Raw genomic sequence first — 57,671 nt, 5'->3', positions numbered from 1 at the left:
TCGACGCGTCGGCTTTCGCGTCGGAAACCCGGAAATCGTCGTGCATCTTCTTCGCCGCTTCGGCGGACGGGTGGATCGCGATGAACGTGTTGAGCATGACGTAGCCCTTGCCGCCGTCGAAGGTCCACTTGCAGGCGCCGCCGGTGAGACCCGGCTTCAGCTGCTCGGCCTGGCCCTTGGCCGAAGTGTCGCCGGTGAGTGCCGCCAGGTCCGCGGTGTCGGTCGCCGCGCAGGCGTCCCCGGTCATCTTGTAGGCGGGCGGGGTGTCCGAACCGCCGCAGGCGGTGAGCGTGGTGAGCAGGACGGCGGCGGCCAGCATGCGGGCGGCGGGGAACATCGCACGGATCCTGCCGGTCCCGATCAATGGCCGAGACGGCAATTCTGCCGCCGTCGTTAACAGTTAATACGCCATTTCCCTTGGTTGGATAATCACCTCCTGGGCCGTTCGGCGGCTGATCAACTGGCAATTCGCCGGTAATGTCTGATCCGCGTCCCCGCTGATCCCCGGAGGTAATTCATGCCACGGCCGAGGTCTGCCCGTTTATTGGCGCCCATGCTGGGCGTAATCCTGCTCACCGGCGCGCTGCCCACGGTCGCGGAGGCCGCGGCTCCCGGCGAAACCCGGCTGATTCATTTGGCCGGCCGGACCTTCGACCCGCTCGCGCAGCGGTCGGCGACGGCATCGGCGGGCTGGCGCGGCGCCTACCTGCTACAGGTCCGCGACAGCCTCACCGACGCGCAACGTCAGAAATTGCGTGGACTCGGCGTGCGAATCGGTTCCTATATTCCCGATTTCGCTTACGTCGTCCGCATGAGTGAAAAAGCGCGTAAATCGGTCTCGGAATTGGATTTCGTCCGCTGGCTCGGTGAATATCGGCCGTCGGACAAACTCGAACTCTCGGCCAGTGGGACGGGACGTTATCTCGTCACGCTGGTCGAGACGGACGCCGCCGACCAGCGCGTGATCGCCGAGCGGATCCTGCGGCTCGGCGGGCGCGTCGAGGCGATTTCGGAGAGCGGCCAGCACATCGTCGCCGTACTCGGCGCGGGCCAGGCTTCGGCGATCACCCAGTCGCCCGAGGTGCTCGCGGTCGGCGCGGTGTCGGACCCCGAGACCGATATGGCCAACGCGCGGGAATCGGGCGGCGCCAACTACCTGGAGACCGTCGCCGGGTACCGCGGCCAGGGTGTGCGCGGTGAGGTGATGGATGGCGGACTCCGTGCCACACACCAGGAATTCCAGGCCAAGCCAGTGGTACTGCACGGCTCGAACTCGAACGAAACGGGCCACGGCACCTCGACCTACGGTGAGATCTTCGCGTCCGGGGTGAGCGCGCCGCACCGCGGCCTGCTCCCGGAAGGCCAGGGCATTTTCGCCACAAACAACAAGTCCGACCGCTACGGCCACACCAAGCAGCTCGTCGACCCGGCGGGCCCGTACCGCGCGGTGTTCCAGAGCAACAGCTGGGGCGGCGGCCTGACGACGGCGTACACCTCGGTGTCGGCCGAGATGGACCGGATCGTGTTCGACCACGACCTGCTCATCTGCCAGTCCCAGAGCAACGCGGGCTCGACGCAGTCGCGTCCGCAGGCGTGGGCGAAGAACGTGCTCTCGGTCGGCGGGCAGTACCACTACAACACGCTGAGCCGCACCGACGACAAGTGGAACGGTGGCGCCAGCATCGGCCCGGCCGCCGACGGCCGCATCAAGCCGGAGCTGTCCAACTACTACGACCGCATCGACACGACGTCGTCGTCGAGCAACACCTCGTACACGGCCTCGTTCGGCGGCACGAGCGGCGCGACCCCGATCACCTGCGGCAACGCGGGCCTGCTGTTCCAGATGTGGGCGGACGGCGTCTTCGACGGCGGACCCGGCAAGGCCCGCGACGTCTTCGCGAGCCGCCCGCACGCGGCCACCGCGAAGGCCTTGCTCATCAACGGCGCCGATCAGTTCCCGTTCACCGGCACCACGAGTGACATGACCCGCACGCACCAGGGCTGGGGCACCGCGAACCTGCGCACCCTGCACGAGGCGGCGAAGGCGAACGGCTGGAAGCTGCCGGTGCTGGTCAACGAGACGGATCTGCTGAGCACCGGCCAGTCGAAGAAGTACACGGTGAACGTGAGCGCGGCCAAGCCGTTCAAGGCGACGCTGGCCTACACGGACCCGGCGGGGTCACCGAGTGCTTCGGTCGCGCGGGTCAACGACCTGACCTTGAAGGTCACCGCGCCGGACGGGACCGTGTACTACGGCAACAATGGCTTGCGTGCCGGTAACTTCTCGACCTCGGGTGGCGTGCCGAACACGGTCGACACGGTCGAGAACGTCCTGCTGCAGAGCGCGGCCGCGGGCACGTGGACCGTCGAGGTCCTCGCGACCCAGGTCAATGTGGACGCACACAAGGAAACCGCGGCCACGGACGCCGACTACGCGCTGGTCGTCTCCTAGGGCTCGTGAGTGGTATGGCCGGTTAGAACCGGCCATACCACTCACGACCTTTTAGCAGGAGACGTTGACCTTGGCGCCGGACTTGAACGACACGTGGACGTGGTCCATGTGGTTGGCGGTCGCGCCGCCGCGGTCCTCCATGGCGGACCAGCCGCTGCCGTCGTTGTAGCGCTGGCGCCAGATGACGTAGCTGACGCCGAAGTCCTTCTGGTTCGCCAGCACGTACTCGGCCACCTGGTTGCCGGTCGCGGTGTCGACCATGAAGTCGAGCGCGAGACCGGCCGGGTGATCGCTCGCGCCGGCGCGGCTCGCGACGCCGCCGACCTCGTCGATGCCGAACTTGGCCTTGACGTGGTTGCCGACCTGCGCGACGTACGGCTTGGTGCCGCTCAGGCTGGTCGAGCACTCCTTGGACGGGGGAGGAGCCTTCTTGACCGGAGCGCTCGTCTTCGGCGGCTCGGTGGTGCTCGGCGGGGGTGTCGAGGTCGGCGTCGGGGTCGGGGGAACCGACGACGAGGACGACGTGGTGGGAACCGTGGTGTGCAGCGGGGCTTGCAGCGCCAGGTTCGCGCCGCCGTTGGCGACGGCTTCGCCGCCTGGGCCGCTGGTGAGCCAGAACGTCAGAGCGAGCCCTGCCGTCACGGAAGTCGCTAGTCCGGTCGGCAACTTCCATGCCGCGGGCTTCTTGCTATGTCGGCCTGCCATTTTCTGCTCACTTATTCGATCGGGGATTCTCGGGGCGAGCCGAGTATTACGAAATGGCAACGCCAAAGTCACGTCCGGGTGACAAGGGGCACAGATCAGCACTTCAGGGCGTTAGGTGCAGGTTGCATGCCGTGAAAACGGCGACGGTGCGTGAGCGTGCGGACACAGGCGCGCTCACACCCACCCGTTCAGTTCCGGGTGGGTGTGAGGCGGGGACCTTTGCACGAGGGTCGTGAGTGTTTTGGCCGGTTAGAACCGGCCGTACCACTCACGACCCCAAAGCGTTGGGCGAGTCGTCAGACCGCCCAGTTGCGAGCCGACCTGACCTCCACCTTCAGCTCCCGCTCGAAGGCGGCGGCGATGTCAGAGACGTCCCAGGTTTCGTTGGACAGCACGGGTTCCTTGATGCCCGCCTGCCGGACGATGTGCAGTTTGTCGCCCGCGAAGCGCACCAGCTGGCCGTTGACGCGCGCCGAAAGGTCGCTCAGGAGGTAGGTCACCAGCGGGGCCATCCGGTCCGGGGTCTCGTCGCGGTTGCTGCGGATCGCGGCCTTCGGGTCGGCCTCCATCATCGGGGTCCAGGCGCGCGGGCAGATGCCGTTGACGCGGACGCCGTGTTCGGCCAGGTCCGCCGCCCACGAGAAGGTCATCGACGCGACAGCGCCCTTGGAGGCCGAGTAGGCCGCCGCACGGCCCTGGCCGAGCATCGAGCCGGAGGCCGCGTTGACGATCGCGCCGTGGCCTTGTGCGTGCATGACCTTGGCCGCCGCCGTGCCGCAGTAGAGCGTGCCCAGGATGTTGACCTCGACCACCTCGCGCATCCTGGCCGGGTCGTCGTCTTCCCATGGTGGGGTGTGATAGCTGACCGCGGCGTTGGTGACCAGGCCGTCGAGTGCGCCGAACTCACGGACGCAGTCGTCGATGAGCGCCACGGCCTGCCCGGGGTCGGCCACCGAGCGGGGGCCCGCGATCGCGCGGCCGCCTGCCTCGCGGATGCCCGAGGCGACTTCTTCGGCGCCGTGCACGTCGTTGACCACCACCGCGGCGCCCGCGGCCGCCGCGTGCTCGGCGTACGCCCTGCCGAGGCCGCGGCCCGCGCCGGTGACCACGATCGCCTTGCCGTCGAGGATTCCCATGCACTCCAGTGTGCGGGAAAACCGTTACCTCGGCCCGGCGGCCGCCATGATCGCTTTCGCCGCCGACGGCCAGTTGCCGCCGGTGACCACCGTGGTCGCCGTGATCGTCACCTTGGTGCCCTTGTTCTTCACCTCGGCGTTGTCGGTGTAGTTGTCGTGGATCGAGATGTCGTGGATGGTCGGCGTCCACATCCCGACCCAGCGGCCGGTGCTGTTGCTGATCACGTTGTCGTGCGTGTTCCAGTACGCGCTGCCCTCGTCGTGGTAGACCATGTTGTTGTTATTCGGCGCCAGGCTCAGGTAATTGCCCGCGAACTCGGAGCCGGACTGGCCGCCGAGCGTGTAGATCGCGCCGCCGTCGTGCAGCACGCGCATCACGTCGTTGACGCGGTTGCCGAGTATCTTGTTCTGTCCTGAGTAGATGGTCCCGCGACGGCAGGTCGTCAGCCCCTGTTTGGCCTGCAAGTCGCATGGTGACGCGTAACCCCAGCCCCAGCCGAGCGAGATCCCGGAGTACGGCGCGTGCCGGACCTCGTTGTGCGTCACCGTGGCCTGCCTGCTGTGCCCGACCCAGATGCCGACCGCGTCACGGTAATCCTGGCCGGGCGCGTCGATCGTGTTGTCGGAAATCGTGTCCGACAACGTCATCCGCGCGGTGTCGGTGAGGTAGTAGTCGTCGACCTCGCCGACGGCGATGCCCGATCCCGAGAGGTCGCTGAACGTGTTGTGGTCGATCGACGAGTTCTGCGTGCCGTCGGCGTACGCGAGCCCGGCGCCGCCGAGATGTGTGAAAGTGTTACCCGTGAACGAAATCTTCTGTCCTCTGTGGACCTCGACGGCGGCGGCCGTCTTGAGAGGATCGTGCGGGGCCTTGGCGGCCCACTGGATGCCCGCCTGATTGTCGACATAGCCATCCGCCGACGGCAGCAGCCACGTGGTGCCGGTGAAGGTGAGACCGCTGACCGTGACGTCGTGCACCGGCGCGACCACGTCCGGGGTCACCGCGAACGCGTCGACCAGGAAGTTCGCCGTGCTCGTGCTGGTCAGCGTGACCGTGTGCGCGCCCTTCGCGAGCCCCTTCACCGAGAACACGACCTGCTGCGCGAGCCGCGTGCCGCCCTTTTCGGTGCCGCTGGACGCTTTCCCGTCGACCGTGGCGCTGAACGTGCCCTGATCGGTGTTCGTCTCGGCGAGCACGTCGAGGCCGGTGCCGGTGAAGGTGAACGTCACCGAAGCGCCCTTCGACTTGGTGACGTGCACGCCGTCGCCGAAGTCGCCGAGTGCGCGGCCTGACGACACCGACCACGATCCTTTGTAGACAGCGCGCGCGTCGGAGTCGTCCACCGGCGCGAGATGACCGGGTGTCCCGGTCAGCGAGAGCAGGTTCTCCAGCGCCGGCAGTTCGACCTCGGCGGTCGTCATCTGCTCGCCGGCGCGCGGGATGTAGTACAGCGTGGCGGCGCCGCGGTCGAGGTACCACTGACCGGGTTTCGTGAGCAGCTGATACGCGTTCTCGGCCCAGGTCACGCCGTCGAGCTTGGGCAAGCCGTTGCCGTTGAACGGGAACTGCCGGTTGATGACACGCGTGTTGTTGTTGTCCCAGCACGAAGGCTGCACCTTCAAGGCCGAACCGCCGCCCGAGGCCGTGATCGACGCGAGCGGGCAGCGCATGTGCTTCCACTTGTTGTCCTGCGCGATCTCCACGTCGGACTGGTTCGTGAACTTCGCGAACGACGGATCCGTGGTGGTGAACCCGGTCGAGGTCGCCGTGAACTTCGTCGCGTCCAGCGCGGTCCGTGCCCGCTCGGCCCGCTTCCCGTTGACGAACAGCTGCCGCGTCTCGGTCCCCGCGGGCACCGAAGCCTTGTAGATGTTCTTGGCCGAATCGTGCAGCGCGAAGCCGGTGACCCGCTGCGCGCCGCTCAAAACCGGTGTCTCACCAGGGAAAGCCCGATACGCCACGGTGAACCCGTTGCGCCCGGAATCGCCGGGCCCGAGCTTCACCGGCTTGGTCAGCCGATACGTCCCACCACGCAGGTAGACGACGATGTCACCGCTCTGGCCTTCGGTCAGCGCGGAAGCCTGCGCCCGCGCGCCGTCGAGATCACACGGCGCGGCTTGGGTGCAGGCCGAGCCGGATCCCGACGGTGACGCGTAAAGCGTGGTTTGGACACGCGCCGACGCCGATGGCGCGAAGGTGACCATGCCGGTGACACAGGCACCGGCGAGCAGCAGACGGCCGAGCTTCGACACGGGTGCCTCCTCGTTGTGGCTCGCTGACCACGGTAGGAGGCCGGAGGTGGTGCAGACCACCCCTTCCCGCTCAACGGCACCTCACAGCCTGCCCAGTGGGACCAGGTACTGCAACGGCTGGGTCAGGTCGTCGAGACCGAGCAGCTCGTGCGCGAGATCGTCGTTGAACCCGTTGATCGGCGTGCCGCCGAGCCCGAGCGCCGCGGCGACCAGCAGCAGCGTCTGCGCGAGATGGCCGGCCTCCAGCAACCCGAGCCGCAACGCCCGCAAGCCATAACGCTGCCGCAGCACGCCGAGGTCGGCGTAGAGACCCAGCATCACCGGCGCGGCTTCGATGTTGATCGCGTACGGGTCGTCCGGCGGCCGCAGCAGGTATCCCGACAACGCCGACAAGTCCTCAGTGGACGGAAGACGGCCGACCCGTTTCAGTGCCCGGTTTTCGGGAACGACCTCGTAGCAACCGGGCTCGACGCCGTCGACCGCCATGGCGAACAGCCGCAGCCGCGCGGTGTACAGCGCACCCGCGCTCGGGTACGGCCGGTGCCCGTGCCCGCCCGTGCGATGCGTCTCCGCGTGCGCGTTCCACAGCAGCGTGCCGAGATCGTTCGCGGTGAGCCTGCCGGTCAACGCGCCGCGGGTGGACACGCGCCGCGTCAGCGTCTCGCCGATGAGCGCCGGCGGGAGCGGCGAATGCGGCAGCGGGACGCCGCCGGAGCGTTCCGGGACAGGGATGGTCTTCGCCGCCGACTCCGCGCGGGCGCCGATGTGGAACTTGCTGTGCTCCAGGTAATGCGTGTCGGGGCCGTCCTCGCCGAAGAACGTCTCGTCGTCGTCGAGCAGCGCTCGGGCGGTCAGCAGGCAGACGGCGCGTTCCTCGTCCGGCACCACGCCCATCCGGTTCAGCAGCATGTGCAGCTGCGACGCCCACACCCACGTCCGCGCTTCGCCCAGGTCCAGCGACGCGTCCGCCGAGCCGACCGCGTCCGACCAGTCGGGCGCGTACGCGTCTTCGATCCGGCGGATGAGCGCCTGCCGCTGGCCCGCGTAGACGGCGTTGACCTTGGCGTGGATCACCGGGGCGGGCAGCAGCGAGACGCCTCCCGCGTGCTGCCAGCTGCGGGCGTGCCTGCGCAGCCAGCGCGCGGTCTCCAGCCGGTCCATCCCGAGCGCGCGCCCGGTCGCCACGGCGAGTGTCGTCGCGACGGACAGCCGCTCCGAGCGGACGGGCGTTTCGGAGATCACCCGCAGCGCGACCTGGGTCGATTCGGTGAACACCGCTTCGGCGATCGGCAACGCCAGCGGGCCACCGTAGCGGGAAGTCTCTGGTACATAAGGGATTTCGCGCACCTCGCCGTGCTTGGACGGCCACGGGCCCGCCAGCTCCGGCAGCTTCGAGGCCAGCACGTGCAGCCGGTCCGCGAGGTCCGGATCGGCGTCACGCACCCGGATCCGCAGGTGCGGCCCGCCCTCGCCGTAGCGAATGAAGAACCATGACCGGTCAGTCAGCAGCGGCGCGACATCGGACAGCAGGAACTCGTCGGCCGCCTCCGGCGTGCAGTGCAGGAAACAATGCAGGCTGGTCCACTCCACGGCGCGGCTCCTCACGGGAACGGATGCGGGTCGGCGAACACGTCCGCACCGAGCCGTGGCAGGCCACGGGTGCGGTGGTTCACGTGTCCGAAGGTCATCGGGATCGAGCCGGGCACGACCACCTTCACGCATGACAGGCCGAGCCGGTCGCGGGCGCCGGGCTCGTCCAGCCGGATCACCACGACTTCGAGGTCCAGCCGGTCGACGGTCGCGCGCAGCAACCCGGTCAGATCGTGCACAGGCTCAGCCTCCGCGAGCGGGGCTTCGGGCAGGTCCGCGATGAGGGCTTCGATACGCGGCAACGCTTCCGGCAGCGTGTTGACGCCGACGTGGTCGTCGAGCGTCAGCACCAGCTCGGGCTCGGCGAAGAGCCGTCGCAGCCGGTCGAGGTCACGCCAGCCGGGTTCGGCGGCGGCACGCCTGGTCACGTAGCCGACATTCGACACCAGCTCGGAGATCGCCGACCGGACGGCTGTGGCGGGGTCGTGGTGCGCGCCCGCCGCGATGAAGGCCTGGGGCGCGTCCTGGTCGTCGCCCTCGTAACGGGCGATCGCGACCATGGCCGGGATGCCGAAGTCGTTGGTCGCGTTGACGACCGTGACCCGGTAGCCGAGGTCCCTCGCCCGCCCGACCAGTGTGGCCGTGACCAGGTCGCCGGGAATCCTGACCGGTGGCAACGGTTTGCGCTGGTACCAGGCCATCAGGAACGCGTCGCGTTCGGCGATCTCGAACAGCCCGTACAGCGCGGCTTCCTCGGGACTGTTGCCGAGCCCGCAGCCGTTGGAACACTCGTAGACCACCCGCGCCGCACCGGGCGGATCCCAGTAGGCGACATGTTCGGGCACGGCCACCGAGCGATCGCGGGTGAGCGACCAGCCGTGCACCCAGGCGAGTTCCAGGTCAGGGTGATACGGCACGGTCGGCGCGGACGGATGCCCGTGGTAGGCGGGATCGGGCAGGCCCAGCCGTTCCGGGTCGAGCGCCTTGTCCGGCCCCAGCTCCGCGAACGACGCACGCAGTGCCGTCCGGCGGCCGGTCGGCTGCGCGCCGGCGTAGCGTTCGAGCGCTTCGAGCAGCGCGACCCGTTCGCTGCTGTGGAAGTCGGCGCCGCGCCCGAATCCGCCTTCCGGCAACGGCAGGCCGCGGGCGATGAGCGCGCTGGTCAATCCGAACACCGAGTCCTCGGTGCGGTAGACGTGCTCGATCGGGCCGAACACCGGGTCGTGCAAGGCTTTGCGCAGGTCCTCAAGGGACGTTCGCGGGTTCGGCTGGCGCAGTACCGAGGGATCGGGCAGCGGACGGGGCTCGAGCGCGAACCGCTCCGGTTCGTCGTCGGGCAGGGGAGCGCAGACGTCGCAGCCGCCGATCGGCCGGATGTCGTGCCGCGACCAGGTGCCCCGGCCGCCGTGCAGAGTCCAGACGACGCCGGGCTCCGGGGTCAGCAGGATCGACTCGGCGAGTGCGGCGATCCCGTCGAGCAGCGCGGGGGACGGTAATCCGCCAAGCAGCAGGTCAGGGTCATGGCGCGGGGTGCGCGATGTCGTCATGCGCTGCTTCTCCGCGCAGTGCAGGCAGCCGACGGCGCCTCGGCGCAGCACCGGCCCGACGAGGACGAGCGCGCCGTCGAAGCGGATCGGCAGGTGCAGGACGTCTGTGCGCGACGCATGCCTGGCGAGCGCGGAGGCTTCGCGCGGAGTCCAGTCGGCCAGCACCACCACGGCTGAGCCGTCGGTGACGGCGAGCGCTTCGGTCAGTGTCAGCACCGGGAGGGTCTCGCTGAGTGCGTCGATCATGCGATTTCCCCGAGCGTGAGGAACGGCTGCGGCCCGACGAGCTGAGTGAGCCTGTGCCGCAGCTGGGCCTCTCGATCGGCGATTTCCTTGAGCCAAGGCATATCCACACCGGTCAAAGTGGACAGTGCACCACTGGAAGCCGCAAGGTGTACTGGTTCCAACCCGGCGATTCGAGCCTGTGCCCGGCCGGTCGCGGCCAGCGAAGCGAACTTCATCGCGTCCTCCCTGGTGGCCTCGATCGCCACGATGCCCTGGATCTCGGCACGGTGGACGCCCTCGGTCAGCTTCGCGGCGGCCTTGCGCAGTGCCCGGCCTTCGGCGTGCTCGCGGTTGACGCCGACCGTCTCGACGCCGAGCAGGAGTTCGGCGGCGCCGCAGGCGGCTTCGAGCCGGGCCAGATCGGTGCGCACCGCGCCCGACAAGACATCCCCGCACCGCGCGAGTGCGACGGGAAGCTGGGGGAGTGCTTCGGGCAGTGACTCGGGAAGGCAGCCGATCTTGTTGTCTCCCAATGCCTCCACGAGGCGCAGTGCCTCGGTCAGCGTGGTCGGCTGGAGACGCGGCTGCCACGGGTGATACTCCGCGCGGTTCGCGGTGGCGATGAGTACCGCCGCACAGCCTGGCAGCAGCCGGGGGTCGTCGCCGTAGGTCGCGGGGTCGGGCAGCCCGGTCGCGGCGGCCAGCAACCGCTGCACGGCCGCGCCGGCGACCAGTGAGATCAGCGGCTCGGAAGCGGCTTCCGCGCGCTTGAAACCCAGTCGGGCGGCCAGCGCGCGAGCATCGGTCCTGGCCCGGGCGGGAGAACCCGGTTCGGAGACGAACGCGGTGCCGCCGCCTTCACCCACCGCCACCGCATGGTCCACAGTGGACAGGATCACCGGGCCGCGCGGACCGGGAATCCTGGTCGTCGCCGTGCCGAAGCGGGACAGCGAACGGCACACCGCGGCCGCCAGCAGGTCGTACTCGGCCGCGCGCACGGTGACGGTCAGGCCGCGTGCCGTCCGAGCGGCGACGCCCGGACGTGGTGCTATCGCGCCGAACCAATCGTCGGTGTCCTCTTCGGACACCAGCATGTCGTGGTCAGCCAGCGTGTCGAGCAGCGTCGTCAGCACCCGCCGCGCGCCGGGCCCGGCTTCGGCGAGCAGCGCGTCCGGGTCGCCGAGGCGCAGCGCGTCCTCGAGTCGTTGCCACAGCCGGGGAACCGCACTCGCGCCCGCCACGGTGAAGCTGCCCGACCAGCCACGGACGTGCACCCCGTCCCGGACGGCGGTGGCCCGGACCCCTGGGCGCAGGCGGGTCATCGCCTGCTCCGGATCGCGGTGGCCATCTCGGCGCGCCAGTCGTGACCGGTGAGCACCGGGACCGCGCGGGTGACGAGATAGGCGGCGAGATAACGCTCCAGCGGCCGCAGGTCGCAGAGCATGAGGAGCTGATAGAGCATGTTCGTGCACCACCGGTAGGTCAGGATGTCCGGCCGCACGCGCATCGCGCCTTCGGGATCGGCCTGGTGCATGAGCCGGTGGTATTCGCTGAACGTCTCGCGTCGCCGTCCCGCGCCGCCGCTCAGGTCTGCGCCCGCGTCGAGGCGGGATTCGACGTGCCGCCAGGCCGCGCCGGACCAAGCGGTCCACGTCTCTTCGCCGCTCGTGACGCGTTCGACGAGCGACAGCACCTGCTCGCGGTGGCGCATCCACTGGGATTCGAACTGGGCGGCCAGCCTGCCGTCCGGGTCGTCGTTCGCGAGGAAGTCTTCGAGATGCGAGAGATACGAGTGGTACCCGGCGGTCAGCCCGGCCGGGTAGCGCGCGGCGTGCGCGGTCAGCGCGACCATCGCGACCTGCAGCCGCGACGCGGCGGAATCCCCGTGATCACCCAGGAACTCGCAGGCCGCGCGGACCGCGGGCACGCCGAGCCGGAGCAGTTCGGTGCGGACGCCGATGCCGTCGGGGCCGAGCGTGGGCAGCATCCTGGCGTCGCCGGGTGGTTCGACGCGGACCGTGTTGTCCGGCCAGATCGGCTCGTACGGCGGTTCCACCAGTTCGACCGGCCCGGCTTCGGCGGCCTCGGCCAGCAGCGTCGCCGTGTCGATTTCCGCCGGTGACGGCCGCGTGCTCAGGTACTTGCGCAACCGGACGGCGGCCTCGGCGGCGTGCGACTCGGCCTCGTCGCCGCGCAGTGCGAGCCGGATGTGCGGGCCGTGCAGCCAATGCCGTTCGAGGTGGACGCCGACTCCGGCCCCGGCCAGGTTTTCCGCGATCGGGAGGATGGCCTCGCGCAGCAGCGGTGCCTTGATCGGATGGTGGTAGTGACAGATCACGTCCATGGTGGACTTCCGTTCCGATAGGTCTCCACGACCAGTTCGACGGCCCGTCTCGGTTGGGCGCGCCCGCCCGCCGCGGGCAGCGCCTCTTCGAACACGACCCCGTTTTCGTGCCTGGCCAGCCACTTCCGGAGACTGCGCAGGTGCAGCGCGGACCCGAGGTCGGCCAGATGCGGTTTCGGCTGCCGCAGGTACTTCAGCAGGCCCGCGGCCGAGCGCTCGCCGTCGACGGGTGACACCGGGTGGATGAAGACCTGCTCGGGCAGCCCGAGCAGCGCACGCCACTTCGCGGCCGCGCGGAACGGCACGTCCTCGGCAGCCAGGTCGGCGCTCAGCTTGTCGACCGTGTCCGCTTCGAGCAGCCAGCGACGGCGGCGCAGCACGACGTTCCCGTGCCGGAGCCGGGGTGTCCTGGTGAGGACGCCGCCGGGGATTTCGCTGGTGTGCCGCGGAATGAGCGAGCGGAACGTCGCCAGCCCGGTCGGGAAGTCGTTGAGGAACGGAGCCAGCCGGTCCGGCAGCATGACCGGCGCGAGGAAGCCGGGGTAGAGCACGTCCAGCGGCTCGCCGGTGGACTTCAGCCGCAGGCGCAGCTCGGTCCCGTCGTCGAAGAGCTCGACGTCGGACTCGGTGAGCGACGACCAGCGCGGGTCGTTCCCGAGTTCGTCCGCGACCAGCTTCGGGTGCAGGTTGGCGTTGAACCCGCCGACCGGGCGGATCTGGACCGGCCTGGGAAGGTGGCCGCGGATCTGCCGGGAGACGGCCTCGGTGGCGGCCGGGTCGAGCGAGGGCAGGAAACGGCTGGTGAAGCGGCCCCAGCCGCCGTGCAGGTGATTGACGCAGAGCAGGCCGGTGCCGGGGTCGTTCTGGACGAAGAACGAGTACGACATCGGGCGATGCGGTGGCGTTTCGAGTGATTCGCGGACCAGCGCTTCGGGAAGCGTGACCTCGTCGAGCGGGTGTTCGCTGGTCGGGCCCGGCTCGGCGACAGCGAGGGTTTTCCACGTGTCACGGACTTCGGAGGCGAATTCCCACGGCCGAGGGCAGACGCCGCCGGCGCCGTAACGGGCGACGAACCGCTCGCGCAGCGCGGCGCGCAGGGTGTGGCCGAGGTCGAAGCGTTCGGCGACCGCGGCGATCTCGCCGAGCGCGGTGTGGTCGTCGGGGGAGAGGAAACCGCCCAGCGGCAACGGTTCGCGGATGACCACGTCCTCGGTGAGTACCGGCGCGGCCGGTACTGGGCGCCCGATCGCCTCGAACAACGCGGTCCAGCGGGCGCCGAGCGCGTTGAGTGCTCGCTGACGTTGTTCGGGCGCGGTGGTGCCGAAAGCCGCGGTCGCGTCGGCGATCCCGTCGAGCTGCTCGGCGAGCGGGCCCGGCCGGAGCCAGTCCGCGAGGTCGCGCACGGCGTCGGCGGACTGCGGGTCGATCGGCGCTGACGGGACGAGCAGACCGGCGCTGACGAGCTGGCTGACATACTTGCCGGCTGGTTTGCCGAGTCGCCTGGTGAGTTCGGCGACGAGATCGTCGAGCAGGATTCCGTTGCGTGCCAAGGTGGTCACGATCCCGAGTGGTGCGTTGTCGGCGACCGTCACCTCGTCTTCCGCCGAGGTCAGGAAGCGCCCGCCCGCGAGTTGCAGCCGGGTGCGCAGGAAGGTCGCGCGGCCGTCTTCGATCCGGGGTTCGCTGGTGAGACGGTGGGGCAGCGCACGGCTGCGCTCTTCGGTGAGCACGGCGTCGAGGAAGGTTTCGACGAGCGCGCGATTGGCGGTGGTGACGATCGCCAGGTGCGCGTCGGACGGCCAGCCGGTGCTCGCGCCGTGGTCGTCGAGCCTGCCCCAGCCGACGAAGGTGAACCATGACAGCGGGCTGGTCTTGGTGCTGGCGCGCAAGGCGTAGCGCAGCACGGTCGGCTCGGCCTTGCGGCCGCGCTTGTCCGGGTTCGCGCTCGCCCGCAGGATGGCTCGGAGCAGGTCTTCGCTGGTCAGCGCGATGGCTTTGCGCAACGCCGGGTCGGCGCACAGCTCGGTCAGGTTTTCGCGATCGGCCGTGAGCGCGTCGGCGGTGAGCTGGGCGAGCTGCTCACAAGCGGCCTCGTGCTCGGCACGCGCGCCGAGCCAGGCGGCCAGCTCGGGAACGCGGTGCGGCAGATCGCCGAGCCGGTCGAGCGCCGGTTCGCGGCCGTTGAACACCGCGCGCCGCAATGGCAGCACGACCTCGCGGTGAAATTCGGCCGAATGGGTTCCGGAACTGACATATAAAGCGTCACAGAGCACCGGAGCGAGTGCCGCCAGCTCGCTTTCGAGCACGGTCAACCTGGCCTGAATCCCTCGGAAGGAAGCGCTCGCCGCGCGCTCGCCGGGATAAGCGGCCGCGGCACCACGGACGAGTGCGTACGGGGCGAGAACCGCCCCGCACGCATTCGATGTCCGCGTCGCTGTCGGTTCGGGCATTTACTGGTCGACGGGCTGCTGGCTGCAGGAGGAGGAGCCCTGGCAGGAGCAGGAACCCCACGACGCGCCGGTCTCGGGCAGCGCGACCGTGTCACGCAGCGAGGTCACGGTCAGCTCGCCGAGGTCGAGCGAGTCGAGTTCGAAATCAGACATAGGTTCTCCTTGAGGGAAAGCGGAAAGGGGAGGCTCGAGTTCTTGGCCAGAATTCTCAAGGGGAACCGTAACGCCGGTTCTAACGAGTTGAACACTCCTGTTTTGCGGTAGGGGTGCGAAATGCATGTTAGGGGCGTGGGCTATTCAGAGTAACGACCGTGCGGTCATCCCAGGTTTTCTCGTGGGTAAAAATGCCGTCGCGGATGATTTGATCATGTTCCTGGGGTTCGGCGGCCTTGTGTGCCGGGCGAGGCTCGGACGGGCTGCGAGTGGTCACTCTGCTGCATCTAACGGAGCAGAGTTACCACTCGCGCTGGCGCAGGGTGGTTGAACGTTGCGAACGGGGCGTTCGCAACGCTGAGCGACACATACGCCCCGTTCATTCCGTCCACCCCGCCCCGCAAAGCAGGCTTGCGGCCGGGCCACCGAGGACGGCCCGGCCGACTCGGGTTTCACGTGCTCACGTGCCGATGGGCAACGCAGGTCAAGCCTTATTGCGCGGAAAGCCGAATGTGGCTGGCTGGTGAGGGATTCCTTTACCAAGTCCGGCGGGGTGCCCGTAGGCCTCGGGCGGGCTTGAAGTGAGGGGGCCGTTGGGTGCGTAGTACGCATTCGGGGGCCCCTCGCTTCACGAGGGGGTCCGCGAGTGGTAACTCTGCTGCATCTAACGGAGCAGAGTTACCACTCGCCCGCAACCGTCACCGCAAACCCTCCACAATCACTCTGTCGTGGCCAAGGCTGAGGCAGGCCAAGGTCGCCCAGCACGACATGACACCTTTGCCCTTCCGCCCAACAACTACCCAGCATTGGGTTAGAACCGGCCGTACCACTCACGACTCTTTGACCCTGCCCACCATGCGCGCGTACATGCGGCCCGGGTTCGTCGAGCCCGAGACGAAGCCGGGGAGTGGGGGCAGGTCGGCCGCGAAGGCTTGCAAGCCCTCGTACACGACCACCGCGTCGGCGGGACGGCGCGCGGGGTCCTTCTCCAGCAACCCGGCGATGAGAGCGTTCAGGCCCGCGGGCACCCCGCGGATCGGGGCCGGGCGCTCTTTCACATGCCGCTCGAACACCGCGTACGCCGTTGGCCCGCTGAACAGCGGTTGCCCCGTAAGCATTTCGTGCAGCAGGCAGCCCAGCGCGTACAAGTCGCTCCGGGGGCCCGCCGAACCACGCTGGATCTGCTCGGGGGCCATGTACGCGGGTGTCCCCAGTATCTGGCCGCCACGCGTGAACTGCGCGACGTCCGCTTCGCGCAGGACCGCGAGGCCGAAGTCGAGCACCTTGACGCCGCCGTCCGGGCAGAGCATCAGGTTGGTGGGCTTGAGATCGCGATGGCAGATCGACAACGTGTGCGCCGCCGAAAGCACCGCGCTCGCCTGGGCGGCGATCGAAGCCGCCCAGGGCACCGGCAGCGGGCCGTGCTCGCTCAGCAGGTCGGCGACCGTGATGCCGTCGATGAACTGGATGACCTGGAACAACTGGCCCTCGAACATGCCGAAGTCGTAGAGGATCGGCGCGCCAGGGTGCTCCAGTTTGGCCAGAATCCGGGCTTCGCGGACGAAACGCCGGGTCAGCTCGTCCTCGGGACCGCCAGGCAGGCGCAGGAACTTGATCGCGACGCGGCGGTCGAGGTGCTTGTCGTGCCCGCCGTGGACGGCGCCCATCCCGCCCTGGCCGAGCGGCAGGTCGTCGAGCTCGTACCGGTCGGCGATGAGCATTCCGGGAAACACCCCCTAACGCGGTCCGAGCCGCCCACCCAGCAGTCCTTCGAAGCCTAACCGCACCAGCGCGTCCCCCGCCGCCGTGGCCGCGCGCAAGGTCTCTTCCAGCGCGGTGAGCTGCTGAAACGCCGCACCGTACGCACGCTGCTCCGCCAAAGTCAGCCGTGGCACCGGCGTCCGCTTGACGTCGAGCCTGCTGGAGCCGGACGCCGGTTTCGCCAGCGCGGCACGCAAAGCGCCCGCCAAAAACCCAGGATCGAGCAGTTCCGGGTCGATCAGATACGTGGTCCCGGTCGGCGACGTGACCGGCTCGTCGCCGGGGGCCGCCTTGATCAGCTCGCCGAGTGTGGTCATCGGCGTCCCGGCAGAAGGTTCCAGCGACGGCAGCACCGGCGAGGCCGCCCGAAACCGCTGCAGCGCATCGGCGAAGGCCGCGGCGACGTCGGCGTCGCGATGGCGGGCCGGACTCAGGTCGACGTCGTCGTCGAGCAGGTCGATGATCCGGGTCGACGGCTCCGCCGACTCGATGTCGGCCAGGTTTTCCGCTTCCAGCAACAGGATCTTCGACGGCGGCGGCTCGCCTGGCACCGGACGGCGCAGCAGCCAGAGATCGCGGGTCGCGCCCGGCAACGTGATCACGCCGAGCACAGCGCCCGCCCGCAGCAGGTTCCCGCGGATCCGCTTGCCCGGCCGCCTGCTCGCGGTGGCGAGCGGGAGCAGGATCGCGACGCGCCCGCCCGGCTTGGCCAGCGAAAGACAGTGCTGCACCCAAGCGAGTTCCGGCTCGCCGCGCGGGGGCAGCCCGTACGCCCAGCGCGGGTCGCCGATCAGCTCGTCGTAACCCCAGGCCCGGTCGTGCCACGGCGGATCGCACACCACGGCGTCGGCAGGCGCCAAAGCGTTGGCGCGCAAGGAATCGCCGATGGCGACCTCGGCGCCGGGCACGCGCAGCCCGCTGATCTGGGCGCTGACCGGGTCCAGCTCCTGCCCGGCGCCGGACCCCGCCGCCATCAGCAGCGTCCCGACGCCGCACGCCGGATCGGCCACCGGGCCACCGCCGACCAAGTGGACCATCAGCTCGGCGACGTCCACCGGCGTGACGTTCAACCGCCGCGAATGCGCCTCGAAGTACCGCTGGCAGAGGAACTCGAACGTCGCGCGGTCCTCGATCTCGCGCCCGGCCTCGACCACGAGCTCGCCGAGGCGCAGGTCGTCGTCCGCCGCGCGCAGCCGCTGCCAGATGCGGTCGGCGGGGGAGACCTCGAACGACTTCCCGTTGCGGCGCAACCAGTCCTCGACCTCGGCGAGGGAGAACAGCGGGCTCGACGCGGTGCCGCCGACCGGGCGCGGGAAGTCTTCGTGCCGTCGTCGCCAGTTGCTGACCGCGGCCCGCCCGACGTCGACGAGCCGGGCGATGTCGCCGAGATTGACGGTGGCGTCCATGTACACAGACTAACTGCTTGTGTACTGACTTCACAACTGGTCTACTGGGACCATGACACGATTGGGGCTGACCATGGCGACGGACGTCGGACTCCGCCGCCAGGTCAACGAGGACTCCGCCTACCTGACTCCCCAGGTGCAGGCCATCGCGGACGGCATGGGCGGGCACGGGCACGGCGACCTGGCCAGCGCCATCGCGATCGACGTGGTGCGCGAGTTCTCCGGTACCGACCTGGGCTTCGTCGTCGCCGAGATCGCTCGCAGGCTCGACGAGCAGGCCCCGTTCGGCTGCGGCACCACACTGACCGCGATGCGCTGGGACGAGAACCGCTTCCAGCTCGGCCACATCGGCGACTCGCGCGGTTATCTCCTGCGCAGTGGCGAGCTGCGCCAGCTCACCCGCGATCACACGATGGTCCAGGCGCTGGTGGACGAGGGCCGGATGAGCGCCGAGGAAGCCGCGGAACATCCCCGCCGCAACATGCTGATGCGCGCGCTCCAGAGCGGCACCGAGCCGCACCGGCCCGATCTCGCCTGGCATGACGCGCTGCCGGGCGACCGTTATCTGCTTTGTTCGGACGGCCTCACCGATTACGTCGAGATCGAGGCGATCCACAACGCGCTCTATTCGGATCGCGAGACGGCCGCCGCCGAACTCGTCGCCTTGGCCAACGGCGCCGGCGGTTTCGACAATGTCACCTGCCTGCTCATCGACGTCCCGTGCCGCTGAGTGGAACGGGAGACTGTCCCTAAGCCCCGCGCAGGCGTGACAGTCGGGGCATGACCATCACCGCGGCCATCGTCGGACCCGGCAACATCGGCACCGATCTGCTGACGAAACTCAAGCGCAGCAAGGAGATCGAGGTCGGCTATGTGGTCGGGGTGGTCGAATCCGAAGGGCTCGCCCGAGCCAGGGAGCAGGGGATCAAGGCGTCCGCCGACGGCGTCGACTGGCTGCTGAGCCAGGATCCCTTGCCGGACTTGGTGTTCGAGGCGACGTCGGCGAAGGCGCACACCGCGCACGCGCCGCGCTACGCCGAGGCCGGGGTCCGCGCGATCGACCTCACGCCCGCGTATCTCGGGCCGATGGTGTGCCCGCCGGTCAACCTGCGCGAGCACCTGGACGCGCCCAACATCTCGATGATCACCTGCGGCGGTCAGGCCACGATTCCCATGGTGCACGCCGTTTCCCGGATCACCCCGGTGCCGTACGCCGAGATCGTCGCCTCGGTCGCGTCACGCGGCGCCGGGCCGGGCACCCGCGCGAACATCGACGAGTTCACCCAGGTCACCTCCCGCGCGGTCGCCGAGGTCGGCGGCGCGGGCCAGGGCAAGGCGATCATCATCCTGAATCCGGTGGAACCGCCGATGATCATGCGCGACACCGTGTTCTGCGCGATTTCCCCCGGCGCCGACCAGGACGCGATCACCGCTTCGGTCCACGAAATGATCGCCGAAGTCCAGCACTACGTTCCCGGCTACACCTTGCGCGCCGAACCGCAATTCGATGATCCACGGGAAGACTGGAACGGGAACGGCCGCGTCGCGCTCTTTCTCGAGGTCAAAGGAAACGGCGACTATCTACCCGAATATGCCGGAAATCTCGACATCATGACCGCCGCCGCGGTCCGCGTGGGGGAGCTGATCGCGTGAAACCGGCATTCTCCCACGACGTCCGGATCGTCGACACGACCTTGCGCGACGGCAGTCACGCGATGGCACATCAATTCACCGAAACCCAGGTGCGCGACACCGTCCGCGCACTCGACCTGGCCGGCGCGGGCGTCATCGAGGTGACCCATGGTGACGGACTCGGCGGTTCGTCGTTCAACTACGGTTTCTCGCGCACCGACGAGCTGAAGCTCATCGCCGCCGCGCGGGACGAGGCGAAGCGCGCCAAGATCGCGGTGCTGCTCGTGCCCGGCATCGGCACCGCCGACGATCTCCGGCGCGCCCGCGACGCCGGCGCCGACATGGTCAGGGTCGCCACCCACTGCACCGAGGCCGACGTCTCGCCCCAGCATTTCGGGGTCGCCCGCGAGCTGGGGATGGAGACCGCCGGGTTCCTGATGATGGCCCACCGCACGCCGCCGGAGAACCTCGCGAAACAGGCCAGGATCATGGTCGACGCCGGGTGCCAGGCCGCCTACGTCACCGACTCGGCGGGCGCGTTGCTCATGCACGAGGCGAAGGCCCGCTTCGAGGCGCTGGTCGCCGAGGTCGGCGACGAGGCCTGGGTCGGCTATCACGGCCACCAGAACCTGTCACTCGGTGTAGCCAACTCGGTACTCGCCTACGAGGCAGGCGTCCGCTACATCGACGGGTCGCTCTGCGCGCTCGGCGCCGGATCGGGTAATTCGCCTACCGAAGTGCTGGCCGCCGTGTTCGACCGGATGGGCATCGAAACCGGCCTCGACGTGCTCGCCGTGATCAGCGCCGCCGAGGAGGTCGTACGCCCTTACCTGCACCGATGGCCGAAAATGGACCGCAACGCGATCGTGCAGGGCTGGGCAGGCGTCTACTCGAGCTTCCTGCTGCACGCCGAGCGCGCGGCCGGGCGGTACCAGGTGCCCGCGCACGAAATCCTGCGCCGGTGCGGTGACCTGGGCCTGGTCGGCGGTCAGGAGGACATGATCATCGACGTGGCCATCGGGCTGGCCGCCGAAAACGTGTAAACGCTTTCGGGTGCAATTACCCTAAGAAATCAGTTAATTACCGGCCATAGCCATTTCGTAACCTGGAAAACCAACCATCGGTGGTTGACGCCCCTATCCTTGGGACCGTAAATTTCCGCCCGTTCTTTGACCCATGCGGGTGACAGGGGAGAAGTGTCCGAGCTGTTTTCCGCCGAAGTGACGTCCGCGGCCGTCACCGAGGTGACCACCACCGGCGGTAAAAAGCCGCCGCCAGGCCGTTCGCCGGGGCAACTCGCCTGGCGCCGGTTCCGCCGCGACAAAGCGGGCGTGATCTCGGCCTGTGTCGTGCTCTTCTACTTCGTGATCGGCCTCGGCGCGCCGGTCATCGGCTGGCTGTACGGCAAGGATCCGTACACCCACTACGGCCTCGACCGGCCGGGCCTGCTGACCGACACCGGCATCCCGGTCAAGCCCAACGGCGGCATCGACGGCGAGTTCTGGTTCGGCCTGGAGCCGAAACTGGGCCGTGACGTGCTGATGCAGCTGGTGTACGGCATCCGGACCTCGCTGCTGATCGCGCTGGTCGTGGTCGCCATCGTGACCGTCTTCGGCACTCTGGTCGGCATCACCGCCGGCTATCTCGGCGGCAAGGCCGACTACTTCATCGGCCGGATCATCGACGTGCTGCTGGCGATCCCGTCGACCCTGTTCTACCTGGCGTTCATGCCGGTCGCGCTCGCGTTGTTCATCGCGCCGGGCAAGGAGGCGCCGATCTGGCTGAGAGCGACCTCGCTGGTGCTCGTGCTGTCCGTGTTCGGCTGGACGCGAGTCGCGCGGCTGCTGCGTGGCCAGGTGCTCTCGCTGCGAGAACGCGAATTCGTCGAGGCGGCACGGGTTTCCGGGGCCGGGTCGCGGCGGATCATCGTCAAGGAGCTGCTGCCGAACCTGCTGACCCCGATCCTGGTGGTCGCGACGCTGGACGTGCCCGCGATGGTCACCACCGAGGCCGCGCTGTCCTACCTGGGCGTCGGCATGGTCGAGCCGACCCCCGACTGGGGCCGGATGATCCACGACGGCGGCGACTACATCAAGGCGGACATCACCTATCTGACCTTCCCCGGCATCGCGCTCATCGTGTTCGTGCTCGCGTTCAACCTGCTGGGGGACTCCGTCCGTGACGCGCTCGACCCCAAGTCACACCGTTAAGAAGTCAGGGAGACAGATGAAACCGAAGAAGATCGTCGGCGTCGCGATGGCCGCGTCGCTGCTCGTCGGCGGCTGCAGCGCCGGTGGCCAGAATTCGGGGAGCACCGACGCGCCCAAGAACGAGGTCAGCAAGGTCTCCCTCGACAAGGACGGCTCCCAGTCGAAGGGCCCGGCCAAGGAAGTTCCGGGCTCCCGCAAGGGCGGCACGATCACCGCGCTGTGGCGTCAGGACCAGGTCCACTACGACCCGGGCCAGATGCAGACCTCGCCGGACCAGACCATCTCCGAGCTGATCTCGCGCCGCCTGACCATGTACAAGATCGACGGCGACAAGACCACGCTGGTCGGCGACCTGGCGACCAACACCGGTGAGTCCACCGACGGCGGCAAGACCTGGAAGTTCACGCTCAAGGACGGCATCAAGCACTCCGACGGCACCCCGATCGTGGCCGCGGACTTCAAGTGGGCGGTCGAGCGCTCGTTCTACGAGAAGTACAACCGCGGCTTCCCGTACATCCAGACCTGGCTGGTCGACTCGGAAGAGTTCTCGAAGGTCTACAACGGGCCGTACGACGGCAAGGAACTCGGGAACGACAAGATCGAGGTCCCCGACCCCAAGACCATCATCTTCAAGCTGCCCAAGCCGCACCCGGACTTCCCGTTCGCGGCGGCGCTCGGCACCACCGTGCCGGTGCAGAAGGCCAAGGACAGCAAGGACGGGCTCGACCAGAACCCGCCGACCAGCGGCCCGTACAAGATCGAGTCGCACGTCGTCGACAAGTCGCTGAAGCTCGTCAAGAACGAGTTCTGGGACCCGAACACCGACCCGATCCGGCACCAGTACGTCGACGGCTTCACCATCCAGTTCGGCCCGCTGCCCCCGGAGATCACCGACCGGCTGACCGCGGGCGCCGGTGACGACAAGAACGCGACCGCGCTGTACCACTCGGTGCCCGCCGAGCGCATCGACCAGGTGATGAACGACCCGAAGCTCAAGGCGCAGGTGCTCGACACCGCCACCTCGGCGTCGGAGGTCTACTCGATCAACACCACCCGCATCACCGACGTGAACGTGCGCAAGGCGCTGCTGACCGCGTTCCCGAAGGAGCAGGCGCGCCAGACCAACGGCGGCCCGTTCTACGGCGACCTGTCGACCACGCTCGGCTCGCCTGCCAACCTCGGCTGGAAGAAGTACGACCTGCCCGGCATCACCGACGTCAACCCCAAGGGGGACCCGGAGAAGGCCAAGAAGATGCTGACCGACGCCGGCAAGCTCGGCCAGTCGATCTCGTTCGGCTACAGCCAGCAGCCGAACCGGGAGAAGGAGGCGCTCGCCATCGCGGACGGCCTCGAGAAGGCAGGCTTCAAGGTCGAGAAGATCCCGATGCAGCCGAAGACGTTCAACGACGCCCGCGACACCGTCAACAACAACCTGGACCTGTACTGGTCCTCGTGGGCGGCGGACTGGCCGACCGGCGTGACGGTCTACCCGGAGCTCTACGACGGCCGCAAGATCGGCGACGGCCGCCCGAACAACTCGCACTTCAACGACCCGGAGATCAACAAGGAGATCGACCGCATCCTGGCGATCGACGACCCGATCAAGCAGGGCGACGAGTTCGCGAAGCTCGACTCGAAGATCATGGAGAAGGTCCCGGCGATCCCGTACGCGTACACGCGGCGGCTCATCATGTCCGGCACGAACGTCGGCGGCGCGTCCGTCGACACGCACGGCGTGCTGAACTTCGCGAACCTCTTCCTGAAGTCCTGACCCACTGAGGGAGGGGGAGCGGGCCGCACGGCACGCTCCCCCTCTCCCCTTTTCGGAGACTCCCGATGTTGGCTTTCCTGGCACGCAGGGTGCTGGGCGCCGTGGTCATCCTGATGATCATCAGCGCCATCACGTTCCTGCTCTTCTTCGCCGTACCCGGCAACGAGGTCGCCGCCCTGTCCTGTGGCAAGTCCTGCACCCCGGTGCTGGTCGAGCAGATCCGCCGGGACCTGGGGCTGGACCAGCCGATCTGGCAGCAGTACGCGGTCTTCCTCGGCGGCATCTTCGCCGGCCGGGTCATCGGCGACAAGCCCTGCGACGCGCCGTGCCTCGGCTACTCGTTCGTGAACAAGGAACCGGTGCTCGACACGGTCATCGACCGGCTGCCGGTGACCATCTCGCTGACCATCGGCGCGGTGGTGCTGTTCGTGGTCTTCGGTGTCGGGCTGGGCATGCTCGCCGCGCTGCGCAAGGGCAAGCTCGCCGACAAGATCGCGATGATCTTCGCGCTGATCGGCGGCTCGATGCAGATCTACGTGATGGCGCCGTTCTTCCTCTACCTCTTCGTGTACAGCTCGGACCTGCTGCCCCGGCCGACCTACACGTCCTTTTTCGACAGTCCGGCGCAGTGGGTGACCGGGCTGATTCTGCCGTGGACCTGCCTGGCGATCATCCACACCGCGTACTACGCGCGGCTGACGCGATCGTCCATGGTGGACGTGCTCAACGAGGACTACATCAGAACGGTGCGCGCCAAGGGATTGAGCACCCGCCAGGTGTACGTCAAGCACGCGTTCCGCGGCGCGATGAGTCCTATCGCGACCATCCTCGGTCTCGACATCGCGGTGCTGTTCTCCGGCGCGATCATCACCGAGACCTCGTTCGGCCTGATCGGGGTCGGGCAGCTCGCGGTGAACTCCGTGTTCGCCTCCGACCTGCCGATGATGATGGGCGTGGTGCTGCTCGCCGCGACCGCCGTGGTGGTGGCCAACATCGTCGTCGACATCGTCTACGCCGTGATCGACCCGCGAATCAAGGTGACGTGATGACCCTGCTCTCCGTGCGCGATCTCAAGGTGCACTTCTCCACAGAGGACGGTGTGGTCAAGGCCGTCGACGGTCTGTCGTTCGACCTGGTCAAGGGCCGCACGCTCGGCATCGTCGGCGAGTCCGGCTCCGGCAAGAGCGTGTCGAACATGGCGATACTCGGGCTGCACAACCCCGAGAAGACCGAGATCGGCGGCGAGATCCTCTTCGACGGCATCGACCTGACGGCAGCGTCGGAGTCGTCGATGCGCGAGCTGCGCGGCAACCGGATCTCGATGATCTTCCAGGACCCGCTGACCTCGCTTTCGCCGTATTACACGATCGGCGAGCAGATCGCCGAGACGTACCGGCGCCACACCGGAGCGTCCAAACGCGACGGTCGCAAACGTGCCGCCGAGATGCTCGGCAAGGTCGGCATCCCGGCCAAGCGCGCCAATGACTACCCGCACCAGTTCTCCGGCGGCATGCGCCAGCGCGCGATGATCGCGATCGCGTTGTGCTGCGACCCCGACCTGCTCATCGCCGACGAGCCGACCACCGCGCTCGACGTCACCGTGCAGGCGCAGATCCTCGACCTGCTGCGTGAGCTGCAGGCCGAGTTCGAGACCTCGATCATCTTGATCACGCACGACATGGGCGTGGTCGCGCAGATGGCCGACGACGTGCTGGTGATGTACGCCGGGCGGTCGGTCGAGCGCGGCACCGTGCGCGAGGTGCTCAAGACGCCGTCGCATCCCTACAGCTGGGGCCTGCTCGCGTCGATCCCGCATCTCACCGGCGACGTCGACGTCCCGCTGGTGCCGGTGCGCGGCACCCCGCCGAGCCTGATCGACCTGCCGGACGGCTGCCCGTTCAACCCGCGGTGCGACCATGTCGGCCGCGTACCAGGAAACCTGTGCACCACGGAGCGTCCACTCTTGCCGACTGAGCTCAAGCACGCCGCGGCCTGCCATCTGTCCACTTCGGACAAGGAGGCGCTCCGATGACGTCGCAGCCCTTGCTCGAAGCGACTGACCTGACCATGCACTTCCCGGTCCGCGGCGGCGCGGTCTTCAAGCGCCGCGTCGGGTCGGTGCAAGCTGTCGACGGCATCGACCTGACCGTGCACGAGGGCGAGTCCTTCGGCCTGGTCGGCGAATCCGGCTGCGGCAAGTCCACGACCGGCCGCCTGCTGGCCCGCCTGCTCGAACCGACGGCAGGCAAGATCACCTACGCCGGGCGCGACATCACGCACTCGTCGCGCAGGGAGCTGGCGCCGATCCGGTCCGAGATCCAGATGATCTTCCAGGACCCGTATTCCTCGCTGAACCCCCGCCACACGGTCGGTTCGATCGTCGCGGGCCCCATGGAGGTCAACGACATCGACCCCCCTGGCGGCCGCAAGAAGCGCGTGCAGGAGCTACTCGAAACGGTCGGCCTGAACCCCGAGCACTACAACCGCTACCCCCACGAGTTCTCGGGCGGCCAGCGCCAGCGCATCGGCGTCGCGCGGGCATTGGCACTCGAACCCCGTCTCATCGTCGCGGACGAGCCAGTGTCCGCATTGGACGTTTCGATCCAGGCCCAGGTCGTCAACCTTTTGCAGCGCCTGCAACGGGATCTGGGCATCGCGTTCGTCTTCATCGCCCACGACCTCGCGGTGGTCCGCCACTTCTCACAGCGCATCGCGGTGATGTACCTCGGCAAGATCGTGGAGGTCGCCGACCGCGCCGATCTTTATGGCAATCCGCAGCACCCGTACACCCACGCCCTGCTCTCCTCGGTCCCCGAAGCGGACCCGGACAGCGAAGCCCACCGCGAGCGCATCCGCCTCACCGGCGACGTCCCGTCCCCCATCAATCCGCCATCGGGCTGCCGTTTCCGCACCCGCTGCTGGAAAGCCCAGGACATCTGCGCGTCGGAGGAACCGCCGCTGGTGCAGCTCACCTCGGCTTCGTCCGGTCACCTGGCGGCCTGCCATTTCCCTGAGCCCCGCCAGGTCGTTCCCGAGTCGGACTGACCCAGGCCTGGGTCGTGAGTGGTACGGCCGGTTCTAACCGGTCTAAACACTCACGACCCTTGACCTCGTGTGGCCAGGGGAACCCCTCGTTCAAAGCGACAGGGCATGCGCGAGTGGTAACTCTGCTCCGTTGGACGCAGCAGAGTTACCACTCGCGGCCCGTCCGAGCCTCAAGAAGTAGAGTCCCACCACCCAACCCGACCCAAAATCCCACAGCTACTCGAGGATCTCCGCTTCGCCGAGCGTGCCGAAGCCTTCGATCGTCGCCGGAAGGCCGTCGAAGCTCTCCGGATCGATCTTCGTCACCGCCCCCGAGCTGACGTCACGCAGCATGTTCGCCAGCCCCGCGATGACCGCCCGCGTGAAGTGTTCCCGGTGCCACTGGCCCAGGGTCTGGGTTTGGCCGCGAACCTCGAACAGCACGGTCCCGGTCCCGTTCAGCGCGAACGAGCACCGAGCCTGCCCCGGCAGGTCGCGGGCCGCGTCGTGGGGATAGCGGGCGCCGAGGTAGCCGGCGTCGCGGATTCCGTTGAAGCCGCTGATCGCGAGCTGGCGTGATGCGTCCTTTGTGTACACGTCGCGGTACTTGGCGTACTTCTGGCCCGGCTCGAAGAACTTGTCCGGCAACGGGGGATAGTCGATCCCCACGTCGAGGAAACGGTTGCTGCCCTCCTGTTTGACGCAGGCTCCCTGGTGGTGCAGGTCGACGTACACGTCGGGCACTTTGCCGCGCTGAGCCGTCAGGCCGACGTAGACCGAACGCAGTGCGCGGGCCTCGGGGGTGATGAACCAGCCTGGCTGGTCCGGTGCGCCGGGGAAGTCCTCGGCGCGGGGTAGGTAGCCGAGTTCGGGGTTGAAGTCGCGGTTGACGTCGAAGCCGGGGCGGGTGCGGTAATCGTCGCCCTGCAACTCGGTGTCGAGGTAGTTCCAGGCGGGCGGGCGGCCAGCGAGCTGGGGGAAGGTGCGCTGGACTTCGGGCCAGGAGAGGTCGTTGCCCCTGCGGTCGAGTTCGGCGCCGTCGGGGTTGAGCTTGGGGACCGCGACGAAGGTGATCGTGCGGCGCAGGCGCTGTGCCTCGCGGGACTCCGAGGTGCCGAGGTAGTCGAGGATGCGCAGGATCGCGTCGGTTCCGGTCTTCTCGTTGCCGTGGATTTCGCTGGAGACAAGGAAGACCTTCGGGCCGGTGCCCACGCTGACCTGATGGATCAGCCTGCCGCGGGTGGAGGTGCCCGCCGTCTTGACACTGACCCGGCCTTTGCTCGCCCGCTCCAGCCTGCCGAGTTCGCGGACCAGTTCCCGGTAGTCGGTGAACTCGTCGATCGGCAGGTCCCGCGGTTCGTCACTGCATACCGCCGGCGGGGGTGGCGCGGCTTGGGCGGCGGGTGTGGTGACGACCGGCAGCAAGGCCAGGCCGAGCAACGCGGTCAATACTCGTGACATACCGGGCTCCCCTCGGTGATTTATTCACAACGTAGCGAGGGTGAGGCACCGTGGTCAGCCTCCGTTCGGCCGGAAAACGCGGCTTTCATGGGACGAATTCCGTCGTGAACCTCCTGGCCGCGCGGTACGTGAACCGGGCAGGGAGGCACGGGCGCAGGGGAGGTGGATGATGCTCGAACGGGAGGCCGAGCTGGCCGAGTTGTCCGCGCTCGCCGAGCGGGCGCGGTACGGGCGGGGAGCGGTCGCCGTGGTCGAGGGGCCGCCGGGGATCGGGCGGACCACCGTGCTCGATCACCTCGCGCAGACCCCTGGCATGCGGGTACTGCGTGCACAAGGGAGCCTGCCCGAGCGTGAGTTCGGGCTCGGGCTTGTCCGGCAGCTGCTCGAACCCGTACTGGCCACAGCGGACGCGGGCGAGCGAGCGCGACTACTGGCAGGCTCAGCGGACCTGGCGCTGCGAGCGCTGGATCCGCGGGCCGTCACGCCCGAAGCGGATTTCGCCGCGCTGCACGGGTTGTTCTGGCTGCTCGCGAATCTCGCCGAGCGGGAACCGGTGCTCCTGCTGGTCGATGACGTCGAGTGGGCCGATCGGGCGTCACTCGGCTGGCTGGCGTATCTCGCGCGACGGTTGCGCGGGCTGGCCGTGCTCGTCGTGCTGTGCCGGCGCGGCGGGGCGTTCCGGGACGACCCGGCGTTCGTGGCCGCGCGGACGTTGTCGCTGAGGCCGCTGACCGAGACCGCTGTCCGGGACATTGTGACCGACCGGCTCGGTGAGACGACCGAATCCTTCGCCGACGCGTGTCACCGGGCCACGGGCGGGAATCCGCAGATGCTCGACCGGCTCTTGGAAAGCCTGGCCAGGCATGGGGCCACTGAGGTCGAAGCCGTCGCCTGGTACGCGAGCCGTGCTTTGTCCGACGTGATCAGGTACCGACTGGCCGAGCTGCCCCCACGCTGCGTGGAGATGGCGCGGACGCTCGCCATCACGGGCGATGCCCCTGAAATGGACAGTGCGGAAGCACGGCAGGCAGCGCATCTGCTCGCCGAGTCCGGGCTGACCACGGGCGGCGCCGCGCCCCGGTTCGCGCACGAGTTCACCGCCGAGACCGTGCTCGCCGGCATGTCCGCCGACGAGGTCGAGAAAGCACATGCGGACGCGGCGAAACTGTTGTACGACAAGGACTCCGAGGCCGAGAAGATCGCGGAACATCTGCTGGAGACCGCGCCCGGTCACGAGGTCTGGCGGGTGACCGTGCTCGCGCAGGCGGCGCGGACCGCGCTGAGCCGGGAGGACGCCGTCAAGGCGGGCGAGCTGCTGTGCCGCGCGCTCAAGGAGCATCCGGCCGATCCCCGCGATCTGCTCGGCATGCTCGCCGCGACCACCCCGTGGTTCGACGCCCGCCAGGTCGCCGACACGCTGGCCGAGGTCGCCGCCGGCATCGACCCCCATCAGGACCCCGAGCTGTACGCGCAGGCGTACGCCGTGCTCGCGCAGGCGGTTTCCCATGGTGGACGCCCCGTCGAGGCCCACGAGATCTTGGAACGCGCGGCCATCCGCGTCCGGGACCGCGACTGCGCGCTGGTGCTGACCGCGCAACGGCTCGCGCTCGCCACGGCCAACCTCGCCACCTGGAATCCGCGCGCCGGCTGGGAAACCGTCCCGGCAGGCGACACGCCCGGCGAACGCGCGCTGCTCGCCATCCGCGCGTTCCTCAGCGCCGCGCGCGGTGACATCGGTGAGGGTGTACGCCTGGCGAACCTGACGCTCGGCAAAGGCGTGGCGAGCGACTACACGATCTTCCCCGCCGCGAACGCCGCGGCCGCCGCGCTCCTCTACTGCGACCAGGTGCCCGAGGCGATCCGCGTGCTCGAAGGTCTGCCACGCGGGTTGCCCCGAGCCGTTCTGCTCACCGACGCCTACCTGCGCCGTGGTGAACTCGCCAAGGCGGCTGCACTGGCGGAGTCGATGCTCGAGTTGGCGCCGACGCCGCTGCTGCGCCGCAACGATCCGTTGCTCATCGCCGGTCTCGTCGACGCCTATGTCCTTTGTGGAGAGTGCGACCGCGCCGAGCGTGCGCTGGCCCGTTATCCGACGTACGACGGCGACCACGGCTGGAACCGCGCCCGATTCCTGCTCTCGCAAGGAAAACTGCGTATCGCGGGCGGCCGTATCGCCGAGGGCACGGCCGCGCTGCTCGAAGCGGGCCGCCGGATGGTGGCGTGGGGCTGGGACAACCCGGCCATGGGCAACTGGCGTTCGCTGGCCGCGCCCGGCATCCACGCGCTCGGCGACCACGCCCGTGCCCGTGCGCTCGCCCGCGAGGAGCTGGAGATCACCCGCGCGAGCGGGCTGCGCCGCAGCCTCGGCGTGAGCCTGCGCGTCGCGGGGTCCATCACTCCGGGCGCGGCGGGCCTCAAGCTGGCCCGCGAGGCCGTCGACCTGCTCGAAGGCCTGGACCTCGCGCACGCCTTGATCGACCTCGGCACGGCCGAGCACATGGCGGGCGCCGCTTCCCGCGCCAGAACCGCGCTGCGCCAAGGCGCCGAGCTCGCCGAACGTTGTGGCGCCGGGCCGCTGGCCAGGCGCGGGCACACCGAACTCCGCCGTGCCGGTGGACGCCCGCGCGGCGGCTACCTCACCGGCGCCCGCGCGCTGACCGCCAGTGAACGCCGGGTGGCACTGCTCGCCGAACAGGGCCACACCAACCGCCAGATCGCCGGTCGGCTGCAGGTCGCGGTCCGGACCGTCGAGATCCACCTGACCAGCGTCTACCGCAAGCTCGGCATCACCGCGCGCACCGATCTGGCTACCGCGCTTCGATAATGAGCCGCAGGCCCTTCGGCGAGTACGTGCTGGTCGCCGTCCACTCGAACGCACGACCCGGCATCGGCCGCACCCGCCACCGCGCCGCGAAGGTGGCCACCGCGAGCAGCATTTCGGTCATGGCGAAGGACTCGCCGACGCATTTGTGCGTGCCCGTGCCGAACGGCAGATAGGCGTGTGACGGCCGCGCGGTCTCGGAAAGCCAGCGATCCGGGTCGAAGACGTGCGGCTCCGGGAAGTACGCCGGGTGACGGTGCAACGCGTACGGGCTGTAGAAGACGTCGGCGTCGCGCGGGATCCGGAAGCCGCCGAGTTCGGTCTCCGTGAGGCATCGGCGGGTCAGCAGCCAGGCGATCGGATACCGCCGCATCGCCTCCAGCAGCACGTTCCGCAGATAACCCAGCTTCGGCAGGTCCTCGAAACCCGCCTGCCGCCCGGAAAGGACACCATCCACCTCTTCGTGCACGCGCCGCTGGATGTCCGGCCGCGTGCTCAGCACCCGCAAGGTCCACATCAACGTCGTCGCGGCCGTCTCGAACCCGGCCAGCAGCATGGTCATCACCTCGTCACGCAGCTGCTGATCCGTCATCGACCCGGACAGCGTCAGCATCGACAGCAGGTCACCGCGGTCCACCGGGTCCGCGTGACAGGCCGCGACGAGCCGGTCGATCAGCGAGCACAGCCCGGTCAGCGCCTCGTCGAACCGGCGGTTGGCCGGCAGCGGCAGCTTGTGCACGAACCCGGCCGGTAGGTACGCGCGCCGCGCGATTCCTTGCAGCAGCACGGGAAGCGACCGCCGGATCTCATCGGCGAACTCGTCGCCGGGCAGCGCGGTGCACAGTGTCTTCGACAGGATGCCGATGCTCACCGAGTGCATCTCGTGGTCGACGTCGAGCACCTGCCCGTCGTGCCAGCCGTCCGAGGTCGCGGTGACGACCTCCGCGATGGCTTCGGCGTAGCCCGCGATCCGCTGGTGATGGAAGGCGGGCTGGACCAGCCTGCGCTGCCGCCGGTGCAGCTGCCCGCTCGACGCGACGAGCCCCTGCCCGACCAGTCCGCGCAGCTGCTCGTACAGCGGCCCGCCCTTGACGAAGTCCTTTTGCCTGGTGACCAGGATTTCCCTTACCAGCGCGGGTTCGTTCACCAGGTAGCAGCGCTTGGGCCCCGGCCGGAAGACGACGACGTCGCCACTGTCCCGCGCGGACTCGACGAATCGCAACGGCGTGCGTGCCAGCCGCAGCGCGTGGCCCAGCACCGGTAGTCCTCGTGTCATCGGCATGGCGTCTCACTCACGATCTGCGTCTTGGTGGCCCAGTGGCTGGTTTCGCCCAGCGTGTAGCGCGCAGAGCAAGTGGCCCATTCGATGAGCCCGGAGGTGAAGTCGTTGAGCCCGTCGACGAACAGGCACACGTCATCGCGCCAGCCGAGCGGCGACAGGCGCAGCCGCCTGGCGCTTTCCTCGTACCGGTCCATTTTCTTGTCCAGCAGGCGGCAAGTCCGGTGCACGGCCTCCTGCAGATCGCAGCCTTCGGCGGCGGCGATCACCAGCACGATGTTCTCGGTCTCGCCCTCGGCGAGATCCTTCCGCAGCGACAGCAGGTCGTGGTAGACGATCACGCGCTCGACATCGCGGTGGCACAACTCCTTGACGAGTTCGTCCTCGCGCGCCGCGCCGAGGTCGATGCCGAGGCTGATCTCGGTCAGCACCTGGTCGACGCGTTGCGCGATGGTGAAGCCGCGGATCTCGAGGTAGTCCTCGACGCGGCCGAACCGGTACCCGTCGATTTGCTTGAGGTCGTAGGCGATACAGCCTTCTAGGTACCCGGAGATCGCGTCGGCCAGCCTGGTCATCACCTGCGGTGTCACGTACTCCGACATGCTTCGCCAGACCTTCGCGAGCAGCGGCCCCCACCGCCGCTCGGACGTCGTCGCCTGATGCGCCTTGACATCCGCGAGGCTGGCGCGGAGCTTGCCGAGCGACGCGCCCGCCCTGGCCGCGTCGGCTTCGTCGTCCCGTTCGGACAGCGCGGCCGCTAGCGTCGCGAGGTCCCAGAGCGTCCGCCGGTCGCTGGCGGGCCAGGCGATCGAGACGAGATACGCATAGTCCTTGGCGACAAAGGCTTTGCGTTGCTTCTCGGTGGTGAACGGCCCCTGCTCGAGGAACCAGGCGTGGAACTCGTCGGCGACCGTTTCGTAGTGCGGACTGCGGCGCAACGGATAGCGGCGGTCGAGGTCGGGAATCTTCAAAGCCTTGGGGCGCATGGCTTCCTCACCGGTCCCGTTCGGTGACCAGCGTGGCGAGCGCGAGCAGGTCGGTACGGGCCGCCGGTGCGACGCCCGTCTCGTCGAGGCAGGACAGCGCGGTGTTCACCTGGGCTTCGGCGACGGAGTGTGCCCACGACCGCCCGCCGAGCCGCTCGATGAGCGCGGCCATGGCGACGACGTCCCGGGTCTCCCTCGGCGCGGACGCGAGTTCGACGAGCCGCTCTGCGCCGCGTCCACCCGCGGCCAGCGCGGCCGCGACCGGCAGCGTTTTCTTGCCTGCCAGCAGATCGGACAGCGCGGGCTTGCCGGTCACCGCCGGGTCGCCCCAGATCCCGAGCAGGTCGTCGACCAGCTGGAAGGCGAGCCCGAGATGCCAGCCGAACCGGCCGAGCGCGTTGACGGCCGACGGTGATCCGCCGCCGTGCGCGGCGCCGAGCTCACTCGCGCAGCGCAGCAAAGCGGCGGTCTTGCCGCCCGCCATCGCGAGGCAGTCGTCGAGTCCGGCCGTCGTGTGCCGCTCGAACGACAGGTCGAGGAACTGCCCCTCGATCAGCTCACGCATCGCCACGGAGAGCTTGCCCGCGGACGACGGCGAGTCCGCGAGCACCTCCATGGCGAGCACCACGAGCGCGTCACCGGCCAGTATCGCCATGGGCACCCCGAACACCGACCACACCGTCGGCCGGGAGCGGCGCAGCGCGTCACCGTCCATCACATCGTCGTGCAGCAGCGAGAAGTTGTGCACCAGTTCGACGGCGACGGCGGGTTCGATCGCCTGAGTGGCATGCGCGCCAACGGCTTCCGCGCACAGCAGGGTCAGCGCGGGCCGCAGCATCTTGCCCGGTGTCGCCGCCACGGGCGCACCGTGTTCGTCGCACCAGCCGAAGTGATAGCCGGCGATGTCGCGCACGCCACCGGGAAGTTTGTCCACTGTGGACTTGAGGCGAGGTGCGACCGTTACCCTGGTGCGTTCGAAGATCGCGTGCGCGGTCGTCAGTACCGCGATCGTGCCATGCCGGAGATCGGTCATGTCATCGAAGCTAGGAGCCGTCGCCGGATGAGCACACTCGGTGCGACCGAAGTCTTCGCGCGGCGCACCGAGCGGGCCGACCGAGAGAACTAACCCGCTGACCTGGTCGTGAGTGTTCCCAACGGTTCTAACCGTCGGGAACACTCACGATCCCTGCTCGTTCGGGCGGGCGAAGGGGCAGGCGAGCGGTCGGCCATCCGGGTGGACGGACTGAGGTGAATTCACTCGTATCGCTGACGGTCGGTAGGAATTCCTCCCGATCTTGCTCGCTTTGTGTCACCATTGCTCTATTGGCGGAGTGAGGGTCCGCCAAATGGCGACGCAGCGTTATGGGAACCGCACATGGCGGGGCTGCGTCGGAATGGGGCGCAACACATGATCGCCAGGGGAGGAGATCGAAATGTCCACGCCTACCGACATCAAAGAAAACACGGATCCGCAGGTCATCGACGAGCTGCTGGGGGCGGACCCGGACCTGGAGCCGGACTTCGAGCCGGAACCGCAGCCCACGCCGGATCCGACGAAGAAGACCGACTGCGTCGACCTCGGCTGCGGTCACTGAGTTCGCAAGTCCCTGCATACGGAAAGTATTCGTCCGCCTGGCGAATATCCGCGCCAGGCGGACGAATATCACTACCGTCTGTGTTGTCATACTAGTGTGGCTGTGACAGGACTGGATCAAGGAAAGCTCATCCGCGAGGCCCGGGAATTGCACCGGGCCGGGGTCGATGCCGCTTGCACGGCCCGGCTGCCCGACGGGCTTCGGATGATGCGCCGCGGACTGGCCATGCTGGACGCGATGGAGTCGGTGGAACCCGCCCGGCAGAGCGACTGGCTGGTCACCCGGATCCGGCTGCTCATCTCACTTTTCTACTTTTCCTTGGACGACGGCGGGATCGAGGCGGCACAGGCCAGGCTGGAGGGGGTCTGGCCGCAGATCGCGCAGGTGGACGACGCGCGGCTGCGCGCGGAGCTCAGCGGATCGGTCCACCACAATCAAGCGCTGATGCTGCTCTCGGTCGGCCGCAACGACGAGGGCATCGGCCACCTCGACAAGTCGATCGACCTTCAGCTGGCCGGTCTGGACACCGCCGACGATCCGGCCGTCGCGCTCGACCGGTACCTGAAGTCGCTGTACAGCCGAGGCGTCGCGCGCACGCGTGCCGGTGACGTTCGCGGGGCGCGCGAGGATCTGACCCACGCCATCGCGCTCGCGGAAGAGCATGGCGCGCTGTCGCAGGCCGCCGATTCGCGCCGTCAGCTCGGCACCCTGGAACTGCGCATGGGCGATGTCCCCGCGGCGCTGCGGTGCTACGCCGAAAGCGAGCAGTACTACCGGGAACGCGGTATCGCGATCCCGTTCTACCTGCGCATGGTCCAAGCCGAAGCACTGCTGACGGCCGGCCTGGCCGACGAGGCGGGCGCGTGCTTCGACGAAGTGCTGCCCGAGATGCGGGAGCAACGCGGGGTCACGCCCGATCTCGCGTTCGTGGAATTGATGCGTGCCACGGCCGCGCTGCTGAACGACGAGCTGGATCTGGCCAGGCAGATGGCGGCTTCCGCGCGCAAGGGCATGGTGCGCTGGGGCTGTCAGACCTGCGCCGCGGACGCGGCGATCATCGGCCTGCGCGCGGACGTGCAGGAGGCGTTGCGTTCGGGCGACCTGTCGCCGTCGCTGCCCGCGCGGGCGTTGCGGGTCGCGAAGTCCATCCCCGCCAGGCTGGCCGACCGTGCCGCGTCGGCCAGGATGCTGGCGGCCAGGCTGGAGATCCGGCGTGGCAATCTGCGCCGCGCCGCCGAACTCCTGCGCCGGATCCCGCGGCCGGGTGAGGTCACGCCCATCGACTACCGGATGCTGCGCAGGCTGTGCCGTGCCGAACTGGCCGCCGGGCTGGGCGACCGGGCCAAGGCGTTCGCCGAGATCCGCGCGGCGCTGGGTGAGCTGGACCGGGTGCGCGACCGGATGGGCGGGCTGGAGCTGGTGTCCGGGACGGCGCTGCACGGCAGGGAGCTCGCCGAGCTGGCCGTGAAGCTGGTGCTGGACGGCGGCTCGGCGCGGCGGGTGTTCGACTGGCTGGAGCGGACCAGGGCGCAGACCCACCGCTACGAGCCCATCGCGGGCGCCGACGATCCCGAGATCGCCGAGCGGATCGCCGAAATGCGCGGCCTCGACCAGGCGATCCATCAGGCCCAGCACCTCGGGCACCCGACGGCGGCGTTGCGGGCGAAGTACGCGGAGCGGCTGCGCGAGTCACACCGGCTCGGCTGGGACGCCGTGCGCTGGGGCAAGCCGCGTCCGGTCGCGACGGTGACCGAGATCGCCGAGGCGCTGGGCGAGCGCGCGCTGGTGAGCTTCGCGGTGTCCGAAGACGCGGTGGTGGCGGTCGTGGTCGCCGACGGCACGGTCCGCCTGGTCCGGCTCGGTTCCGCGAAACAGGCCGCCGAGAACGCGCGCAGGCTCAACGTCGACCTCAACGCGCTCGCCCCCGACCATCTGCCGCCGATGCTCGTCGAAGCCGTCATGGGGTCGGCGCGCAAACAGGCCGAGCTGCTCGACACCCAGCTGATCCGCCCGCTCACCATGCTCGGTCACCGCGACCTCGTCATCGTGCCGACCGGCGCGCTTTACGGTGTCCCGTGGGGAGTGCTGCCGAGCCTGCAGTCACGCCCGACGGTGGTCGCCCCTTCGGCGACGGCCTGGCTCGCCGCCGAACACACCCGCACCGCCCGGGTCCGCAAGATCGTCCTCGCCCGTGGCCCCGACCTGCCCGCCGCGCGCGGCGAGATCGACAAGCTCGCCACCCACCACCAAGGCGCCCGCCTCCTGTCCGGCCCCCGCGCGACGGTGAAGTCCGTACTCAGCGCGCTCGACGGTTCCAAGCTCGCGCACATCGCGGCCCACGGCGCCCACGAACCCGAGAACGCGTTGTTCTCCCGCCTCGAACTGGCCGACGGAGCCTTGTACGCCCACGAGATCGCCGGCCTCAAGCAGTCCCCGCGCCAGGTGGTGCTCGCCGCCTGCGAACTCGCCCTCAACCGCATCCGCCCCGGCGACGAGGCACTCGGTTTCGCCAGCGCGTTGCTCGCCAGCGGCTCCCGCACGGTCATCGCGCCGCTGAGCCGCGTCGGCGACCAAGCCGCCGCGGCCGCCATGGACGACTACCACCGCGGCCTCGCCAACGACACCTCACCCGCCTCCGCGCTCGCCGACGCCATCGGCGCCGATCCCTTCCGCCGCCCCTTCGTCTGCCTGGGCGCCGGCTGACCCCACCCGTCCCCAGACGGACGACGCGTGCCGACTCCTTGGGTACGCGTGTCGTCCATCCAGGTACGCGTGTCGTCCGTTCATGAACGCGTGCCGTCCGTTCGCGTACGCGTGCCGTCTGGTGGCGGGTGTCCTTTGTGGAGGGTTGGGATCACGGATCGTCATCATTTGGGTGTCAACGGTCACTCTTCGCTGTGGGTGGGTGGATCATGGACTTGCCGGCCGAAGCGAGGAGGCGGGTGCGATGCCTTTCGAAGGTGAATTGATCGTCCAGGAGCTCGACGACACGTCATGGCTGCTCGTCGCGCCACTGGTTTATGAAGGCAATAGCGAGCTTTTCAATCTGGATACGGGTTTCGTGACGGATTTCGCGTCGGTGCCGCGCTGCCTGGTGTGGCTGGTGCCGAGGTATGGCGTCTACTCGAAATCGGCCGTGCTGCACGACTATCTGTGCGGGCGGCGTGACATCAGCCGTGCCGACGCGGATGGGCTTTTCCGGCGGTCGATGCGGGAACTCGGGGTCGCGTTCGTCCGCCGCTGGATGATGTGGGCCGGTGTGCGCGGCGCGTCGAAACTGGCGGGGGCCGGGGGCGGGGAAGTCGCGCTCTGGCTGCTGGTCGCCATCCCTTCGCTGATTTTCGTGCTCATTCCGGGGTTGCTGATCATCGCGTGGCTTTTCTTGTTCTGGCTCGTCGAGCTGATGTTCTTCGTCGTGCTCAAACCGGTCAGCAAAAAGCCCGTGCCGCGGCCACGTTTGTGGATGAAAACCTGATCAGGTGCCATTCCCCGGCGGACCGGGCGGACCGGCAGGCCCACGCGGACCCGCGGGCCCTATCGGACCGGCCGGGCCCGCAGGCCCCGCTGATCCAGGAAGCCCGGGAGGTCCCGCGGGCCCGGCAGGGCCGACGGCCCCGTCGTGCCCCGGCGCACCGGCCACTCCCGCCGGCCCGGCGGGACCGCGCGAGCCCGGATTCCCAGCCGGGCCCGCGGGTCCGGCCGGACCCGGCGGACCGGCAGGCCCGGCCGGTCCCGGAACGCTGACCGACCCTTTGTCCACCGGAGTGCCGACCGCGGGCCCGATGCCGTACGTGACCACCATCCCGCCGATCATCCCGCCCGCGAGCGCGGTCGCGATCGTCGTCGCCGCGCGCGGCAGCCCTCGCACGTCCGGGGGCGGCGAGGCCACCTCCCGGCCTTCCGGATCCGTGACCGGCACGCCGGCGGCCCGGTAGGCCACGTCGTGCTCCGTCTCACCGACCTGCCCGAGCAGGTCGATCACCTTGAGGCCGACAGTCGTGAGCGAACCGGGCGTGAACGGCACCTTCCGCACCGCCGCGGCCGGTCCTCGCCGCTTCAGGCGTTTGCCTCGCTCGGTCCACACGTAGTCGTACGGCGGTTCGGCCGGGTTCAGCACCATCGCGGCCAGTCGCGCGGTGACCGGAAGACCGGGTGCGCGCTGCTGTGGCGTGACCGGCTGCAGGATCACCGGTTTCGGCTTCGCGTGGTCGATCGTGAGCCGGAAACCAGGCTCCGCCATCGGCACGGCGTACTGGCCGACCGTCACGCCGGCGTGCTCGGTCACCTCGACCAGTGGTGCGTCGACGTGGATTTCGGTACCCGGCAAGACGAAACGCCGCGTTGGCGAAGCCGGTCCGGTCAGTGCGACATTCGCGTGCGGGTGCGTGAGCAGGTTCTGCGGCCATTCACACTGCGCGAGCGTGAGCAATTCCGCGCGCGGATCGACTGAAACGACCAGGTCCCGCAACAATGGCAGCGGCTCCGGCAGCCAGGTGAGCGGCAGATCGGCCAACCTCGTCATCAGCCGCTTGGCCAGTACCCGCCGCAGAATGCGGTGCCCGATCTTGATTTCAAGCCTGCCGAGCGGTTTCCCGTCGCCTTTGTAGCTCAGTTTCAGCTCGTCGACGCCGAGGTCCGCGACCGGCGGCCGCGGCAGCGTGACCGCGCCGCGCGCCAGCGGGACGCCGCTGTAGTGCACCGTGCCGTCCACGGAAAGGTTGACACGCTTGAGCGAATGCCGGACGCCGCCACTCACGTCGGCGGACAGCTTGAGCTTCTTGCCGTCGAAGGCGACCCTCGGCGTGCCCCAGTGCGCCTTGAACTGGAATGGCGGCGTCCGGCGCGAGAGCACCCGGGAAAACGGGCTGGTGATCGTCAGTTTGTCGGCCAGTCGCGCGTTGATCGCGCGGGTTTGCACGTCACGCAGCACTTCGCCGCGGAATTGGATCACGAACATCGAGGCCCCTCCCCGAGCCGTCGAGTAAAACTGCAAATTGCTGAATGCAATGTACCCCGGAGCGGCCGAACGCGCGTAGTGGCTCACCCGAATACAGCACAGCGCCCCGCCCTCCGCACTGGAGGACGGGGCGCTGAGCGAGAAGGATCAGGCCACGGTCACGTGGAAGATCCGGTTGTTGCTGTTGTGCGGTGTGCTGTCCTTGTCACCACCGTTGGAGGTGGCGATCCAGACGCCGCCGTTCGGCGCGGGCTCGACCGTGCGGAGACGGCCGTAGGTGCCGCTGAAGAAGTTCTTCGAGTTGACCAGCGAGCTGCCGCTGATCTCGTGGCGGACGATCTTCTCGCCCTTCTGGCAGGCGACGTACAGCGCGTCGTGGACGATCGTGATGCCACTGCACGAACCGGAACCGACCGGGTAGGTCTTCTTCGGCGCGATGAAGCCGGAGCAGCTGCCCGAGGTGCCCTCGCACTTGGGCCAGCCGTAGTTGCCGCCCTTCTCGATCAGGTTGGTCTCGTCCATGATCGAGTTGCCGAACTCCTGCTCCCACAGCCTGCCCTGCGAGTCGAAGGCCAGGCCCTGGATGTTGCGGTGGCCGAGCGTCCAGATCGCGTTGCCGAACGGGTTGTCCGACGGGATGGTGCCGTCCGGGTTGATGCGCAGCACCTTGCCGTTGAGGTTGGACTTGTTCTGCGCGTTGTCGCCGTTCTGCGCGTCACCGGTGCCCGCGAACAGGTACTTGCCGTCGGGGCTGAAGCGCAGGCGCCCGCCGTCGTGGAACTTGTTGCGCTGGATGCCGCTGACGAGCACCTGCTCGGTGGACGTCAGCAGCGAGTCGGCCGCCGGGTCGTACTTGATGCGGACGATCCGGTTGTCGCTCGGCGAGGTGTGCATGATGTAGAGCCAGTTGTCACTGGCGAAGGTCTTCGGGTTGATCTCGAGTCCCGTGAGACCGCCTTCGCCGCTGGTGCTCTGCACGTTGGGCACGGTGCCGATCGTCTTCTTGGCGCCGGTTGCCGGGTTCAGGTGGACGATCGTGTGCGCGTCGCGCTGGTTGTACAGGATCGTGCCGTCGGCGAGCGTGACCAGGCCCCATACGACGTCGTCGTCGGTGCCGACCTGCTTGACGGTGCACATGCCCTGCGCCGGGGTGCAGTTCGAGCCACCTTGGGTGGTGACGTCGACCAGCGGCGTGCTGCCCGTGCTTTCGTTGCCGTTGGCGTCGAACGCGGTGACCTGGAAGTGGTACGCCGTGCTCGGGGTGAGGCCGCCGATCGTGATGCTGGTGCCGTTCGTCGAGCCGACCTTGGTTCTGGTGCCGCCCGATACGTTGAAGACGTTGTAGCCGGTGACGCCCACGTTGTCGGTCGACGCGGTCCACGAAAGGCCGACGCTCGTGCTCTGGACGTTGGAGGCCTTGACATTCGTCGGCACGCTGGGCTTCTGCGTGTCGTCCGACGGCGGCGTCTTCACCGGGGTGGTCTCACTGGCCTGCGAGATGTTGCCGACGGCGTCGCGGGCGTTGACGTAGAAGCCGTAGGTGACGTTCGGGTTCAGGTTGTTGCAGGTGCCCTGCAGCACGTTGCCCGCGGTGGTCGCGCAGAGCTGGCCGTCGCGGAAGATGTCGTAGGCGGTGACGGCGACGTTGTCCGTCGCGGCGGCCCACTTGATGGTCGCGCTGTTCGGGGTGGCGCTGACCAGTTCCGGCTTGCCCGGCGGGGTCGGCGGCGAGGTGTCGCCACCGCTGCCGGTCGTGCCGTATACGCCGAATTCCTGCAGCGAGTAGCCATACGCGGCGTCGGTGCGGCACCGCTTGCTGCCGAGCATGCGCACGTAGCGGCCGTTACCGTTGAGCGTGGTGAGGTCCTCGACGCCACCCTTGCCCGCGGTGGTCGAGTAGATCTTTGTCCAGGTGGTCTTGTCGTTCGAGACACCGATCTCGTACGCGGTGGCGCAGGACTTGTCCCACTGCAGCCTGACCCTGCTGACATGGGCGGCCGCGCCGAGGTCGACATAGATCCAGGACGGATCGATGTTGGCTGTGCTGGCCCAGCGGGTCGCCGAGTCGCCGTCGACCGCGGCCGCCGCGCTGCAGCAGCCGCTCTGCGTGGACGCGGTGACCGGTTTTCCCTGCGACAGCAGGGGATCCGCCGCCGGTGCGGCGTTCGCCACGGCAGCGGTCGCCATGATCGTCGCGGCACTGGCCAGCACCGCGAGTATCCGAATACGTCGTTGCATTCTGAAATGCGCCTCCTATATCAAACGCCTTCCACTGACCGATAACCCAGGTCCTGGTGAATACGCGCACAGCGGCGAGCGCCACGGCGGCAGAGGCGGATGCCGGCCGGGCTTGCGGTGGGCGATGCGGGGGAGCCGGGGATTTCAGTTGAAGGTGTTCTTGATCCTGATTGGCTCAGACTACGAGCGAAACATCGGACGAGTCAATCCGCTGGCTGACCCCAAAGGCACAACACCGGCCTTAAGCTGCGGATAGGTAGGATGAACAGATCTTGAACGCCGGGCGTCACCGGGATTCGGCAATGCGCGAAACACCGTTGTGAATCTTTTGGCCCCAATTAGGTCAAAATCATTCCCTCGCGCAGCCTATTGGCCAGACGACGGTTACCGGAATAGCGCGTTCACGGGCCGCGCGGACCACATCGGCCGTTCCGCCGTGGCCCGCGGCGGGCTTCCCATCCCATACCGCGACCAGCCTGTCTACTGTGGACAGCACCTGCTCGCTCGCCGCCATGTACGCGGCGCCGCCGGACTCGGCGAACGGCATGGTGTGCACCGTGTCCGCCTTGCCGAGCAGCACGTCGAACTCGCCGAGATTGCCGGGTTTCACCTTGCGCTCGCGGTAGTCCGCCGCGGGCAGCACGACCTCGATGCGGCCGCCGAGGTCGAGCACCGCCCGCGCGAAGAGCTGGTCGGCGCCGCGTGCCAGGCAGGTCACGCCGACCAGATCGGGCTGATCGGCGAGCAAGGCGTGCAGCTCTTCGGTTATCAGCTCGACACTGGCGGGACTGAGCGTGGTGTGTCCGGTGATGCCTACGCGCAAACCTCTCCTAACAAGCGATGAGCGTGGAGACGGCTTCCCTGGCGTCTCGCATGGCCGGAACGGTCTTGAACGCGGCGGCTTCGCGGTGGAAGTCCTGCAGTTTCGTGCCGACGCGCCCGCCGGTCCAGGTGCCCGCGAGCGGCAGCGCGCGCAGTACCAGTTCGGCCGCGCGGTCCGGTTCATGGGTGATGAGGTGCGCGCGGGCCAGCCCGATCAGGTCGAACACCTGATTGCGCACCCTGGAGGGATCCCGCAGCGCGAGCGCCTTCCCGATGTACTCCTGCGCGTCGCGCGCGTGGCTCGCGTCGAACCGGGCGAGGTCGCGGTAGCGGGCGCCGATCACGCCGGCGAGCTCGGCCTCGTCGAGGCTGCGCGCCGACGGGGTCACCGCGTCGATGTCGCGCACGCCCTCGGCGTGGTGGTCCTCGGCGAGGCCGACCGTGCGGCGGAACGCGCGCGCGTCCCCGCGCAGCGCGTACGCCCACGCCTCCCTGGTCGCGAGCACCGCGCGCAGCCGGGGCGTGGCGGTGCGGCGAGTGCCGTACTGGGCGAGCTGGACGATTTCGAGCCCGTCGTCGGGATGGCCGAGGTCGTAGCACTGCCTGGCCAGCGAGGCGAGCGCGACGGCGGCCAGCGCGTCGTCACCGGCGGCGTGCGCCAGCTGGGCGGAGAGGATGAAGTACCGCTGCGCGGTCGAATGCTGCGCGGCGTCCCAGGTCATCGACGCCGCGACGTCGGCGAGTTCGGCGCCGATCCGGAACGCGCGCAGCGTCTCCGGCGTGCCCTGCGGCGCGGCGCGCAGCCGTCTCGTGTGGGTGTTGAGCTGCGCGACCACGGCCGTGCGGGCCAGTGTGCCGTTGCGGGTGTGCCAGGCGCGGAGGGTGGCGGTGAGCTGCTCGGCTGACTCGAGTTCCTCCGCGGTGAACGCGGTGCCCCTGCCGTGGCCGACGACGGTCGGCCGCAGGAAGGGCTCCAGTTCACCCGCCAGTGCGGCACCCATGAGGGTGGCCGCGCCGGCTAGGACCGTGCGTCGTGTCGGTGGCGTCAAATCGTCCCCCGTTACAGCCGTCGCCCGCTCGGCGACCAGTTCGGCGTCCCATTGCGGACTGGTGACCGTGCTGGGCGCCGGTGCGGGCCCACGATCCGCTCGCCGGGGTGGCCGGAAACCGAGCGCGGCGTCGTCCTGCGCGGCGAGCACGTGCCGGAGCCCCGACCGGTAGGCCGCGTTGGGCCAGCGCGCGACGCCGCGTTCGAGCTTGGCGAGGTAGTGCGCGTCGAGCTCGTAGCGTTTGCCGGTTTCCCGCCAAAGCCACTGGTTGACCGCCGAAGCCACCTCGGCGCGGCTGGCGTGTTCGCCGGGCGCGCCGGGGGATGGCAGCCGATGACGCGCCGCCCGGAGGAGATGATTGGGTTCCGGCATAGTCGACCTCCCAATAGTGTGAAGTCTAACCAACCAGACACGCTGAGTCACGATCTCGTGAATCTGCCCCAGGTTTCCCCGCCGCGCCCGCGGCACCCCCGCTCGCTGGTGTTCCACTCTTTGGGACCGCGTTGCACGCTGGTCAACGGTGGCGCGAATCCCCGCTCACCGAGAAAGCCGGCCCGTACGGAACGCCCTCGCCGCTTCCGTGCGGGCCGGTGACCATCCGGGGTGGATGATGGAGGATGAGGCTTTCGTGGCCTATCCGGAGCTCAAACGGCTGGCCAGACTGCGGGACGTGGGATGGACGTTCCATCCGGCGCACGACGATTCCGGGGAACTCGTCCAGGTCAACGGCGTTCGGAGCTGGCCGGGTGGCCAGGCGGACGCGTTGCGCGTGCGGTACACCACGGACGCGGCCGCCATGCGCTGCGACCCCGGCGGCCGGGTACTCTGGTCCGCCGAGGGAAGTCTCGACGATGTCGTCGACGGACTCCTGGATCTGCCCGATCCCTAAGCCCTCCCGTCGCCCGCCACCGCCCTCAATGGAGGCGCTGCGCGCCGCAGTATTTTCTATGCGTGCTCATGGGACAGCTTCGCGCCGAAATCTCCGATTACGCCCGCAGAATGGCCGCGGACGGCCTGGTGGTCGGGACTTCGGGCAATGTGTCCGCCCGCAAGGGCGACCTCGTGGCCGTGACCCCGACCGGCGTCGACTACGCGAGCCTGGCGGCGGCCGACATCCCGGTCGTCTCGCTGGACGGGACGGTCGTGCACGGCACGCTCAAGCCGACGAGCGAGCTGCCGATGCATCTGGCGCTCTACCGGACGGCGGCCGATCCGGACGGCGCTCCGATCACGGCGGTGGTCCACACGCACGCGCTGCACGCGACCGCGGTGTCCACATTGGTCGACGAGGTGCCCGCGGTGCATTACGCGGGCGCGGCGATCGGGCCGTCCGTGAAGGTCGCGCCTTATGCGACCTACGGGACGGAGGAATTGGCCGAATCGATGCTCGGCGCCTTGGCCGGACGGCGCGGCTGCCTGCTCGCGAATCATGGGACGATTACGTTCGGCTCGTCGCTCGCCGACGCTTATGGACGCACCCGTCAGCTCGAGTGGCTGTGCCAGGTCTGGCTCACCGCACGGGCGGCGGGCACACCCCGGTTGCTGCCGCCGGAGGAAATCGAACGCGTGGTGGCCAAGTTGCGCGGATATGGCCAAAAGGGGTCGTGAGTACCGCCTTTCCCAATGGCCGGTACCGATAGGGTTCGGGGATGACCAGTGGAAGACGCCGCGCCCGCCGAGCGCTGGGATCCTTGCTGCTGACGGGTTTGCTGGCGCTCACCTCGGCTTGTGGCGACTCCGAAGCCGACTCGGCCGGCAAGACGGTGCTGACCTGGTGGGACTATTTCGGCTATTCGCCGAGCGCGGACAACGCGGTGAAAAGCTTGATCTCCCGGTACGAGAAAAGTCACCCGAATGTGACCATCAGCCGGACGGCCATCCGATTCGGTGATTTCCGCGCGAAACTGCTGGAAGCCGCCGCGAACGGCACATTTCCCGACATCGCCGCGATCGACAACGCGGATGTGCCGGTGTTCGCGAAACAGGGCGTGCTGACGGATCTGACTTCGCGCATGCAGATGTGGGACGCGCTCAAGGAATATCTCGACCCGGTCGTCCAGAGTGTCCAGCTGGACAAGAAGTTCTACGGCGTCCCGTTCCGCAGCAACACCACCGCGCTTTGGTACAACAAGGACCACTTCGCCGCCGCCGGCATCGCCGAGCCGCCGAAGACCTGGGACGAACTGGTCGCCGACGCGCGCGAACTCACCACCGGCGACCACGCGGGGCTGTGTTTTTCGGCCGCGGCCAACGAAGAGGGCACGTTCACGTTCCTGCCGCTGCTGTGGCAGGCGGGCGGTGACCTCCGCGGCCTCGGCGACAAGGCGAGCGTGACCGCGCTGAACCTGGTCGACAAGCTGATCAACCAGGACAAGAGCGTCCCGAGTTCGATGTTGCGGTCGGGGCAGTCCGACATCGGCCGTGAGTTCGGTGCGGGCCGCTGCTCGATGATGATCAACGGCCCGTGGGTGCTCAGCTCGGTCGAGCAGGTCAAGTTCCGCTGGGACGTCGCGCTGTGGCCGACCGGCTCCGGCGGCAACTCGGCCTCCCCGCTCGGCGGCGAGGTGTTCGCCATCGGCAAGGGCAGCGCGCACGTCGACGAGGCGTGGGACGTCGCCAGGTGGATCGCCGACCCGGAGAACAGCCGGGTCGAGCTGGGGAAGGGACTGTCCGGCATCCCCAACCGCAAGGACACGGTCACCGACCAGGCCTGGGCGTGGAGCCCGATCATCCCGGTGTTCGCGCACCAGATGCTCAGCGCGCGGGCCCGCGGACTCTACGGCGACAAGTACGCCCAGGTCTCTCAGGTGGTCTGGACCATGGAACAGCAGGTGCTGGCGCACGCCCGGCCGCCGCAGGAAGCCGCGACTGCCGCGGGCGCCCAAGTCAAACCCCTGCTCGGCTGAGTCGTGAGTGGTATCGCCGGTTAGAACCGGCCGTACCACTCACGACCCCCTCAGGCGCGCTCGTCGGTGCCGGGGACCTTGCCGGTGCTGATGGCGATGCGGTTCCAGGTGTTGATCGTGAAGATCAGCGCGAGCAGGTGGCCGAGCTCGGTCTCGTCGAAGTGCCGCGCGGCTGTCGCGTAGACGTCGTCGGGCACGCCGCCGGAAATCTTGGTCACGGCCTCCGCCAGCGCCAGCGCCGCCTGCTCCTTCTCGGTGAAGAAGCTCGACGCGTCGCGCCACACGGCGACCATGTGGAGGCGCTCTTCGCTCTCGCCTGCTTTGCGGGCGTCCGAGGTGTGCATGTGCAGGCAGTACGCGCAGCCGTTGAGCTGCGAGGAGCGGATCTGGACCAGCTCGACCAGCGCGGGGTCGAGCTCGCCGCGGGCGGCGGCGTCGAAGGCGATCAGGGCCTTGAAGGCCTTCGGGGCGGTCTTGGCGAAGTTCACTCGGTTCGTCATGCGGATCAATCTACGGCCGGATTTGACCCGATGTATGGTGCATTCCGATGGAAGAATCATGGGTCAATTCGGTCGACCTGCACCTCGATCTCTCGGCGTCGGGCAGCAAGCGCGCGATGCTCATCGAGGCGCTGCGCGAAGCGGTCGGCAGGCTCCCCGCCGGCACCCGGCTGCCGCCGTACCGGTCGCTGGCCGCGGACCTCGGCATCGCACGCAATACGGTCGCCGACGCCTACGCGGAGCTGGTCGCGGAAGGCAGATTGACCGCTCGTCAGGGCTCTGGCACGCGGGTCGCCCAGCGCGCCACGCCGGTCAAAGCCGCTCGGGTGCCCAAGAAATCGCCGGTTCCCAAGACCATGCACAACCTCCGGCAAGGCCAGCCGGACGCCGCCTCTTTCCCCCGTGCGGACTGGCTCGCGTCCGCACGTCGCGCGTTGACGGCAGCGCCGTCCGAGGCGTTCGGGCCGGGTGATCCCCGTGGCCGCGTCGAGTTGCGCACCGCGCTGGCCGACTACCTGGGGCGGGCGCGCGGGGTGCGGACTTCGCCGGACCGGATCGTCGTCTGCTCGGGGTTCGCGCACGCGCTCAGATTGCTGTTCCCGCAGGTGTTGACCGGCCCGCTGTCCGTCGAGTCGTACGGGTTGCCGTTCCACTGGTCGTTGCTGCCGCGTGCTTTCCCGCTGCCGCTGGACGACCGCGGCGCGCGGGTCGAGGAGGCGACCACGCCGACGGTACTGCTGACGCCCGCGCACCAGTTCCCGACCGGCGGCCCGTTGCATCACGACCGGCGCGCCGCGGTCGTCGCCAGGGGTGGGCTGGTCATCGAAGACGACTACGACGGCGAGTTCCGTTACGACCGCCAGCCGGTCGGTGCGGTGCAAGGCCTCGACCCCGAGCGGGTGCTGTACATCGGGTCCGCGAGCAAGAGCCTGTCACCGGCACTGCGTCTCGGGTGGATGGTCCTGCCTGAGCGTCTTGTCGAGAAAGTCCTTGCGGTCAAAGGGGAACGCGAGGCCTGGGCGAGTGTCCTCGACCAGCTGACGCTGGCCGACTTCATCACTTCCGGCGCTTACGACCGGCACATCCGCCGGATGCGCCTGCGGTACCGGCGCCGCCGCGACCAGCTCGTCGACGCGCTCGCGCCGCATATCGAGGTCACCGGGATTTCCGCTGGGCTGCACGCGGTGCTCCGGCTGCCGCCCGGCACGGAGACGTCTGTGGTGAAAGCCGCCACCTGGCAAGGGATCGCGCTCGACGGGCTGGCCGCGTTCCGGCATCCGGACGCGACGATGCCCGCGTTCGACGGGCTCGTCGTCGGCTACGCGACTCCACCGGATCACGCTTATGGCGCAGCGCTGGAAGCACTGTGCCGGGCCCTTCCTTGATCTACCGTGGCTGGTATGAAGGTTTTCGTCACGGGCGGTACCGGCGCGATCGGCGGCCATGTCATCCCCACGCTGATCGGGGCCGGGCATGAGGTGTCCGCGCTCGCGCGCACCCCGGAAAAGGCCGCGGTGCTCACCGCGCAGGGCGCGAAGCCGGTTTCGGTGTCCATCTTCGATACGAAGGCGTTGACGAAGGCGTTCGCGGGGCATGACGTGGTGATCAACCTGGCCTCGTCGATCCCGCCGATGACGAAGTTCCTGTACGCCGGCGCGTGGAAGGACAACGACCGTATCCGCACGCTCGGCTCGGCCGCGGTCGTCGACGCCGCGCTCGCCGCGGGCGCCGGCCGCGTGATCCAGGAATCGGTCAGCATGCTGTACCGCGACCACGGTCCGCGCTGGGTCGACGAGGACGCGCCCGTCGACGATTATCCGATGACCAAAGGGAATCTGGCCGCCGAAGCCAACGCGAAGCGGTTCACCGGTGCGGGCGGCGCCGGGATCGTGCTGCGGCTCGGCTGGTTCTACGGGCCGGGCGCCGCGCACAGCGAGCAGATTCTCGCGCAGGCACGCCGCCGGGTCGGGCTCGTGATGGGCGCGCCAGGCGGTTACGTCTCGTCGATCCACATGACCGACGCGGGCACGGCGGTCGCCGCCGCGCTGACCGCGCCCGCCGGGATCTACAACGTCGTCGACGACGAACCGCTGACCAAACGCGAGTTCGCCGCCGCGCTAGCCCGTGCCGCGGGCAAACGGTCGTGGGTACGCGGACCCGGTCGCGTCGCGCTGGTGCTCGGCGACCGGGTCACTTCACTGACCCGGTCGCTGCGAGTGAGCAACACGCGGTTCCGGACCGCGACCGGCTGGCAGCCCGAGTACCCGAGCGCCCGCGAGGGCTGGATCGCCACCGCTAAGCAGGTTTGACCTCGGTCGCGGGGTTGCCGTCGACGGCCGCGCTCAGCTGCGGCACCAGGCGGTCCAGCACGAAAGGCAGGCTCAGCACCGAGGCGAACGACAGCGCGCGACCGTGGTCCGTCGGGCTGTCGACGAACACCTCGCGCTTTTCCTTGGCCACCTTGAATCCGCCGTACAGCGCGTCCTTCCCGAGCAGCGCTTTGCCGGGCTCGATGCCTTCGACGATCCAGACGAGCGCGTCGACGTTGAGCAGATCGGTCCGCTCGGCGCTCAGCGACACACCGAACTTGCCTTTCATGACCGCGTCGAGACCGGCGGGGATGGTGAAGCCGAGCGACGCGAGCAGGCGGGACCGCGGATCTTGGCTCGCGAAGACGAAATACCCTTCCCACGGGCTCGCCACCAGCCCGGTCGCGCCGGCGAATTCGGGGTGCTGCTGCCGGATCGTGGTGAACTTGGCCTCGAGATCGTCGACCAGTTTCCGTGCCTGCGCCGGCTTTCCGACGGCGATGCCGACGTTCTTCGTCAGCTCCTGCCAGCCGATCCCGTAGTCGGGGTACGCCTTCGGCTGCGCGATGACCGGCGCCACCTTGGACAGCTTGTCGTACTGCTCCTGCGTCAGGCCGCCGTACTGGGCGATGATCAGGTCGGGGTGCAGCGCGGCGATCTTCTCGTACGACGGGACCTCGCCGCCGGGCAGTTTCTGCGGCAGCGCGGCGGAACCCAGCTTCTCCTTGGCCCACGGGCCGATCGCGCCGGGGTAGTCGCCGTCCCATTCGGTGGTGCCGATCGGGACCACGCCGAGCGCGAGCAGCGCGTCCTGCTCGGTCAGCCCGACGGTCAGCACGCGGTGCGGCTCGGCCTTGACGGTGGTGCTGCCGTACTTGTGCTCGATGGTCGCCGGGAAGGCGCCCGCTTCGGCGGCAGTCGCGCCGGGTGCGGCGGCTGTCTGGTCCGCGGGGGTGCCGCAGGCGGCGGTGAGCAGCAGCGCGCACAGCGCCAGCGCCATTTTTCGGGCCATCGGTACCTCCATGATCAGGTGCTTGCAAGGTTAGCCTAACCTTAGGTGCGTGATCTCAGTCCGCCGGATCGGAGCGCTGCTGGCCGCACTGGCGGTCCTCGTCCTGGTCGCCCTGCTCAGCCTCTGGATCGGGTCGAAGAGCATCCCGTTCGGCTCGACGCTGTCGGTGCTGCTGCACCACGACGGGTCGCCGGACGCGGCGATCATCCACGACCTGCGGGTGCCGAGGACGCTGCTCGGGATCCTCGTCGGCGCCGCGCTCGGCCTGGCAGGCGCCGTGCTCCAGGCGATGACCGGCAACCCGCTCGCCGATCCCGGACTCTTCGGCATCAACGCGGGCGCGGCCGCCGCGGTCGTCTCCGGCATCGCGTTCGCGGGTGTCGCGAGCGTGTCGGGTTACGTCTGGTTCGCCTTCGCGGGCGCGGGGCTCGCGGCCGCCCTCGTCTACGGCGCCGGCTCGGCGGGCGGCGGTGTCACGCCGGACCGGATGCTGCTGGCGGGTGCGGCCGTCACCGCCGTGCTCATCGCTTACGTGTCGGCGTTGCTGATGCTCAACACGGAAACGTTCAACCAGTTCCGGTTCTGGAGCGTCGGCTCGCTGTCGGGGCGCCGGATGGACGTGGTCACCGCGCTCGCGCCGTTCATCGCGGCGGGCATCGTGCTCGCGCTGTGCCTGGCGAGGCCGTTCAACGTGCTCGCGCTCGGCGATCAGCACGGGCGGGCGCTGGGGGTTCGGGTCGGCAGGACCAAGGCGCTCGGCGTGCTGGCCGTGACCGTCCTTTGTGGAGCGGCGACTGCGGCGGCAGGGCCGATCGCGTTCGTCGGGCTGGCCGTGCCGCGGGTCGCCAGGCTGTTCACCGGACCAGACCAGCGCTGGGTGTTCCCGCTCTCCGCGATACTCGCGCCGGTTTTGCTGCTGCTGGCCGACATCCTCGGGCGGGTACTGATCGCGCCGGAGGAACTGCAGGTCGCCATCGTGACCGCGTTCCTCGGCGCGCCGGTGTTCATCGCGCTGGTGCGCCGATGATCCGCCGGGGCGCGCTCGCGCTGGCGGTGCTCGCGATCAGCGTGCTCAGCCTGGCCAGCGGCGACTATCCGCTGTCGCTCGGCGAGGTCTTCGGTGCGCTGACCGGCACCGGGGACGCGCAGTTCATCGTGACCGAGTTCCGGCTGCCGAGGTTGCTCGCCGGGCTCCTGGTCGGCGCCGCGCTCGCGGCTGGCGGCGCGATCACGCAAAGCCTGACGGGGAATCCGCTGGGCAGCCCGGACATGATCGGGTTCACCGAGGGCGCCGCGACGGGCGCGCTGCTGCTCATCGTCCTGACCGACGCGGGCACGTCCGCGACCTCGGCCGGCGCGCTGGCGGGCGGGTTTCTCACGGCGGTGGTGATCTACCTGCTCACCTACCGGCGCGGGGTGCAGGGTGTCCGGCTGGTGCTGGTGGGGCTCGGGGTGTCGGCGATGCTCATCGCGGTCAACTCGTACCTGATCACCCGCGCTTCGCTGCGTGACGCCGTCGCGGCGCAGTCCTGGCTCGTCGGTGGGCTGAACGGGCTCGGCTGGGAACACGTCGGGCCGTTGGCGGCGGCCGTGGCCGTGCTGCTCCCGCTCGGTCTCGTCCACGGCAGGCGGATGGCGCTGATCGAGATGGGCGACGACGCCGCGACCGGTCTCGGCGTGCCCGTCGAACGCACCCGGCTGGTGCTGATCACGGTGAGTGTCGGGCTGACCGCCTTCGCGACCGCCGTCGCCGGGCCGATCGCGTTCGTCGCGCTCGCCGCGCCCCAGCTGGCCAAGCGGCTGGTCGGGTCACTGCGCGTCGGCGCCTCCGCGCTCGTCGGCGCGCTGCTGCTCGTGACGTGCGATTTCCTTACGCAGCGCCTGTTTCCGTCCGTGAGCCTGCCGGTCGGGATCGCGACCGGACTCGTCGGCGGGCTCTATCTGCTGTGGCTGCTGATCGGGCGGTGGCGTCGCAAGCAAGCCTGAACCGTTCTGCATGGTGCAGACTTCAGGCGGCCAGCTGACGTACTCGCGATGATCATCTTGCCGGTGCGGTGCCCGCTGCCGGATGTTGCGTGCGGACAATCGCGCAACCCCGCCGGAGATGACCATGGCTCACTGGGACTGGCAGGCACCCACCACCGTGCTGACCGGGATCGGGGCGAGACGGCGGGCCGCGCAAGCCTTGGCCGGTCAGTCGAAACGGGTGCTCGTCGTCTCCGGCACCGACGCCTGCCGTGCCGGTCTGGTGCAGCGCTGGTGTTCGTCCCTTGTGGACGCGGGCATCAGGACCGTTCCCTTCCCGCTGGACCGCTTCGGTCTCCCGGAGGTGCTCCGGCTGACCGAAGCCGCCCGCTTCGCCGAGGCCGACACCCTGCTCGCGATCGGTGACGACCGGGTGATCGACGTCGTCAAGGCGGCCGCGTTCGCCGCCACCAACCCCGGCTTCCGTGGCCACCACCGTCCACTGCGGACGGTCGCGGTGCCGACCACGGTCGGCGCGGCCAGCGAGGTCAGCCCGGTCACCGTGCTGGCCGACGGTCCCCACCTGATGGTCTTGGACAAGCCGGTGCTCCGCCCGGCGTTCGCGGTGCTCGACCCCGAGTCGACCGCCACCGCCTCGACCCGTTCGGTCCTTTATGGAGCCGTCGAAGCACTCGCGCGGCTGCTGGTGCCCGCGATGAGCGAGCCGGCGGGCTCCCGTATGGCCGACGAGATCACGGTCGCGCTGGCCCGCTGTGTCCTCGCGGACGCGGACACCGTCGCCACCCTTCTGCCGGAGGCCGTGCGCGTCCCGGCCATCCACCGCCTCGCCGTCACCAGCGCGGCCACGGTGACCAACTGGGCCTCGTACGGCCGCCGCGACGAGCAGCACCGCCTCTGGCGCCTCGCCACCCCGATCGCGGCGGTACTCGAGATTCCGAGTGCCGCGGTGCTGAGCACGCTGCTCGCCGACTGGGTGAGCACCAAGGACAACCCGATCGGCCCGTGGCCCGGCCGGGTCGCCGAGGTACTCGGGATGTTGAGCGGCGGATCGGCGGTGCTGGACCCGGGGGAGTGGGTACGCCAGCGCCTGGCGGCCTGGACGTTGCCGGACCGGCTGTCCTACCTGACCGAAGGCGACCCCGGCGCGCGCGACCTGGCCGACCTGGTCTGGGCGGACGCCGCGCCGGGCTTTCCTGGCGCCTGCCGCGAAGACCTGGCCGCCTTCTTCGAAACCACGGTCACCCCCGGGTCGTGAGTGGTACGGCCGGTTCTAACCGGCCAAAACACTCACGACTCATCGACGAGCTTTTCGAGGATGCGGTCGAGGGTCTCCAGTTCCGAGGCGGACAGTGCGAGGATCGGGCCGGGCGGCGCGCCGACGATCCGCCGCGCGCGTTCGGCGTCCTTCAGGCCCGCCGGCGTGATGGAGACGATCTTGCGGCGCCGGTCGTCGGGGTGGACGGTCCGTTCGGCCAGCCCCCGCCGCTCGAGATCGTCGACCACCAAGGTCGTGTACGGGCGGTCGGTGATCAGCCGCTCGGTCAGCTCCGTCAACGAGATGGGCGCCTTGGCGATGTAGCCCAGCGCTTTGATCTTGATGAAGCTCATCCCGAGCGCCTCACAGGCCTCGCGCCGCCGGTCGTGCCGCTCCAGCACCAGCGTGCGCATGCGCTGCCAGACCTGTGCCGCGTCGCTCATGCCGTCTTCACCAGCGATTCCTCCAGAAAGTCCACCGAAACGGCCGCCGCGGTCGCCCGCGCCCAGCGGCCCGTGGTGAGGAGGCCGAGTGCGATGACGAGGAGGCCGCACCCGAAAATGATCCACCAGCCGAGGTGACTGGCCGCCGCGAACCCGGTCTTGAACGGGCCGGTGAGCTGCGCGGTGACCACCGCGCCGATGATCGCGACGCCGAGCGAGACGCCGACCTGGCGGCTGGTCGACGCGACCGCCGCCGCGACACCCGCCTGTGACCTGGGCATTCCCGAAACAGCGGCATTGGTGATCGGCGCGTTGAGCATGCCGAAGCCGATGCCGAACAGGACGTACGCCAGCACGAGTTGCGCCACCGGGGTGTCGGCGCTCATGCCCGTCAGCAGCAACGCGGACAGCGTCAGGCCGCCGCCCGCGACCAGCAGGGGAAACCGCGGCCCGCGGGTGCCGACGATCCAGCCGGACACCGGCGCGAACACGGCCGTCATCGCCGCCATCGGCAACGTCAGCAGACCGGCGTGCAGTGGCGACAGGCCGCGCACCTCCTGCAGGTACAGCGAGTTGAGGAAGAGGAACCCCGACAGCGCGGCGAACCCGCTGATCGCCGTCAGCGTCGCGCCGGAGAACGTCGCGCTGCGGAAGAAACGCAAGTCCAGCAACGGTTCCTCGCGTCGCCGTTCGTACCAGATGAGCGTCACCAGCGAGAACACCGCGAGCGCGAATGCGCCGATGATCAGCGGCGACGACAGGCCCTCGTTGGGGCTTTCGATGATCCCGAACGTCACGCTCGCCAGCAGCAGGATGACCAGCAGCTGCCCGACCGGGTCGATCCGGCGGGCGCGGGCCGCGCGCGACTCGGGCACGAACAACGCGGTCAGCACCAGCGCGGCCGCGCCGACCGGCACGTTCATCCAGAAGATCGACCGCCAGCCGACCGACTCGACCAGCAGCCCGCCGACCATCGGGCCGACGGCCATGCTCAGCCCGACCACCCCGCCCCATACGCCGATCGCGCGGGCGCGTTCCTTCGGCTCGGTGAAGGTGTTGGTGATGATGGACATCGCGACCGGGTTGAGCATCGACCCGCCGACCGCCTGCAGCATCCGGAACACGATGAGCAGCGCCGCGTTCGTCGCGATGCCGCACAGCAGCGAGCCGAGGCTGAACAGCACCAGCCCGGTCTGGAAGGTGCGCCGCCTGCCGATCCGGTCGCCGGTGGACCCCGCGAGCATCAGCAGGCTGGCCAGCACCAGCGTGTACGCGTCGATCGTCCACTGCAGGCTGGACACGGACGCGTCCAGGTCGCGCCGGATCGACGGCAGCGCGAGGTTCACGATCGTGCTGTCCAGTCCGACGATGAACAGGCTCATGCAGCAGATCGCCAGTACGCCGAGCTTGCGGCGGTGGCTCAAGTCTCCCATATGCTTATAGAACTACAATGATTGTAGAAGTACAACTAGTTCTTCGTGTACGTCAGATCACGTAGGCCAAGTACCGCCTCAGAGGGGACGCCGCTACAAGGCCCCGGGCGGCACGCTTGCGCACCATGAACGTCGTACTCACGCAGGACCTGACCAAGAACTACGGCTCGCGCGCCGCGGTCGACGCGGTGAGCCTGACCGTCCGCCGCGGCGAGGTGTACGGGTTCCTCGGACCCAACGGCGCCGGCAAGACGACCACGCTGCGGATGCTGCTCGGCCTCGTCCGCCCGTCCTCCGGCTCGGCTCAGGTGCTCGGCCATCCGCCTGGCGAGTCGGCCGTCGGCGCGCTCATCGAAGGTCCCGGCTTCTACCCGTACCTCAGCGGCCGCGACAACCTCCGCGTGCTGGCCCGCTACCGCGGACTCGGCGACGAGGAGGTCGAACTCGTGCTGGCTCGCGTGGATCTCACCGACCGGGCGCGCGACCGATTCAAGACGTACTCGCTCGGCATGAAGCAGCGGCTGGGCGTCGCCGCGGCCCTGCTCGGGGACCCCGAGCTGCTGATACTCGACGAGCCGACCAACGGCCTCGACCCCGCGGGTGTCACCGACATGCGCAAGCTCATCGCCGGGCTCGCCGCGGACGGCAAGACGGTCATGCTGTCGAGTCACCTGCTCAGCGAGGTGCAGGAGATCTGCGACCGGGTGGGCGTCATCTCGCGCGGGCGGCTGGTCACCGAATCGACCGTCAGCGAGCTGCGTGGCAGCGGCAGGCTGCTCATCAAGGCCGACCCGCTCGACGCCGCGCTCACCGCTTGCGCCCGCCACGCCACCGATGTGTCCATTGTGGACGGCGCGCTGGTGCTCGAAGGCGGTGAGGCCGCCGAAATCAACCGCGCGCTCGTGACCGCGGGCATCGCCGTGCACGAGATCCGGCCGTCCGAACGTTCACTCGAGGACGCGTTCTTCGCCATGACCAAGGAGACGTCATGACCGTACTGGCACAGGGCGCGCGTGCCGAACTGCTCCGGCTGCGGCGCTGGCCCGCCGTCTGGGTGATGTTCGGCGCGTGGATGTTGCTGAACCTGACCTTCACCTACCTCTTCCGCTACCTCTCCTATGCCGGCGACGGTGGCGGCTTCAACTCGGACGGCTTGAGCAAGCAGCAGATCTTGGCCGGGCTCATGCCGGCCGGCGTCCCGGCGGCGGTGCTCGGCGGCATGCCGATGTTCGGCGGCGCGATCACGCTGACGCTCGGCGCGCTCGCCGCGGGCAACGGTTATGGCTGGGGCACCTGGAAAACCGTCTACATCATGCGGCCGCGCCGTGCGCTCACCGCCGGTGGCTCGCTCGTCGCGCTGGCGGGCATCGTCGTCGCGTTCGTGGTCGCCACCTTCGCGGTCGACCTCGCCGTCGCCAGCACGCTGGGCCTCATCGAGGGCCAGGACTTGGTCATGCCGGGGTTCGCCGAGTCGGCGAAGGCGCTGGGCGGAGGCGTGCTCATCCTCGGCATGTGGACGATGGCCGGGTTCACGCTCGGGACACTGGCCCGTGGTCCCGCGCTCGCCGTCGGCCTCGGCGTCGTCTGGGTGCTCGCGGTGGAGAACCTGTTGCGTGGCGCGGCCGGTCTGCTCAGCTGGCTGGAGCCGATCACGAACGCGCTGCCCGGCACGGCCTCGGGTTCGCTGGTGGCCGCGCTCGGCGCGGCCCCCGTCTCCCAGGGCGGCGCACCCGGCGTCGTGACCAACCTCAGCGGTCCCACAGCCGCCCTGCTCGCGGCGGCCTACCTGGTCGTCTTCGTTGTGGTGACAGGGTTTGTGGTCAAGCGCCGCGATGTGGCCTAAGGGGGTCGTGAGTGGTATTGCCGGTTCTAACCGGCCAAAACACACCAGTGGCGTATAAAAAAAAAACAAGCCACCAAAACCAACCAGTAGTCGTATTGGGTGGTAGGGTTGTAATGT

General features: G+C 68.9%; 47 protein-coding genes (1 of these 47 running past the window's edge). 23 read left to right on the top strand and 24 right to left on the bottom strand.

Translation table 11 applies throughout. The features are described 5' to 3' along the window. On the bottom strand, positions 1-337 hold the 5' portion of the coding sequence (locus ACFV15_RS27830; protein ID WP_378353637.1) for a hypothetical protein. 257 nt of this gene lie to the left of the window's left edge; only the first 337 of its 594 coding nucleotides appear in the window; it begins with the start codon at positions 335-337; its stop codon lies beyond the left edge, outside the window. A 216-nt stretch (positions 338-553) separates the two neighbouring features. On the opposite strand from ACFV15_RS27830, the gene ACFV15_RS27825 reads away from it, so the two are divergent. Next, complete coding sequence (locus ACFV15_RS27825; RefSeq protein WP_378353636.1) at positions 554-2,452, top strand: S8 family serine peptidase; 1,899 nt, start codon at positions 554-556, stop codon at positions 2,450-2,452. 51 nt (positions 2,453-2,503) lie between these two features. Here the strand turns inward: ACFV15_RS27825 and ACFV15_RS27820 are convergent, their stop codons facing one another. The 11 genes from ACFV15_RS27820 to ACFV15_RS27770 form a co-directional block, all read right to left on the bottom strand. Next, positions 2,504-3,157, bottom strand: a complete 654-nt coding sequence (locus ACFV15_RS27820; protein ID WP_378353635.1) for a hypothetical protein — start codon at positions 3,155-3,157, stop codon at positions 2,504-2,506. A gap of 296 nt (positions 3,158-3,453) precedes the next feature. Beyond that, on the bottom strand, positions 3,454-4,293 hold the full coding sequence (locus ACFV15_RS27815) for an SDR family NAD(P)-dependent oxidoreductase (protein WP_378353634.1): 840 nt from the start codon (positions 4,291-4,293) through the stop codon (positions 3,454-3,456). Positions 4,294-4,317: 24 nt separating this feature from the next. Continuing rightward, complete coding sequence (locus ACFV15_RS27810; RefSeq protein WP_378353633.1) at positions 4,318-6,546, bottom strand: right-handed parallel beta-helix repeat-containing protein; 2,229 nt, start codon at positions 6,544-6,546, stop codon at positions 4,318-4,320. Positions 6,547-6,627: 81 nt separating this feature from the next. Next, a complete protein-coding gene (locus tag ACFV15_RS27805) occupies positions 6,628-8,136 on the bottom strand; it encodes a thiopeptide-type bacteriocin biosynthesis protein (RefSeq protein ID WP_378353632.1) in 1,509 nt (502 codons plus the stop codon). Between the two features lie 11 nt (positions 8,137-8,147). Beyond that, on the bottom strand, positions 8,148-9,929 hold the full coding sequence (locus tag ACFV15_RS27800; protein ID WP_378353631.1) for a TOMM precursor leader peptide-binding protein: 1,782 nt from the start codon (positions 9,927-9,929) through the stop codon (positions 8,148-8,150). After that, positions 9,926-11,230 (bottom strand): hypothetical protein, encoded by a 1,305-nt coding sequence (locus ACFV15_RS27795; protein WP_378353630.1) that lies wholly within the window; start codon positions 11,228-11,230, stop codon positions 9,926-9,928. The genes ACFV15_RS27800 and ACFV15_RS27795 overlap by 4 nt, the downstream gene beginning before the upstream one ends. Next, entirely contained in the window at positions 11,227-12,252 is a 1,026-nt protein-coding gene (locus tag ACFV15_RS27790; protein ID WP_378353628.1) for a lantibiotic dehydratase C-terminal domain-containing protein, read from the bottom strand. The genes ACFV15_RS27795 and ACFV15_RS27790 overlap by 4 nt, the downstream gene beginning before the upstream one ends. After that, positions 12,243-14,702, bottom strand: a complete 2,460-nt coding sequence (locus ACFV15_RS27785; protein ID WP_378353626.1) for a lantibiotic dehydratase — start codon at positions 14,700-14,702, stop codon at positions 12,243-12,245. Before ACFV15_RS27785 ends, ACFV15_RS27790 begins: the two co-directional genes overlap by 10 nt. Further along, positions 14,703-14,855, bottom strand: coding sequence for a thiazolylpeptide-type bacteriocin (locus ACFV15_RS27780; protein ID WP_378353624.1), 153 nt, complete (start codon positions 14,853-14,855; stop codon positions 14,703-14,705). It lies immediately after the preceding gene. A gap of 830 nt (positions 14,856-15,685) precedes the next feature. Beyond that, a complete protein-coding gene (locus tag ACFV15_RS27775; RefSeq protein ID WP_378353623.1) occupies positions 15,686-16,576 on the bottom strand; it encodes a serine/threonine-protein kinase in 891 nt (296 codons plus the stop codon). Positions 16,577-16,591: 15 nt separating this feature from the next. Next, positions 16,592-18,028, bottom strand: a complete 1,437-nt coding sequence (locus ACFV15_RS27770; RefSeq protein WP_378353622.1) for an N-6 DNA methylase — start codon at positions 18,026-18,028, stop codon at positions 16,592-16,594. A gap of 46 nt (positions 18,029-18,074) precedes the next feature. Here ACFV15_RS27770 and ACFV15_RS27765 point away from each other — a divergent pair, with 46 nt between their 5' ends. The 8 genes from ACFV15_RS27765 to ACFV15_RS27730 all read left to right on the top strand — a co-directional run bounded on the left by ACFV15_RS27765 (position 18,075) and on the right by ACFV15_RS27730 (position 26,680). Beyond that, positions 18,075-18,752 (top strand): PP2C family protein-serine/threonine phosphatase, encoded by a 678-nt coding sequence (locus ACFV15_RS27765; RefSeq protein ID WP_378353620.1) that lies wholly within the window; start codon positions 18,075-18,077, stop codon positions 18,750-18,752. Positions 18,753-18,802: 50 nt separating this feature from the next. Further along, positions 18,803-19,675, top strand: a complete 873-nt coding sequence (locus ACFV15_RS27760) for an acetaldehyde dehydrogenase (acetylating) (RefSeq protein ID WP_378353619.1) — start codon at positions 18,803-18,805, stop codon at positions 19,673-19,675. Next, positions 19,672-20,697 carry a 4-hydroxy-2-oxovalerate aldolase gene (gene dmpG / locus ACFV15_RS27755; RefSeq protein ID WP_378353617.1) on the top strand — a complete coding sequence of 342 codons (1,026 nt, stop codon included), beginning with the start codon at positions 19,672-19,674 and terminating at the stop codon, positions 20,695-20,697. Before ACFV15_RS27760 ends, dmpG begins: the two co-directional genes overlap by 4 nt. Before the next feature lie 153 nt (positions 20,698-20,850). Beyond that, the gene (locus ACFV15_RS27750) at positions 20,851-21,864 is read left to right on the top strand and encodes an ABC transporter permease (RefSeq protein ID WP_378353616.1); all 1,014 of its coding nucleotides are present in this window, start codon (positions 20,851-20,853) and stop codon (positions 21,862-21,864) included. Positions 21,865-21,880: 16 nt separating this feature from the next. Then, positions 21,881-23,635 carry an ABC transporter substrate-binding protein gene (locus tag ACFV15_RS27745; protein ID WP_378353614.1) on the top strand — a complete coding sequence of 585 codons (1,755 nt, stop codon included), beginning with the start codon at positions 21,881-21,883 and terminating at the stop codon, positions 23,633-23,635. Positions 23,636-23,700: 65 nt separating this feature from the next. Next, complete coding sequence (locus ACFV15_RS27740) at positions 23,701-24,681, top strand: ABC transporter permease (protein ID WP_378353612.1); 981 nt, start codon at positions 23,701-23,703, stop codon at positions 24,679-24,681. Continuing rightward, positions 24,681-25,667 carry an ABC transporter ATP-binding protein gene (locus ACFV15_RS27735; protein WP_378353610.1) on the top strand — a complete coding sequence of 329 codons (987 nt, stop codon included), beginning with the start codon at positions 24,681-24,683 and terminating at the stop codon, positions 25,665-25,667. The genes ACFV15_RS27740 and ACFV15_RS27735 overlap by 1 nt, the downstream gene beginning before the upstream one ends. Further along, positions 25,664-26,680 (top strand): ABC transporter ATP-binding protein, encoded by a 1,017-nt coding sequence (locus tag ACFV15_RS27730; RefSeq protein ID WP_378353608.1) that lies wholly within the window; start codon positions 25,664-25,666, stop codon positions 26,678-26,680. The genes ACFV15_RS27735 and ACFV15_RS27730 overlap by 4 nt, the downstream gene beginning before the upstream one ends. A 216-nt stretch (positions 26,681-26,896) precedes the next feature. On the opposite strand, the gene ACFV15_RS27725 is transcribed toward ACFV15_RS27730, so the two are convergent. Next, on the bottom strand, positions 26,897-28,120 hold the full coding sequence (locus ACFV15_RS27725; RefSeq protein ID WP_378353606.1) for a M14 family zinc carboxypeptidase: 1,224 nt from the start codon (positions 28,118-28,120) through the stop codon (positions 26,897-26,899). Between the two features lie 166 nt (positions 28,121-28,286). Between ACFV15_RS27725 and ACFV15_RS27720 the strand changes: the two genes are divergently transcribed. Further along, on the top strand, positions 28,287-30,944 hold the full coding sequence (locus tag ACFV15_RS27720; protein WP_378353604.1) for an ATP-binding protein: 2,658 nt from the start codon (positions 28,287-28,289) through the stop codon (positions 30,942-30,944). Here ACFV15_RS27720 and ACFV15_RS27715 read toward each other — a convergent pair. Genes ACFV15_RS27715 through ACFV15_RS27705 form a run of 3 tightly spaced genes read right to left on the bottom strand, consistent with a single transcriptional unit; the run spans position 30,928 to position 34,239 of the window. After that, positions 30,928-32,223 carry a cytochrome P450 gene (locus tag ACFV15_RS27715; protein WP_378353602.1) on the bottom strand — a complete coding sequence of 432 codons (1,296 nt, stop codon included), beginning with the start codon at positions 32,221-32,223 and terminating at the stop codon, positions 30,928-30,930. The genes ACFV15_RS27720 and ACFV15_RS27715 overlap by 17 nt on opposite strands. Then, positions 32,214-33,206 carry a terpene synthase family protein gene (locus ACFV15_RS27710; RefSeq protein WP_378353601.1) on the bottom strand — a complete coding sequence of 331 codons (993 nt, stop codon included), beginning with the start codon at positions 33,204-33,206 and terminating at the stop codon, positions 32,214-32,216. The genes ACFV15_RS27715 and ACFV15_RS27710 overlap by 10 nt, the downstream gene beginning before the upstream one ends. A gap of 7 nt (positions 33,207-33,213) precedes the next feature. Next, positions 33,214-34,239 (bottom strand): polyprenyl synthetase family protein, encoded by a 1,026-nt coding sequence (locus ACFV15_RS27705; protein ID WP_378353600.1) that lies wholly within the window; start codon positions 34,237-34,239, stop codon positions 33,214-33,216. A 400-nt stretch (positions 34,240-34,639) separates the two neighbouring features. Between ACFV15_RS27705 and ACFV15_RS27700 the strand changes: the two genes are divergently transcribed. From ACFV15_RS27700 to ACFV15_RS27690, 3 genes are all read left to right on the top strand, one after another. Further along, positions 34,640-34,801, top strand: a complete 162-nt coding sequence (locus tag ACFV15_RS27700; protein WP_378353598.1) for a hypothetical protein — start codon at positions 34,640-34,642, stop codon at positions 34,799-34,801. A 96-nt stretch (positions 34,802-34,897) separates the two neighbouring features. Beyond that, positions 34,898-37,504, top strand: coding sequence for a CHAT domain-containing protein (locus ACFV15_RS27695; RefSeq protein ID WP_378353596.1), 2,607 nt, complete (start codon positions 34,898-34,900; stop codon positions 37,502-37,504). Between the two features lie 202 nt (positions 37,505-37,706). Continuing rightward, entirely contained in the window at positions 37,707-38,276 is a 570-nt protein-coding gene (locus ACFV15_RS27690; RefSeq protein WP_378353594.1) for a DUF1353 domain-containing protein, read from the top strand. Here the strand turns inward: ACFV15_RS27690 and ACFV15_RS27685 are convergent, their stop codons facing one another. The 4 genes from ACFV15_RS27685 to ACFV15_RS27670 form a co-directional block, all read right to left on the bottom strand. Beyond that, positions 38,277-39,758 (bottom strand): hypothetical protein, encoded by a 1,482-nt coding sequence (locus ACFV15_RS27685; RefSeq protein WP_378353593.1) that lies wholly within the window; start codon positions 39,756-39,758, stop codon positions 38,277-38,279. A gap of 147 nt (positions 39,759-39,905) precedes the next feature. Then, on the bottom strand, positions 39,906-41,996 hold the full coding sequence (locus tag ACFV15_RS27680) for a PQQ-dependent sugar dehydrogenase (RefSeq protein WP_378353591.1): 2,091 nt from the start codon (positions 41,994-41,996) through the stop codon (positions 39,906-39,908). A 349-nt stretch (positions 41,997-42,345) separates the two neighbouring features. Further along, on the bottom strand, positions 42,346-42,819 hold the full coding sequence (locus ACFV15_RS27675) for a hypothetical protein (RefSeq protein WP_378353589.1): 474 nt from the start codon (positions 42,817-42,819) through the stop codon (positions 42,346-42,348). A gap of 7 nt (positions 42,820-42,826) precedes the next feature. Continuing rightward, positions 42,827-44,239 carry a hypothetical protein gene (locus tag ACFV15_RS27670; protein WP_378353588.1) on the bottom strand — a complete coding sequence of 471 codons (1,413 nt, stop codon included), beginning with the start codon at positions 44,237-44,239 and terminating at the stop codon, positions 42,827-42,829. A gap of 235 nt (positions 44,240-44,474) precedes the next feature. Here ACFV15_RS27670 and ACFV15_RS27665 point away from each other — a divergent pair, with 235 nt between their 5' ends. From ACFV15_RS27665 to ACFV15_RS27655, 3 genes are all read left to right on the top strand, one after another. After that, on the top strand, positions 44,475-44,756 hold the full coding sequence (locus ACFV15_RS27665; RefSeq protein WP_378353586.1) for a hypothetical protein: 282 nt from the start codon (positions 44,475-44,477) through the stop codon (positions 44,754-44,756). A 68-nt stretch (positions 44,757-44,824) separates the two neighbouring features. Next, positions 44,825-45,475 (top strand): class II aldolase/adducin family protein, encoded by a 651-nt coding sequence (locus tag ACFV15_RS27660; RefSeq protein ID WP_378353638.1) that lies wholly within the window; start codon positions 44,825-44,827, stop codon positions 45,473-45,475. 41 nt (positions 45,476-45,516) lie between these two features. After that, the gene (locus tag ACFV15_RS27655) at positions 45,517-46,773 is read left to right on the top strand and encodes an ABC transporter substrate-binding protein (RefSeq protein ID WP_378353584.1); all 1,257 of its coding nucleotides are present in this window, start codon (positions 45,517-45,519) and stop codon (positions 46,771-46,773) included. A 50-nt stretch (positions 46,774-46,823) separates the two neighbouring features. On the opposite strand, the gene ACFV15_RS27650 is transcribed toward ACFV15_RS27655, so the two are convergent. After that, positions 46,824-47,273, bottom strand: a complete 450-nt coding sequence (locus ACFV15_RS27650) for a carboxymuconolactone decarboxylase family protein (RefSeq protein ID WP_378353582.1) — start codon at positions 47,271-47,273, stop codon at positions 46,824-46,826. A 47-nt stretch (positions 47,274-47,320) separates the two neighbouring features. Between ACFV15_RS27650 and ACFV15_RS27645 the strand changes: the two genes are divergently transcribed. Together ACFV15_RS27645 and ACFV15_RS27640 are read left to right on the top strand one after the other, a co-directional pair. Beyond that, the gene (locus ACFV15_RS27645; RefSeq protein WP_378353580.1) at positions 47,321-48,658 is read left to right on the top strand and encodes a PLP-dependent aminotransferase family protein; all 1,338 of its coding nucleotides are present in this window, start codon (positions 47,321-47,323) and stop codon (positions 48,656-48,658) included. Between the two features lie 15 nt (positions 48,659-48,673). Continuing rightward, a complete protein-coding gene (locus ACFV15_RS27640; RefSeq protein ID WP_378353578.1) occupies positions 48,674-49,582 on the top strand; it encodes an NAD-dependent epimerase/dehydratase family protein in 909 nt (302 codons plus the stop codon). Here ACFV15_RS27640 and ACFV15_RS27635 read toward each other — a convergent pair. Further along, the gene (locus ACFV15_RS27635; protein ID WP_378353577.1) at positions 49,569-50,594 is read right to left on the bottom strand and encodes an ABC transporter substrate-binding protein; all 1,026 of its coding nucleotides are present in this window, start codon (positions 50,592-50,594) and stop codon (positions 49,569-49,571) included. The genes ACFV15_RS27640 and ACFV15_RS27635 overlap by 14 nt on opposite strands. A gap of 49 nt (positions 50,595-50,643) precedes the next feature. On the opposite strand from ACFV15_RS27635, the gene ACFV15_RS27630 reads away from it, so the two are divergent. The 3 genes from ACFV15_RS27630 (at position 50,644) to ACFV15_RS27620 (ending at position 53,835) form a co-directional block, all read left to right on the top strand. Beyond that, positions 50,644-51,621 carry a FecCD family ABC transporter permease gene (locus tag ACFV15_RS27630; protein WP_378353575.1) on the top strand — a complete coding sequence of 326 codons (978 nt, stop codon included), beginning with the start codon at positions 50,644-50,646 and terminating at the stop codon, positions 51,619-51,621. Next, on the top strand, positions 51,618-52,580 hold the full coding sequence (locus ACFV15_RS27625; RefSeq protein ID WP_378353573.1) for a FecCD family ABC transporter permease: 963 nt from the start codon (positions 51,618-51,620) through the stop codon (positions 52,578-52,580). Before ACFV15_RS27630 ends, ACFV15_RS27625 begins: the two co-directional genes overlap by 4 nt. Positions 52,581-52,704: 124 nt before the next feature. Continuing rightward, positions 52,705-53,835: an iron-containing alcohol dehydrogenase gene (locus ACFV15_RS27620; RefSeq protein ID WP_378353572.1), complete on the top strand. Its 1,131-nt coding sequence runs from the start codon at positions 52,705-52,707 to the stop codon at positions 53,833-53,835. 32 nt (positions 53,836-53,867) lie between these two features. On the opposite strand, the gene ACFV15_RS27615 is transcribed toward ACFV15_RS27620, so the two are convergent. Together ACFV15_RS27615 and ACFV15_RS27610 are read right to left on the bottom strand one after the other, a co-directional pair. Beyond that, positions 53,868-54,278, bottom strand: a complete 411-nt coding sequence (locus tag ACFV15_RS27615; protein ID WP_378353570.1) for a MarR family winged helix-turn-helix transcriptional regulator — start codon at positions 54,276-54,278, stop codon at positions 53,868-53,870. Next, a complete protein-coding gene (locus ACFV15_RS27610; RefSeq protein ID WP_378353568.1) occupies positions 54,275-55,711 on the bottom strand; it encodes an MFS transporter in 1,437 nt (478 codons plus the stop codon). Before ACFV15_RS27610 ends, ACFV15_RS27615 begins: the two co-directional genes overlap by 4 nt. A 125-nt stretch (positions 55,712-55,836) precedes the next feature. Here ACFV15_RS27610 and ACFV15_RS27605 point away from each other — a divergent pair, with 125 nt between their 5' ends. Together ACFV15_RS27605 and ACFV15_RS27600 are read left to right on the top strand one after the other, a co-directional pair. Then, positions 55,837-56,703 (top strand): ABC transporter ATP-binding protein, encoded by an 867-nt coding sequence (locus ACFV15_RS27605; RefSeq protein ID WP_378353566.1) that lies wholly within the window; start codon positions 55,837-55,839, stop codon positions 56,701-56,703. Further along, positions 56,700-57,554: an ABC transporter permease gene (locus ACFV15_RS27600; RefSeq protein WP_378353565.1), complete on the top strand. Its 855-nt coding sequence runs from the start codon at positions 56,700-56,702 to the stop codon at positions 57,552-57,554. Before ACFV15_RS27605 ends, ACFV15_RS27600 begins: the two co-directional genes overlap by 4 nt. Positions 57,555-57,671 lie beyond the last annotated feature (117 nt).

This window comes from Amycolatopsis sp. NPDC059657 (assembly GCF_042734395.1).
Taxonomy (GTDB): domain Bacteria; phylum Actinomycetota; class Actinomycetes; order Mycobacteriales; family Pseudonocardiaceae; genus Amycolatopsis.
The sequence above is the reverse complement of the archived record's forward strand: the minus strand, read 5'-3'. Positions and strand labels throughout refer to the sequence as shown.

Coding starts and splice junctions, on each gene's coding strand:
- ACFV15_RS27685 (WP_378353593.1), bottom strand. CDS start 39,758: ATGTTCGTGATCCAATTCCGCGGCGAAGTGCTGCGTGACGTGCAAACC.
- ACFV15_RS27715 (WP_378353602.1), bottom strand. CDS start 32,223: ATGCCGATGACACGAGGACTACCGGTGCTGGGCCACGCGCTGCGGCTG.
- ACFV15_RS27710 (WP_378353601.1), bottom strand. CDS start 33,206: ATGCGCCCCAAGGCTTTGAAGATTCCCGACCTCGACCGCCGCTATCCG.
- ACFV15_RS27660 (WP_378353638.1), top strand. CDS start 44,825: ATGGGACAGCTTCGCGCCGAAATCTCCGATTACGCCCGCAGAATGGCC.
- ACFV15_RS27670 (WP_378353588.1), bottom strand. CDS start 44,239: ATGCCGGAACCCAATCATCTCCTCCGGGCGGCGCGTCATCGGCTGCCA.
- ACFV15_RS27655 (WP_378353584.1), top strand. CDS start 45,517: ATGACCAGTGGAAGACGCCGCGCCCGCCGAGCGCTGGGATCCTTGCTG.
- ACFV15_RS27605 (WP_378353566.1), top strand. CDS start 55,837: ATGAACGTCGTACTCACGCAGGACCTGACCAAGAACTACGGCTCGCGC.
- ACFV15_RS27795 (WP_378353630.1), bottom strand. CDS start 11,230: ATGACCCGCCTGCGCCCAGGGGTCCGGGCCACCGCCGTCCGGGACGGG.
- ACFV15_RS27610 (WP_378353568.1), bottom strand. CDS start 55,711: ATGGGAGACTTGAGCCACCGCCGCAAGCTCGGCGTACTGGCGATCTGC.
- ACFV15_RS27650 (WP_378353582.1), bottom strand. CDS start 47,273: ATGACGAACCGAGTGAACTTCGCCAAGACCGCCCCGAAGGCCTTCAAG.
- ACFV15_RS27780 (WP_378353624.1), bottom strand. CDS start 14,855: ATGTCTGATTTCGAACTCGACTCGCTCGACCTCGGCGAGCTGACCGTG.
- ACFV15_RS27745 (WP_378353614.1), top strand. CDS start 21,881: ATGAAACCGAAGAAGATCGTCGGCGTCGCGATGGCCGCGTCGCTGCTC.
- ACFV15_RS27825 (WP_378353636.1), top strand. CDS start 554: ATGCTGGGCGTAATCCTGCTCACCGGCGCGCTGCCCACGGTCGCGGAG.
- ACFV15_RS27815 (WP_378353634.1), bottom strand. CDS start 4,293: ATGGGAATCCTCGACGGCAAGGCGATCGTGGTCACCGGCGCGGGCCGC.
- ACFV15_RS27665 (WP_378353586.1), top strand. CDS start 44,475: ATGATGGAGGATGAGGCTTTCGTGGCCTATCCGGAGCTCAAACGGCTG.
- ACFV15_RS27620 (WP_378353572.1), top strand. CDS start 52,705: ATGGCTCACTGGGACTGGCAGGCACCCACCACCGTGCTGACCGGGATC.
- ACFV15_RS27640 (WP_378353578.1), top strand. CDS start 48,674: ATGAAGGTTTTCGTCACGGGCGGTACCGGCGCGATCGGCGGCCATGTC.
- ACFV15_RS27765 (WP_378353620.1), top strand. CDS start 18,075: ATGACACGATTGGGGCTGACCATGGCGACGGACGTCGGACTCCGCCGC.
- ACFV15_RS27700 (WP_378353598.1), top strand. CDS start 34,640: ATGTCCACGCCTACCGACATCAAAGAAAACACGGATCCGCAGGTCATC.
- ACFV15_RS27775 (WP_378353623.1), bottom strand. CDS start 16,576: ATGCTCATCGCCGACCGGTACGAGCTCGACGACCTGCCGCTCGGCCAG.
- ACFV15_RS27785 (WP_378353626.1), bottom strand. CDS start 14,702: ATGCCCGAACCGACAGCGACGCGGACATCGAATGCGTGCGGGGCGGTT.
- ACFV15_RS27730 (WP_378353608.1), top strand. CDS start 25,664: ATGACGTCGCAGCCCTTGCTCGAAGCGACTGACCTGACCATGCACTTC.
- ACFV15_RS27600 (WP_378353565.1), top strand. CDS start 56,700: ATGACCGTACTGGCACAGGGCGCGCGTGCCGAACTGCTCCGGCTGCGG.
- ACFV15_RS27635 (WP_378353577.1), bottom strand. CDS start 50,594: ATGGCCCGAAAAATGGCGCTGGCGCTGTGCGCGCTGCTGCTCACCGCC.
- ACFV15_RS27790 (WP_378353628.1), bottom strand. CDS start 12,252: ATGGACGTGATCTGTCACTACCACCATCCGATCAAGGCACCGCTGCTG.
- ACFV15_RS27740 (WP_378353612.1), top strand. CDS start 23,701: ATGTTGGCTTTCCTGGCACGCAGGGTGCTGGGCGCCGTGGTCATCCTG.
- ACFV15_RS27645 (WP_378353580.1), top strand. CDS start 47,321: ATGGAAGAATCATGGGTCAATTCGGTCGACCTGCACCTCGATCTCTCG.
- ACFV15_RS27725 (WP_378353606.1), bottom strand. CDS start 28,120: ATGTCACGAGTATTGACCGCGTTGCTCGGCCTGGCCTTGCTGCCGGTC.
- ACFV15_RS27680 (WP_378353591.1), bottom strand. CDS start 41,996: ATGCAACGACGTATTCGGATACTCGCGGTGCTGGCCAGTGCCGCGACG.
- ACFV15_RS27625 (WP_378353573.1), top strand. CDS start 51,618: ATGATCCGCCGGGGCGCGCTCGCGCTGGCGGTGCTCGCGATCAGCGTG.
- ACFV15_RS27760 (WP_378353619.1), top strand. CDS start 18,803: ATGACCATCACCGCGGCCATCGTCGGACCCGGCAACATCGGCACCGAT.
- ACFV15_RS27735 (WP_378353610.1), top strand. CDS start 24,681: ATGACCCTGCTCTCCGTGCGCGATCTCAAGGTGCACTTCTCCACAGAG.
- ACFV15_RS27720 (WP_378353604.1), top strand. CDS start 28,287: ATGATGCTCGAACGGGAGGCCGAGCTGGCCGAGTTGTCCGCGCTCGCC.
- ACFV15_RS27705 (WP_378353600.1), bottom strand. CDS start 34,239: ATGACCGATCTCCGGCATGGCACGATCGCGGTACTGACGACCGCGCAC.
- ACFV15_RS27615 (WP_378353570.1), bottom strand. CDS start 54,278: ATGAGCGACGCGGCACAGGTCTGGCAGCGCATGCGCACGCTGGTGCTG.
- ACFV15_RS27800 (WP_378353631.1), bottom strand. CDS start 9,929: ATGATCGACGCACTCAGCGAGACCCTCCCGGTGCTGACACTGACCGAA.
- ACFV15_RS27820 (WP_378353635.1), bottom strand. CDS start 3,157: ATGGCAGGCCGACATAGCAAGAAGCCCGCGGCATGGAAGTTGCCGACC.